The sequence below is a fragment of the Arthrobacter rhizosphaerae genome, assembly GCF_023062595.1.
Classification (GTDB): Bacteria; Actinomycetota; Actinomycetes; order Actinomycetales; family Micrococcaceae; genus Arthrobacter; species Arthrobacter rhizosphaerae.
This window is the reverse complement of the sequence record NZ_JALLAN010000001.1, coordinates 453,555-510,519: the sequence shown is the minus strand read 5'-3', so window position 1 is coordinate 510,519 and position 56,965 is coordinate 453,555. Positions and strand designations below refer to the sequence as shown.

The 56,965-nt window shown below is 61.4% G+C and carries 55 protein-coding genes and 1 tRNA gene (2 of these 56 only partly in view); 37 read left to right on the top strand and 19 right to left on the bottom strand.

Going from position 1 to position 56,965, the window contains the following annotated elements; genetic code table 11:
- Positions 1-610: the 5' portion of an aminopeptidase N gene (gene pepN / locus MU551_RS02520; protein ID WP_247040551.1), read on the bottom strand. Its footprint begins 2,024 nt before the window's first position; only the first 610 of its 2,634 coding nucleotides appear in the window; the start codon lies at positions 608-610; its stop codon lies beyond the left edge, outside the window.
- 12 nt (positions 611-622) lie between these two features.
- The gene (locus MU551_RS02515; protein ID WP_247040550.1) at positions 623-1,708 is read right to left on the bottom strand and encodes a YeiH family protein; all 1,086 of its coding nucleotides are present in this window, start codon (positions 1,706-1,708) and stop codon (positions 623-625) included.
- Positions 1,709-1,831: 123 nt separating this feature from the next.
- Between MU551_RS02515 and MU551_RS02510 the strand changes: the two genes are divergently transcribed.
- The 3 genes from MU551_RS02510 (at position 1,832) to MU551_RS02500 (ending at position 5,235) form a co-directional block, all read left to right on the top strand.
- On the top strand, positions 1,832-3,394 hold the full coding sequence (locus MU551_RS02510) for a circularly permuted type 2 ATP-grasp protein (RefSeq protein WP_247040549.1): 1,563 nt from the start codon (positions 1,832-1,834) through the stop codon (positions 3,392-3,394).
- Between the two features lie 66 nt (positions 3,395-3,460).
- Positions 3,461-4,387: an alpha-E domain-containing protein gene (locus MU551_RS02505; RefSeq protein WP_247040548.1), complete on the top strand. Its 927-nt coding sequence runs from the start codon at positions 3,461-3,463 to the stop codon at positions 4,385-4,387.
- Positions 4,384-5,235: a transglutaminase family protein gene (locus tag MU551_RS02500; RefSeq protein WP_247040547.1), complete on the top strand. Its 852-nt coding sequence runs from the start codon at positions 4,384-4,386 to the stop codon at positions 5,233-5,235. The genes MU551_RS02505 and MU551_RS02500 overlap by 4 nt, the downstream gene beginning before the upstream one ends.
- Positions 5,236-5,260: 25 nt before the next feature.
- On the opposite strand, the gene MU551_RS02495 is transcribed toward MU551_RS02500, so the two are convergent.
- Positions 5,261-5,731: a pyridoxamine 5'-phosphate oxidase family protein gene (locus MU551_RS02495; protein ID WP_247040546.1), complete on the bottom strand. Its 471-nt coding sequence runs from the start codon at positions 5,729-5,731 to the stop codon at positions 5,261-5,263.
- 158 nt (positions 5,732-5,889) lie between these two features.
- Here MU551_RS02495 and MU551_RS02490 point away from each other — a divergent pair, with 158 nt between their 5' ends.
- Positions 5,890-7,599, top strand: coding sequence for a GAF domain-containing sensor histidine kinase (locus tag MU551_RS02490; RefSeq protein ID WP_247040545.1), 1,710 nt, complete (start codon positions 5,890-5,892; stop codon positions 7,597-7,599).
- Positions 7,600-7,642: 43 nt separating this feature from the next.
- On the opposite strand, the gene MU551_RS02485 is transcribed toward MU551_RS02490, so the two are convergent.
- The 4 genes from MU551_RS02485 to glgC form a co-directional block, all read right to left on the bottom strand.
- Positions 7,643-8,350: a response regulator gene (locus tag MU551_RS02485; protein WP_281506810.1), complete on the bottom strand. Its 708-nt coding sequence runs from the start codon at positions 8,348-8,350 to the stop codon at positions 7,643-7,645.
- 173 nt (positions 8,351-8,523) lie between these two features.
- Positions 8,524-8,988: a pyridoxamine 5'-phosphate oxidase family protein gene (locus tag MU551_RS02480; protein WP_247040544.1), complete on the bottom strand. Its 465-nt coding sequence runs from the start codon at positions 8,986-8,988 to the stop codon at positions 8,524-8,526.
- Positions 8,989-9,045: 57 nt separating this feature from the next.
- Entirely contained in the window at positions 9,046-10,497 is a 1,452-nt protein-coding gene (locus MU551_RS02475) for an SDR family NAD(P)-dependent oxidoreductase (protein ID WP_247040543.1), read from the bottom strand.
- 59 nt (positions 10,498-10,556) lie between these two features.
- The gene (glgC, locus tag MU551_RS02470; RefSeq protein WP_247040542.1) at positions 10,557-11,978 is read right to left on the bottom strand and encodes a glucose-1-phosphate adenylyltransferase; all 1,422 of its coding nucleotides are present in this window, start codon (positions 11,976-11,978) and stop codon (positions 10,557-10,559) included.
- Positions 11,979-12,078: 100 nt separating this feature from the next.
- Here glgC and glgA point away from each other — a divergent pair, with 100 nt between their 5' ends.
- The gene (glgA, locus tag MU551_RS02465) at positions 12,079-13,275 is read left to right on the top strand and encodes a glycogen synthase (RefSeq protein ID WP_247040541.1); all 1,197 of its coding nucleotides are present in this window, start codon (positions 12,079-12,081) and stop codon (positions 13,273-13,275) included.
- 146 nt (positions 13,276-13,421) lie between these two features.
- Here the strand turns inward: glgA and MU551_RS02460 are convergent, their stop codons facing one another.
- Positions 13,422-15,524 (bottom strand): acyl-CoA dehydrogenase family protein, encoded by a 2,103-nt coding sequence (locus tag MU551_RS02460; RefSeq protein WP_247040540.1) that lies wholly within the window; start codon positions 15,522-15,524, stop codon positions 13,422-13,424.
- 54 nt (positions 15,525-15,578) lie between these two features.
- A complete protein-coding gene (locus MU551_RS02455) occupies positions 15,579-16,295 on the bottom strand; it encodes a TetR/AcrR family transcriptional regulator (RefSeq protein ID WP_308198281.1) in 717 nt (238 codons plus the stop codon).
- Between the two features lie 62 nt (positions 16,296-16,357).
- Here MU551_RS02455 and MU551_RS02450 point away from each other — a divergent pair, with 62 nt between their 5' ends.
- The 3 genes from MU551_RS02450 to MU551_RS02440 are packed head-to-tail and all read left to right on the top strand — an operon-like array spanning position 16,358 to position 19,968.
- Positions 16,358-17,710, top strand: coding sequence for an acetyl-CoA C-acetyltransferase (locus tag MU551_RS02450; protein ID WP_247040539.1), 1,353 nt, complete (start codon positions 16,358-16,360; stop codon positions 17,708-17,710).
- A gap of 9 nt (positions 17,711-17,719) precedes the next feature.
- Positions 17,720-19,060, top strand: coding sequence for a 3-oxoacyl-ACP reductase (locus tag MU551_RS02445; protein WP_247040538.1), 1,341 nt, complete (start codon positions 17,720-17,722; stop codon positions 19,058-19,060).
- Entirely contained in the window at positions 19,057-19,968 is a 912-nt protein-coding gene (locus MU551_RS02440) for a MaoC family dehydratase (RefSeq protein ID WP_247040537.1), read from the top strand. Before MU551_RS02445 ends, MU551_RS02440 begins: the two co-directional genes overlap by 4 nt.
- A gap of 18 nt (positions 19,969-19,986) precedes the next feature.
- Here MU551_RS02440 and MU551_RS02435 read toward each other — a convergent pair whose 3' ends face one another.
- The 4 genes from MU551_RS02435 to MU551_RS02420 form a co-directional block, all read right to left on the bottom strand.
- Positions 19,987-21,057, bottom strand: a complete 1,071-nt coding sequence (locus MU551_RS02435) for an FUSC family protein (protein ID WP_247040589.1) — start codon at positions 21,055-21,057, stop codon at positions 19,987-19,989.
- Between the two features lie 101 nt (positions 21,058-21,158).
- Positions 21,159-22,295: a serine hydrolase domain-containing protein gene (locus tag MU551_RS02430; RefSeq protein ID WP_247040536.1), complete on the bottom strand. Its 1,137-nt coding sequence runs from the start codon at positions 22,293-22,295 to the stop codon at positions 21,159-21,161.
- 36 nt (positions 22,296-22,331) lie between these two features.
- Positions 22,332-23,411, bottom strand: a complete 1,080-nt coding sequence (locus MU551_RS02425) for a glutathione S-transferase family protein (RefSeq protein ID WP_247040535.1) — start codon at positions 23,409-23,411, stop codon at positions 22,332-22,334.
- Between the two features lie 48 nt (positions 23,412-23,459).
- The gene (locus MU551_RS02420; protein ID WP_247040534.1) at positions 23,460-24,203 is read right to left on the bottom strand and encodes a M50 family metallopeptidase; all 744 of its coding nucleotides are present in this window, start codon (positions 24,201-24,203) and stop codon (positions 23,460-23,462) included.
- Between the two features lie 117 nt (positions 24,204-24,320).
- Between MU551_RS02420 and malQ the strand changes: the two genes are divergently transcribed.
- The 5 genes from malQ to MU551_RS02395 all read left to right on the top strand — a co-directional run bounded on the left by malQ (position 24,321) and on the right by MU551_RS02395 (position 28,401).
- Positions 24,321-26,537 (top strand): 4-alpha-glucanotransferase, encoded by a 2,217-nt coding sequence (gene malQ / locus MU551_RS02415; RefSeq protein WP_247040533.1) that lies wholly within the window; start codon positions 24,321-24,323, stop codon positions 26,535-26,537.
- Between the two features lie 110 nt (positions 26,538-26,647).
- On the top strand, positions 26,648-26,872 hold the full coding sequence (locus tag MU551_RS02410) for a hypothetical protein (protein WP_247040532.1): 225 nt from the start codon (positions 26,648-26,650) through the stop codon (positions 26,870-26,872).
- Between the two features lie 131 nt (positions 26,873-27,003).
- The gene (locus MU551_RS02405; RefSeq protein WP_247040531.1) at positions 27,004-27,180 is read left to right on the top strand and encodes a CsbD family protein; all 177 of its coding nucleotides are present in this window, start codon (positions 27,004-27,006) and stop codon (positions 27,178-27,180) included.
- A gap of 249 nt (positions 27,181-27,429) precedes the next feature.
- Positions 27,430-27,996, top strand: a complete 567-nt coding sequence (locus tag MU551_RS02400) for a TM2 domain-containing protein (protein ID WP_247040530.1) — start codon at positions 27,430-27,432, stop codon at positions 27,994-27,996.
- Positions 27,997-28,029: 33 nt separating this feature from the next.
- Positions 28,030-28,401: a PH domain-containing protein gene (locus tag MU551_RS02395; RefSeq protein ID WP_247040529.1), complete on the top strand. Its 372-nt coding sequence runs from the start codon at positions 28,030-28,032 to the stop codon at positions 28,399-28,401.
- A 51-nt stretch (positions 28,402-28,452) separates the two neighbouring features.
- Here MU551_RS02395 and MU551_RS02390 read toward each other — a convergent pair whose 3' ends face one another.
- Positions 28,453-29,004: a hypothetical protein gene (locus MU551_RS02390; RefSeq protein ID WP_247040528.1), complete on the bottom strand. Its 552-nt coding sequence runs from the start codon at positions 29,002-29,004 to the stop codon at positions 28,453-28,455.
- A 104-nt stretch (positions 29,005-29,108) separates the two neighbouring features.
- Here MU551_RS02390 and MU551_RS02385 point away from each other — a divergent pair, with 104 nt between their 5' ends.
- Both MU551_RS02385 and MU551_RS02380 read left to right on the top strand, forming a co-directional pair.
- Positions 29,109-29,558 carry an RrF2 family transcriptional regulator gene (locus MU551_RS02385; protein WP_247040527.1) on the top strand — a complete coding sequence of 150 codons (450 nt, stop codon included), beginning with the start codon at positions 29,109-29,111 and terminating at the stop codon, positions 29,556-29,558.
- Positions 29,559-29,725: 167 nt separating this feature from the next.
- Positions 29,726-30,886: a globin domain-containing protein gene (locus MU551_RS02380; RefSeq protein WP_247040526.1), complete on the top strand. Its 1,161-nt coding sequence runs from the start codon at positions 29,726-29,728 to the stop codon at positions 30,884-30,886.
- A 36-nt stretch (positions 30,887-30,922) separates the two neighbouring features.
- Here the strand turns inward: MU551_RS02380 and MU551_RS02375 are convergent, their stop codons facing one another.
- Positions 30,923-31,252 carry a hypothetical protein gene (locus MU551_RS02375; protein WP_247040525.1) on the bottom strand — a complete coding sequence of 110 codons (330 nt, stop codon included), beginning with the start codon at positions 31,250-31,252 and terminating at the stop codon, positions 30,923-30,925.
- Between the two features lie 134 nt (positions 31,253-31,386).
- Between MU551_RS02375 and MU551_RS02370 the strand changes: the two genes are divergently transcribed.
- Positions 31,387-31,848, top strand: coding sequence for a GatB/YqeY domain-containing protein (locus MU551_RS02370; protein WP_247040524.1), 462 nt, complete (start codon positions 31,387-31,389; stop codon positions 31,846-31,848).
- 113 nt (positions 31,849-31,961) lie between these two features.
- On the opposite strand, the gene MU551_RS02365 is transcribed toward MU551_RS02370, so the two are convergent.
- A tRNA-Leu gene (locus MU551_RS02365) sits at positions 31,962-32,044 on the bottom strand.
- 163 nt (positions 32,045-32,207) lie between these two features.
- Between MU551_RS02365 and MU551_RS02360 the strand changes: the two genes are divergently transcribed.
- Positions 32,208-33,512: a M20/M25/M40 family metallo-hydrolase gene (locus tag MU551_RS02360; RefSeq protein WP_247040523.1), complete on the top strand. Its 1,305-nt coding sequence runs from the start codon at positions 32,208-32,210 to the stop codon at positions 33,510-33,512.
- A gap of 40 nt (positions 33,513-33,552) precedes the next feature.
- The gene (locus tag MU551_RS02355; protein ID WP_247040522.1) at positions 33,553-34,716 is read left to right on the top strand and encodes an acyl-CoA dehydrogenase family protein; all 1,164 of its coding nucleotides are present in this window, start codon (positions 33,553-33,555) and stop codon (positions 34,714-34,716) included.
- Between the two features lie 34 nt (positions 34,717-34,750).
- Here MU551_RS02355 and MU551_RS02350 read toward each other — a convergent pair whose 3' ends face one another.
- The gene (locus MU551_RS02350; RefSeq protein WP_247040521.1) at positions 34,751-34,984 is read right to left on the bottom strand and encodes a DUF5703 family protein; all 234 of its coding nucleotides are present in this window, start codon (positions 34,982-34,984) and stop codon (positions 34,751-34,753) included.
- A gap of 39 nt (positions 34,985-35,023) precedes the next feature.
- Here MU551_RS02350 and MU551_RS02345 point away from each other — a divergent pair, with 39 nt between their 5' ends.
- A complete protein-coding gene (locus MU551_RS02345; protein ID WP_247040520.1) occupies positions 35,024-35,296 on the top strand; it encodes a hypothetical protein in 273 nt (90 codons plus the stop codon).
- 42 nt (positions 35,297-35,338) lie between these two features.
- Here the strand turns inward: MU551_RS02345 and MU551_RS02340 are convergent, their stop codons facing one another.
- Complete coding sequence (locus MU551_RS02340; protein ID WP_247040519.1) at positions 35,339-36,274, bottom strand: aldo/keto reductase; 936 nt, start codon at positions 36,272-36,274, stop codon at positions 35,339-35,341.
- A 52-nt stretch (positions 36,275-36,326) separates the two neighbouring features.
- Here MU551_RS02340 and MU551_RS02335 point away from each other — a divergent pair, with 52 nt between their 5' ends.
- Both MU551_RS02335 and mshC read left to right on the top strand, forming a co-directional pair.
- Entirely contained in the window at positions 36,327-37,160 is an 834-nt protein-coding gene (locus MU551_RS02335; RefSeq protein WP_247040518.1) for an undecaprenyl-diphosphate phosphatase, read from the top strand.
- A gap of 15 nt (positions 37,161-37,175) precedes the next feature.
- A complete protein-coding gene (gene mshC, locus MU551_RS02330; RefSeq protein ID WP_247040517.1) occupies positions 37,176-38,486 on the top strand; it encodes a cysteine--1-D-myo-inosityl 2-amino-2-deoxy-alpha-D-glucopyranoside ligase in 1,311 nt (436 codons plus the stop codon).
- A 3-nt stretch (positions 38,487-38,489) separates the two neighbouring features.
- On the opposite strand, the gene MU551_RS02325 is transcribed toward mshC, so the two are convergent.
- On the bottom strand, positions 38,490-39,395 hold the full coding sequence (locus MU551_RS02325) for a PAC2 family protein (protein ID WP_247040516.1): 906 nt from the start codon (positions 39,393-39,395) through the stop codon (positions 38,490-38,492).
- Positions 39,396-39,547: 152 nt separating this feature from the next.
- Between MU551_RS02325 and MU551_RS02320 the strand changes: the two genes are divergently transcribed.
- The 16 genes from MU551_RS02320 to MU551_RS02245 form a co-directional block, all read left to right on the top strand.
- Positions 39,548-40,297 (top strand): HAD family hydrolase, encoded by a 750-nt coding sequence (locus MU551_RS02320; RefSeq protein ID WP_247040515.1) that lies wholly within the window; start codon positions 39,548-39,550, stop codon positions 40,295-40,297.
- Positions 40,290-41,462 carry a site-2 protease family protein gene (locus tag MU551_RS02315; RefSeq protein ID WP_247040514.1) on the top strand — a complete coding sequence of 391 codons (1,173 nt, stop codon included), beginning with the start codon at positions 40,290-40,292 and terminating at the stop codon, positions 41,460-41,462. Before MU551_RS02320 ends, MU551_RS02315 begins: the two co-directional genes overlap by 8 nt.
- A gap of 129 nt (positions 41,463-41,591) precedes the next feature.
- Complete coding sequence (locus MU551_RS02310) at positions 41,592-42,656, top strand: tRNA (adenine-N1)-methyltransferase (protein WP_372489772.1); 1,065 nt, start codon at positions 41,592-41,594, stop codon at positions 42,654-42,656.
- An 81-nt stretch (positions 42,657-42,737) separates the two neighbouring features.
- Positions 42,738-44,522 (top strand): proteasome ATPase, encoded by a 1,785-nt coding sequence (gene arc / locus MU551_RS02305; protein ID WP_247040513.1) that lies wholly within the window; start codon positions 42,738-42,740, stop codon positions 44,520-44,522.
- Positions 44,519-46,192 carry a depupylase/deamidase Dop gene (gene dop, locus MU551_RS02300; RefSeq protein ID WP_247040512.1) on the top strand — a complete coding sequence of 558 codons (1,674 nt, stop codon included), beginning with the start codon at positions 44,519-44,521 and terminating at the stop codon, positions 46,190-46,192. The genes arc and dop overlap by 4 nt, the downstream gene beginning before the upstream one ends.
- 84 nt (positions 46,193-46,276) lie before the next feature.
- Positions 46,277-46,480 carry a ubiquitin-like protein Pup gene (locus MU551_RS02295; RefSeq protein ID WP_247040511.1) on the top strand — a complete coding sequence of 68 codons (204 nt, stop codon included), beginning with the start codon at positions 46,277-46,279 and terminating at the stop codon, positions 46,478-46,480.
- 66 nt (positions 46,481-46,546) lie between these two features.
- The gene (gene prcB / locus MU551_RS02290) at positions 46,547-47,371 is read left to right on the top strand and encodes a proteasome subunit beta (protein ID WP_247040510.1); all 825 of its coding nucleotides are present in this window, start codon (positions 46,547-46,549) and stop codon (positions 47,369-47,371) included.
- A 1-nt stretch (position 47,372) separates the two neighbouring features.
- Positions 47,373-48,080: a proteasome subunit alpha gene (gene prcA, locus MU551_RS02285; RefSeq protein ID WP_247040509.1), complete on the top strand. Its 708-nt coding sequence runs from the start codon at positions 47,373-47,375 to the stop codon at positions 48,078-48,080.
- A 1-nt stretch (position 48,081) separates the two neighbouring features.
- Entirely contained in the window at positions 48,082-49,446 is a 1,365-nt protein-coding gene (gene pafA / locus MU551_RS02280; RefSeq protein ID WP_247040508.1) for a Pup--protein ligase, read from the top strand.
- Between the two features lie 110 nt (positions 49,447-49,556).
- Positions 49,557-50,492, top strand: coding sequence for an FKBP-type peptidyl-prolyl cis-trans isomerase (locus MU551_RS02275; RefSeq protein WP_247040507.1), 936 nt, complete (start codon positions 49,557-49,559; stop codon positions 50,490-50,492).
- 67 nt (positions 50,493-50,559) lie between these two features.
- Positions 50,560-50,955 carry an FKBP-type peptidyl-prolyl cis-trans isomerase gene (locus MU551_RS02270; RefSeq protein WP_247040506.1) on the top strand — a complete coding sequence of 132 codons (396 nt, stop codon included), beginning with the start codon at positions 50,560-50,562 and terminating at the stop codon, positions 50,953-50,955.
- A 128-nt stretch (positions 50,956-51,083) separates the two neighbouring features.
- Entirely contained in the window at positions 51,084-53,072 is a 1,989-nt protein-coding gene (locus MU551_RS02265; RefSeq protein WP_247040587.1) for a helix-turn-helix transcriptional regulator, read from the top strand.
- A gap of 10 nt (positions 53,073-53,082) precedes the next feature.
- Positions 53,083-53,481: a hypothetical protein gene (locus tag MU551_RS02260; RefSeq protein WP_247040505.1), complete on the top strand. Its 399-nt coding sequence runs from the start codon at positions 53,083-53,085 to the stop codon at positions 53,479-53,481.
- A gap of 29 nt (positions 53,482-53,510) precedes the next feature.
- Positions 53,511-53,780, top strand: a complete 270-nt coding sequence (gene tatA, locus MU551_RS02255; RefSeq protein ID WP_247040504.1) for a Sec-independent protein translocase subunit TatA — start codon at positions 53,511-53,513, stop codon at positions 53,778-53,780.
- A gap of 6 nt (positions 53,781-53,786) precedes the next feature.
- Positions 53,787-54,623: a twin-arginine translocase subunit TatC gene (gene tatC / locus MU551_RS02250; protein WP_247040503.1), complete on the top strand. Its 837-nt coding sequence runs from the start codon at positions 53,787-53,789 to the stop codon at positions 54,621-54,623.
- Between the two features lie 24 nt (positions 54,624-54,647).
- Positions 54,648-56,965, top strand: partial view of a DEAD/DEAH box helicase gene (locus tag MU551_RS02245; RefSeq protein WP_247040502.1) — the 5' portion only. It continues 577 nt past the right edge of the window; the window shows 2,318 of its 2,895 coding nt (coding positions 1-2,318); it begins with the start codon at positions 54,648-54,650; its stop codon lies beyond the right edge, outside the window.

Here is a 56,965-nt window from a genome sequence, read left to right as displayed (position 1 = left end):
AGGGCCCGGCGAGGACCGTGGTGATGTACGTGGACATGGGCTTCGTCGGGGAAAAGTCCCAGCGGCTCGTGCCGGGGTCTCCCGGAACAGGCAGGCAGCTGCTTTCGGTCCCGTTGGACGCAACAAGCCATCCTGTCGGCGCCAAAACGTGAAAGGTGAATTCCGCCTTGAGGTCGGGTTGTTCGAAGTTGGCAAATACCCGCCTGGCATCCGCCGGTTCGTACTGCGTGTAGAGGTAGCACTGACCGTCTGCCGGATCGAAGAAGCGGTGCATCCCTTCCCCGGAACTGCTGTAGAGCGCCGTGCCCGTAACAGTTACCTGGTTCTCTGCCTGGAGGTTGTCCAGCCTGATCCGGGCGCCGTCAACAACGTCTCCGACAGTAAGGCTCTTGCCATTCAGGACAACGCTGCTGACTTCCTCGCCAATGAAATCAAGGAACGTTGAAGCTCCAGGTTCAGACGCCGAGAAGCTGATAACACTTCGACTGCGATACCCCGCCACATCCGGGTTCGGCGCCCGCCGGACATCAAGGGAAACGTCGTAGCTCCGGGTGGTGATCAGGGCAGACCGTTTTGCCGCTTCATCGCGCTGCAGATTCTCATTTGACACTCAGCTATTGAATCACGACGGAATCATGAGCAAGGCCGCAGTGAGCCCCAGCACAGCAATGAGGAACCACGAGGCAAGGGCCGCCAGGAGCGCCCGGGAGCCGGTGTGGAGAAGTGTCCGGATCCGCACGGCCGAACCGAGACCGAAAAGGGCCATACCAAGCAGGAGTTCCTGCAGCGCATTGCCCGCATCCAGCCATCCGGGTGAGAGCCATCCCGTGGATCGCAGGACCACCATGGCCAGGAACCCGAGCACAAAGAGGGGTACCAGGGGAGGGAACGCGCTGTCGCTGGATACGAAACCACCAGCGGTCTCATCTGGCGTCCTTCTGGAGGCCCTCCTGGCGGTAAACCGCTGCTGGAGTCCGGCGGCGGCAACCATTGGGGCCAGCAGGATGACCCGTGTCAGTTTGACGACGACGGCGATTGCCAGGGCGGAGGTCCCCGCTGTCTGTGCTGTCGCCACCACCTGGCCTACGTCGTGGACTGATGCACCCGTCCACGCCCCGAAAACCTCCGGGGAGAGCTGCAACGGATGGGTCAGCAGCGGGAGCACTCCGATGGCCAGCGTGCCGCACAGGGTCACGAGCGCCACGGGCAGGACGGTGTCTACGTGGCGGATACGCCGGACCGCAGCCATGGCCCCAATGGCCGAGGCGCCGCAGATGGAGAACCCGGTGGCAATCAAAAGGGACGCCTCCCGCGGAAGCCTGAACAGCCGTGAAATGCCGTACGTACCGGCGAAGCTTGCCAGTACCACCCCGGCAATGAGCAGCAACGCCATCCAACCCAGGCCCAGCACATCAGGCACACTCACTTTGAGGCCGAGGACCACGATCCCTGCCCGCATAAGGTGCTTGCCGGAGAAGTCCAGCCCGGGCCGCGCACGGCCAGCCACCCACGTTCCCGACCCCGGGAGGTTCGCGGCGAGAAGTCCCAGCACCACAGCGAGGGTCATGGCAGGGAGAGCTGGGATAACAGCATGCAGGGCGAAGGCGGTGGCCACCGCGGGCACGCCGGTTAACAGTCCTGGCAGCAGCCTCGCGAGCTGCCATCTCCTATGACCGGCAGGAACGACGGGGAAACTGGGCGGTGGCACTCACCTACCATGCCGGAAGGGTGCAGTAAAACACGAACCGGCGCAGTGACATCAAGACGCCTCAACACGCCACAATGGGACGCGGTAATGATTTCGCAACAAAAAGATGGTTGGCTATTGGACATGTCTGACCTATTCCAGGATTACTCCGTGGCCGCAGGACGCAGCGGCGCCTACGACGAGATGTTTGCGCCCGGCCAGATGACACGCGACTCGTACGGCCAGGTGGCCGACGCGCTGAGCGAACTGTCCCTCGCCGATGTGAGCGCCCGCGCCGATTCCATGGCGCGGACCTTCCTGGACCGCGGCGTGACATTCGACTACGCGGGGGAGGAGCGGCCGTTCCCCCTGGACATCGTCCCGCGTGTGATTCCGGCAGAGGAGTGGAGCGTTTTGGAAAGGGGAGTAGCCCAGCGGGTCCGCGCCCTGGAAGCTTTCCTCAACGACGTCTACGACAAAATGACCGTCGTTGCCGATGGCGTCATTCCCCGGCAGCTGATCACCACAAGCGCACACTTCCACCGTCAGGTGCAGGGCTTCGAGCCCGCCGGTGGTGTACGCGTCCACATTTCCGGCATCGACGTGGTCCGCGACGCAGCGGGAACGTTCAGGGTGCTGGAGGACAACGTGCGTGTCCCGTCCGGCGTCAGTTATGTCCTGGAAAACCGCCGGGCGATGGCGAAGGGGCTCCCCGAAGCCTTTGGCCAGCAGCTCATCCGGCCGGTGGAGGAGTACCCCCGCCGTCTCCTGTCCGCTCTGCGCAAGACCGCACCCTCCGGCGTCGACGATCCCACGGTTGTGGTCCTCACACCCGGTGTTTTCAACAGCGCCTACTTTGAGCACACTCTGCTGGCGGGCTTGATGGGAGTGGAGCTCGTCGAGGGCCGCGACCTGATCTGCCGCGGTAACCGCGTCTATATGCGCACCACTGCCGGCGAACAGCGCGTGGACGTGATCTATAAGCGTATCGACGACGAATTCCTGGACCCTTTGCAGTTCCGCTCAGATTCGATGCTCGGTTGCCCGGGCCTGGTGAACGCGGCGAGGGCAGGAGGGGTGACCATCGCCAACGCGGTGGGTAATGGGGTGGCCGACGACAAGCTCGTCTACAGCTATGTTCCGGACCTCATCCGGTACTACCTCAACGAAGAACCGGTTATTGCCAATGTGGATACCTTCAGGCTCGAGGAGAAGGAAGCCAGGGAACACGTCCTGGACCGGCTCCACGAACTGGTGGTCAAACCCGTAGACGGTTCGGGAGGAAAGGGCCTGGTCATCGGTCCGGACGCCTCCAAAGACGAGCTTGAAGCACTGCGTAAACGTGTCATCGCTGACCCCCGCGGCTGGATTGCCCAGCCCGTGCTTCAGCTGTCCACAGTTCCAACGCTGAGCGGTGATAAGTTTGGTCCCCGGCACGTTGACCTGCGTCCCTTTGCGGTCAACGACGGCGACGACGTCTGGGTGCTCCCCGGCGGACTCACCCGGGTGGCGCTCAAGGAAGGATCGCTGATCGTCAACTCCAGCCAGGGCGGCGGCTCCAAGGACACCTGGGTGCTCGCGGACTCGCCGCAGGTCCCGGTGGAAACCCTGCCGCGTCCCACCATTACCGTTCGCGAACGCGTGTCGGTCTGGCCCGTGGAAAGCAACTGGCGCGATCGCCAGAGCGAGCAACAGCAGCAGCAATGAGCCGGACCAACGACATGCACGCACTTCCCCCAACACAGATTTCGGACCCGCAGGAGGTAACCGCGAATGCTTAGCCGAATTGCCGAGTCCCTTTTCTGGATCGGGCGCTACGTCGAACGGGCAGACGGTACAGCCCGCATCCTCGACGTCCACCTTGAACGGCTCAACCACCTGCCCATGGAGGAGCAGCGAAGCGTCGCCCAAGCGTTGTTGGCTGTCATGGGTGCCCGGCCGCAGAGCGAAGAGTTCGGCCTCAACGAACTCCTGCACGCCCTGGCCTACGACAAGCACAGCGCCACCTCCATCGCCGGCTCCCTCGGGGCTGCCCGCGAGAACGCCCGGCGTGCGCGGGAGACTGTCTCCTCAGGACTCTGGGAGAGCCTCAACACCACGTACTACGGGCTGAACCAGCACCGTAAAGACGTCGTGGGGACGTACCGTTTCTGCAACTGGGTGCTGGAGCGTACCGCCATGGTAAGCGGGCTCGCTGACACCACCGTGAGCCACGACGAAAGCTGGCTGTTCCTCGTCCTGGGAAGGTCCCTGGAACGCGCCGACATGACGGCCCGTATGCTTTCCACCCGGGATGTCCTCTCGGCCGGAATGTCCTGGGTCAACATGCTCCGCTGCGCCGGTGCCTATGAATCCTTCCTCCGCACCCGGCGGGCGGCCTTCGGCGACCAGCACGCGGCCGAATTCCTGCTGCTGGACAGGCTGTTCCCGCGGTCCATCGTGTACGCACTCCGTGACGCCGATGAATGCCTCGCAAAGCTGGACCCGTCAGCCCAACGTGTGGGGTTCATTAACGATGCCCGCCGGATCGTTGGCCAGGCGCGCACGTTCCTGGAATTCCACCGCACTGATGACCTGATGTCCGAGCTTCCGGAGCACATGGAGCGCGTCCAGAAGGCCGTTTCCCAAGCATCGGATGCCATTTCCCGTAAGTATTTCAATCAGGCGGACGAACTTGCCTGGGTGGGAGAAGTTTCATGACCCGTCTCACGATCGTCCACAAGACCGGCTACAAATACAACAAGCGGGTTACCCTGTCCTACAACGAGGCCCGGATGACCCCGCTGACTGATCCGCAGCAGGTGGTGCTGGAATCGTCCATGAAGGTATCACCAAGCCAGGCGGCCGTCAGCAGCTATCGCGACTACTGGGGTACCCGGGTCACTGCGTTCGATATGCAGATGCCGCACGAGCATCTGGAGGTCGTGTCCACCACCACGGTGGAAATCCACCGGGTGGAGCGGATTCCGTCCGAGGCTGACCTTGTTGGCTGGGAAGTGCTGTCCCTGCCCGAAACGCTGAACAGGTTCAGTGACTGGATCCCGCAGTCCCAGCTCACCGGGCCGGGAACCGAAGTGTTGGGCATCATCCCCGGCGTCGTTGCCGGCCTCACTCCGCACGAGGCAGCCCTGGCCATCTTTGAATGGATGCGCGGCGAGATGACGTACATGAAGGGCACCACGGGTGTGACCACAAATGCCGAGGAAGCCTGGAACCAGCGCCAGGGTGTCTGCCAGGACCTGGCCCACCTCGCCATTGGTGCACTTCGCAGTTGCGGTATCCCCGCCCGGTACGTCTCCGGTTATCTGCACCCGCGTTCGACGGCGGAGATCGGCGAGGCGGTGGCCGGCCAGTCCCACGCGTGGCTTGAGTGGTGGGACGGAGAATGGCGCAGTTGGGACCCGACGAACCATAAGCCCGCCGGGGACTTCCACGTCACTGTGGCGAGGGGCCGGGACTACCGTGACGTTCCGCCTCTGAAGGGGATCCTCTCAGGCGGCGGCGGATCCGCGCTCAATGTGAGCGTGGAGATCACCCGGTTCGCCTGACCCCCTCACCGCACCGAATCGAACCCTATTCGTGACCGGTCCGTGTTGCCTGATCCAGTGGGGTCCACCACGTCAGTGGAGGGGTCACCTTGAAACGACGGCCCGTGACGACGTCGGGTGTGATTCGGACGAAGTGTTCCTTTTTGCCGCCCTCCCAGGGAAACAGGAACAGGCCAACGGTATCAAGGACCTCATCTGTGTCCCTCACCGGAGCGGCCTTTCCCTTGATGACAATGCTCCAGGCGATTCCGGTTTGCGGATCAACACCGTCCGCTTCGATGGCCACCGGCGTTTCCCCCACGGCCGCCCGGAGCTTGGTGCCATCTCCGGTCCGGAAAACCAGCGTGCCCCGGTCCACTTTGTAGTTAATCGGAAAGATGTCCGGGTGGTCCTCGACCCAAACTGCCAGCCGCCCCACGGAAACACTGCGCAGAAGCTGCCAGCAATCGCTGCTGCTGAGTTCTTCGACCCTGTCGTCCTGTTCATTGGTACTCATGACGCCGAGCCTACGCCCGGCCACAAGCCACTTCCAGAGGCGCATCCCGGCCAGCGAACTGATACCCGTCCCAGGAGGCCTGCAGGAGACCACCCCGTACGGAGTATTCTGGCGAGAGAGGCGGGGCACAGTTCCGCGGCAAAGAATTGGGGTTGGAGATGCATTCAGACGATGACGCCGCCCAGCCATATATTTCAGGCAGCCTTCGGATCGAAGACCTCCTGAAGGATTTTGTCTCCCGGGCGGGCGAGCTTCTCCAATCGCAGGAACGAATGGCAGGGCTCCTCGAGGCAGTCGTCGCAGTTGCCGAAGACCTCAGCCTTGATGCCGTGCTTGAGCGGGTGGTCCAATCCGCTTGTCGCCTTCTCCATGCACGTTACGGCGCCCTCGGCGTCATTGGCGAAAATCAGGCCCTCAGCACCTTTGTCAGTGTGGGGATCGACGGCGAACTGGAGCACCGGATCGGCCCACTTCCCACAGGACACGGCGTTTTGGGCCTCCTGATCCGGGACCCGCGCCCGCTTCGGCTCCATGATCTCCGACAGCATCCGGAGTCCTACGGGTTCCCCGAACACCACCCGTCAATGAGGACTTTTCTTGGTGTTCCCGTACGGGTCCGTGGTGTCGTTTTTGGCAACCTGTACCTGACTGAGAAGCATGGCGGCGGTGATTTCACGGTCGAGGACGAGGAACTTGCCGTGGCCTTGGCTGCAGCGGCAGGCGTGGCGATAGAGAACGCCAGGCTCTACGACGACGCCCGGCGTCGGGCCCTGTGGCTGGAGGCGTGTATGGAGGTCTCGGGTCTGATGCTGGGCAGCGACCACTACTACTCCGCTGGAGGGCTGGATCCTATTGCCGACCGTGCCCTCCATGAATCGGGGTCAGTACTGGCGCTTATCGCGGCGCCCTCGGAGGACGGTTCCGAATACGTTGTGGCCGGCGCCGCCGGTAAGCACTCCGCCCAGTACCAGGGCAAGCGGCTCGAACTCGATGTAAAGAAGCTGGAGGGGGTGCTGCACGGCGGGGATCCTGTTATCTTCGAGAGGACGGCGGAAGTGCTTGGCCCTGTTAGCCTGACAGCGAAAGGTCCGCTCCTGGCGGTGGCCCTCAGCACCCAGGGCGCCCATCATGGGCTGCTGTTGCTGATGCGCGACGGCGGCCAGGGGCCCTATTCCCGCACGGATGTGGAGATGGGGGCCGTGTTTGGATCGCACGTTGCGCTGGCCCTCGAGTTGGCGCGTGTACACAGGCTCCGGGAGCAGCTGATTGTATTCACTGACCGGGACAGGATCGCCCGGGACCTGCACGATCTCGTCATTCAGCGGCTTTTTGCGGCAGGCCTCAGTGTCCAGAGCCTAAACCGCTTTACGGGAGATGCGCGGGCGCTGGAACGAATCCGCGCCATCACCGGAGAGCTGGACGAGGTCATCAGAAGCCTCCGCGACACCATTTACTTCCTCAGGACAAGCGGAGGGGAATTGGAACCCCTCAGCAGCAGAATCCGCCAACTCGCCGTGAGCGCCGCAAAATCATTGCCGTTCTCTCCCGGCCTGACCATTCGGGGTCCGGTGGATTCTCTGGCGGGGGAGATTGCAGACAACATTGTGGCGGTGGTATCCGAGGGACTGAGCAATGCCATCCGGCACTCCGGTGCGGGGTCCATCGAGGTCTCCGTGACCGTGGGAGACGGAGTGGCACTGGTTGCGATTGCTGACGATGGCAACGGTTTCGGTGAACTCAAGCGAAGGAACGGCATCACGAACATGGAGGACCGGGCGCAACTAATGGGCGGCACCTGCACGATTTCAAGCGGTGAGGGGACAGGCACCAGGCTGGAGTGGTCAGTGCCCATCCAGCCCCGGCACTGAACGCACTGATTGGCTGGAGACCCCGGCGCTTATCTGGTGGCTCCTACTTGGCCGGTGTGCTCCCGGGAGAGGCCAGGGCGGTCTTATTGGCGATGTACACAGCGGCCTGCGTACGGCGTTCGAATCCCAGCTTGGCTAAAAGAGATGACACGTAGTTCTTTACTGTTTTTTCTGCAAGGAACATTTCCGCTGCTATCTGCCGGTTGGTCAGGCCGCCGCCCACAAGCTCCAGAACGCGCTGTTCCTGCGGCGTCAGCGCTGCAACATGAGGGTCGGGCTGGGACGACGACACCAGTTTATGAACCGTACTGGCCACCACGCCGTCCTCGAAGAGCGACTCTCCGGCAGCGGCACGGCGGAGGGCTCCGATGAGATCGGTCCCGCCGATTTCTTTCAGGACGTACCCCTTGGCCCCTGCCAGGATCGCTCCCCGCAAGGCTTGCTCGTCGTCGTAACTTGTGAGTATCAGGCAATTAATGGACGGGTCCACCGAACGTACGTCCCTGCAGACTTCAATTCCTGTGCCATCAGGAAGCCTGGCGTCCAGTACGCAGACGTCCGGGCGCAGAGCCGGAATCCGCCTGGTCGCCTCCACAGCGGAACCTGAACTGCCCACCACCAGAAATCCTTCATCCTCCAGCAGTTCCTGCAGGCCACGTCGAACGAGTTCGTGATCATCGAGAATAAAAACACGGATCAGGTTCTGTGCCTGGGCGGTTACCTCTGATGGGCTGTCTTGACGAGGAAGCATGATCCTTCTGTCCGGCCGTTTCGGCCATCTGCGGGTGAACAGTACCTCCGCTGCTCAAGGGCTACGGAAGGCACTGGTGATGCGGCTTCATTGTCGCAGCCGATGCAGGTTCCCACATCAGGCTCTGCAATTCTCAGTCACCGGTGGTTGGCGGACAAGGGCCGTTGGTCCTGCTATTCGAACGTGGACCGACGGGCGTCGGAGACCCTGGTGTTCCAAACATCAGGCTTATTCACCTTGAACCTGCGGCCGTTGAGGGCGCGGGGGGACAACCGTACATAGTGGTCCTTCCTTCCCGGGTGCCACGGTTCAAGGTTGAGCGCATCGGCTGCCGCTTTCTCCTCAACGTCATGGATGACCTCGGTATCGCCCCGGGCCACGACGCTCCAGGCCTCTTCAGTGTGCGGATCGTAGCCGTCAATCTCAAAGGCGGCAGGCTTGGCTGTCATAGCCCCCCACAACTTGATACCCCCGTCCGTTCGGAAGACGATACTCCTTCGCTCCAGGACATAATTCACCGGAAAGATCTCCGGATGGTTGTCCACAATGAGCGCAAGACGGCCTACAGCGGCGTCGTTGAGCAACTCCCAGCACTGGTCGATGGTGAGAATCCCGTCGGGAATGTCTGAAGTATCCATCTTCTGCACCCTACCCGTTCCTGCAACAAGAGGTCAGGGACCACGCCTCTTGTCGGATCACCAGGGACTGGGACGGTAATCCTTAAGGAAGACACCGTATTGGTCCTCCCCGTTCTCACCCATCACGATCGGATCGTAGACACGGGCGGCGCCGTCCACAAGGTCCAAGGGTGCGTGGAACCCTTCTTCCATCAACCGGACTTTTGTGAAGTGGGGGCGTTCATCGGTTATCCAGCCCGTGTCCACTGCTGTCATCAGAATGCCGTCCGTTTCCAGCATTTCCTGGGCACTGGTGCGGGTCATCATGTTCAGAGCGGCCTTGGCCATGTTCGTGTGAGGGTGGCCGGGACCCTTGTAGGCACGTGAGAACTGTCCCTCCATCGCTGAGACGTTCACGATGTACTTACGGTGGGCTGTGGACCGCTTCATGGCATCACGGAGCCTGCTGACCAGCAGGAAAGGCGCGGTGACGTTGCAGAGCTGAACCTCAAGCATTTCCAGCGGATCAACCTCATCCACCACTTGGGTCCAGCTGTTGATGGTCGCGAGGTCGGGAACCAGGCCGCCGGCGTCGATCGCTGTTCCCGAGGCAATCCTCTCCAGTGAAGCAGAACCGGTGGAGAGGGCGAGGGATGTGATGGCATCACCGGCGAGGACCGGATGCTCCAGGACACTGCTTGCCAAGGCAAGCGGATGTTTGTCATGGGCATGGCCGAACGTGACAAGTTCGGGTCCGCCGTTGGCGGCCTCCAACGCAACCGGCAAGGCTTCGTCCTCGGCGTCCACCAACGGTTTGTAGGCGTTTCCGGTCCGTCGGACGGTCTGCGCAGCATTGTTGATGATGATGTCCAGGGGGCCTGCTTCATTCAATGAATCCGTCAGCGCCATCACTTGGGACGGGTCGCGCAGATCAATTCCCACAATCCTGAGCCGGTGCAGCCAGTCTCCGCTGTCCTCCATGGCACCGAACCTGCGGGCAGCATCCTTGGGGAACCGGGTGGTGATGGTGGTGTGGGCACCGTCCCGGAGGAGCCGGAGCGCAATGTACATGCCGATCTTGGCCCGGCCGCCCGTAAGGAGTGCGCTTCGGCCAGTGAGGTCAGTCCTGGCATCCCGCTTGCCATGGTTGAAAGCAGCGCACTCAGGACACAGTTGATGGTAGAAGGCATCAACCTGCGTGTAGTGCTGCTTGCAGATGTAACAGGGACGGGACCTGATCAGGTGGCCGGCCACTTTGCCAGTGGCGGAAGGTTCGAGCTTGTTGCCCCGGGTCTCGTCATCAATCCGGTCAGGCGCTGCGGTTGCAGTTTGCGCAAGCACGGCCCGGTCTGCTTCGGAAATCAGGTCCCGCTTGGTGACCCGGCGGTGCCTCTTGACGGCTTTGAACATTTTTCCCGTGGCGCGGCGCACCGAGACGTAGTCGGGGTGCTCTTCGTCATAGGCATGAATCGTGTTCAGAACCTTGAGGCAGGCCTGGATTTCCTCAGGCGTCAGATCGGGGGAGTTCATTGTTCCGATTTTACAGCCTGAGGAGCACCAGCCTGCCTTGCGTCAGGTTAAGGCGTCATTCAGGAACGCGTTGTGACTGACTCCTTGGCAGACGCCGGGGCCACAACTCCTGCTGCCTGGATCTCGGCCGCCTTTTCGACGGAATCCCGGACCTCCGGATAATTCTCGGTCGCGGCCTGCACAGCATTGGGCACAAGGTGCAGGTTTGCTGCTGCCAGTGCCTTCTCATCTTCACCCGGTTCAGGAACCTGCTGGCCCTTGGAGAGCACGGTAATGCCGGATTCCGTGACCTTGAAGCCTCGGGCCCGGTCCAATTCAGGGTCCAGACCAATGGTTGCGCCGGCAGGTACCTTCACGTTCTTGTCGAGGATGGCGCGCTTCACCACGGCGCCAGCGCCGATCTGCACCTTATCCATCAGAACCGAATCCAGGACACGGCTGGCTGTGCTCACGTAGACGTCGTTGGAGAGCACTGAGCCCTCCACGATGCCACCGGAGATTACAACACCGCTCGCCACAATCGAATCGAGGGCGGTACCGACCGCATTGTTGCCACCGCGGACGAACTTTGCCGGCGGCGAGATGGTCTGGCGGGTATAGATGGGCCATTCCGAGTTGTAGAGGTTGAAGACGGGCAGGGGCGAGATGAGGTCCATGTGGGCGTCGTAAAAGGAATCGATAGTACCGACGTCGCGCCAGTACGTACGGTCACGCTCCGTGGAGCCCGGGATGTCGTTGAGAGTGAAGTCGTAGACTCCGGCTTCTCCGCGGTCAACGAAGTACGGGATGATGTCCCCGCCCATGTCGTGCTTGGTGTCCAGACGCTCCGCGTCGACCTGAAGTGCATCCACAAGGGCGTCCCGGTCGAAGACGTAGTTGCCCATGGAGGCAAGGAATTGCGTGGGATCAGCTGCCAGGCCAGGGGTGCTGGAGGGCTTTTCCACGAACGCCGCAATCTTGCGGGGATCGTCCTGGTCCACTTCGATGACACCGAACTGATCTGCCATGTTCAGTGGCTGGCGGACGGCTGCGACGGTGGCTTTGGCCCCGCTGGCAACATGGGATTCCACCATCTGGGCGAAGTCCATCCGGTACACGTGATCTGCGCCCACCACGACGACGATGTCGGGATTGGCGTCGTGGATAAGGTTAAGGGACTGATAGATGGCGTTGGCGCTGCCAAGGAACCAGCTCTTGCCAACGCGTTGCTGCGCCGGCACCGAAGCGATGTAGTTCCCGAGCTGCGTGGACATCCGCCACGTCTCGGAGATATGTCGGTCAAGGCTGTGGGATTTATATTGAGTGAGAACCACGATCTGCAAGTATCTGGAATTCACCAGATTCGACAACGCGAAGTCGATGAGCCGGTAGCTGCCTGCAAAAGGAACCCCGGGTTTGGCCCTGTCCGCCGTAAGCGGCATGAGGCGGTTTCCCTCGCCGCCTGCTAGGACAATGGCCAAAACTTTCTTATTCAACGGCATGTGGTCGCTCCCTGTACGCCTTCGTCACTCCCCAACAGCCCGGTAAGCCCGGACTCCTTCACACTAGAACAGTTAAGCGGGAACGACTACCTTGGGTAGCGTGCGTATAGACATTGTGACCAAAGAATTCCCGCCTGAGATCTACGGCGGCGCCGGAGTCCATGTGGCTGAACTGAGCCGTGTGCTGGCCCAGCATGTGGATCTTCAGGTGCGGGCCTTCGGAGCTCCGCGGGACGCCGACTACCATGGTGCGGGAGTGACCTCCTACTCCGTACCGGACGATCTTGGGGGTGCTAATGCTGCCGTCCAGACCCTGGGCGTTGATCTGCGGATAGTGCCGGACATTGCGGGGGCGGACCTGGTGCATTCGCACACCTGGTATGCAAACATGGCAGGCCATCTGGCATCCCTGCTTCACGGCATCCCGCACGTCCTCAGCGCCCACAGCCTCGAGCCGCTGCGGCCTTGGAAAGCCGAGCAGCTGGGCGGAGGCTACGCCTTGTCCTCGTGGGTGGAAAAGACCGCCTACGAGGCCGCCGCCGCCATCATCGCTGTCTCTGAAGGCATGCGCCAGGACATCCTGCGCAGCTACCCGGACGTTGATCCTGAAAAGGTCAAGGTGGTGCACAACGGTATCGATGTCAGCCTTTGGAACCGGGACGAGGGCACTGATGCCATCCGGGCCCTCGGCATCGATCCTGACCTGCCCAGTGTTGTGTTTGTGGGGCGCAACACCCGTCAGAAGGGCGTGCCATATCTGCTTCGTGCAGCGGCCAAGCTGCCCGCCGACGTCCAACTGGTCCTCTGCCTTGGCGCCGCCGACACGCCAGAACTCGCAGCGGAAACTGCCCGGCTGATCGAGGAATTGCAGAAACAGCGCACCGGAGTTGTGCTGGTGGAGCGGATGCTTCCCCGTCATGAACTCGTCCAGGTGCTCAGCCATGCAACGGCCTTCGCCTGCCCGTCCATCTACGAGCCCTTGGGGATCGTGAACCTCGAGGCGATGGCCTGCGGTGCCGCGGTTGTGGCAAGCGCCACCGGTGGAATTCCTGAGGTTGTCCAGCACGGGGAAACAGGGCTGCTTGTTGAACTGGAGCAGGTTACTGACGGCACCGGAACCCCGTTGGATCCGGAGAAGTTCGTTACAGAGTTCGCGGCCGCCCTCACTGAGGTGGTCTCGGATCCGCAGCGTGCCCGAGCCATGGGCAAAGCCGGCAGGCTCAGGGCTGAGGAGCACTTCTCCTGGGAATCCATCACTGAAACCACCCTTCAGGTTTACCGCTCAGTTCTGTCCTGAAGTCAGACTTCTTATTCGCCCGCCTCGCGTAACCTGCGCGGCCGGTCGCGGTAAGAGCTAAACGACGACGACGGCGCCGTTCCCCTCAGCAGGGGAGCGGCGCCGTCGTCGTCTGCCCGGCAAGTCTCGCCGGAACAGTGTTCGGGTCAGCTCTGTGTCGGCTTTCCGCCGGCTTGGCGCGCCAGGATGGATTTCTCGTCAACGGGCGCCTGCCCGCTGGCCCGCTGCGCCCGGAAATAATCGCGGGCTTCGTCCTGGCGGGTCTTCTCGGCGCCTGTGGCGATGGCTGCACGAAGGTGCTCGGGGCCGTACCCGAAGGCGTCTACCAGGTCCAGGGCGTGAGGGCGGATCTTGATGAGCAGCCGGTTGATGTAGTCACCCACGGTACGTCCGCGCTGCATGGAGAGCCGCCCGTTCATCAGGTACCATGAGAGGTTTTTCTCGATCAGCGAGAGGCCGAAGAGATCACGAAGCCAGGTAAGGACGGTTTTGGTGCCAGGGTCAGCTACCTGGTTGAGCGCTTCCGTGAACGCTTCCCACTGGAGCAGCTCGGCATGGGCCTGTGCTGCATCGATCAGATCGTCCTGATGGAGGTTGAAAACGGCAGCAGCCTGGTGCTGGGGCAATTTGCTGGCGCCTTTGAGCGCGGAACCCACCTCGGCCACCATCGATTGCACCCGCTCGGTAAGCAAGGCGCGCTGACCCTCCTCGTGCCGGAGCGCTATGGCCGCCTTCTGCGGTGATCCGGTGTCGGCCACGAACTGAGCCACCTGGCGGAGGCCTGTGCGGTGGATCGCGACGTCGGCCGCCTGGCCCACGACATATCGCGCCAACACGCCGAAGTCCACGTTGCGGAATTCGTTGGCGTAGTCGGCGAGGAGCCGCTTGGCGACGAGCTGAAGCAGGACAGTGTTGTCGCCTTCGAACGTGACGTAGACGTCGAGATCTGCCCGCAGCGACGCGAATCGGTTCTCAATCAGGAACCCGGCTCCGCCGCACGCTTCCCGGCATTCCTGCAGCGTGTCCAACGCGTGCCATGTGCTCAGGGGTTTGAGGGCGGCGGCGAGGGTTTCCAGGTCCTGGCGGTCTGCGTCGGAGTCGTGGGCCCCGGAGAAAACGTCGTCGAACTTCTGCAGCAGCTGTTCATGCGCAAAGCTCGCGGCGTAAGTCGTTGCCAGCCTGGTGAACAGGCGGCGCTGGTGCCGTTGGTAATCCAGCAGCACCTCCTCCTCGGTGGGGGAGGAGGCATTGAACTGACGCCGTTCGGTGGCGTACTGAATGGCCGTCTTCAGGGCAAGCTTGCTGGCTGCCACTGCAGCACCATCAAGGGAGACACGGCCCTGGACCAAGGTTCCGAGCATCGTGAAGAACCGGCGGCCGGGACTGGCGATAGGGGAAGTGTAGGATCCGTCGACGTCGACGTTTCCGTAGCGGTTCAGGAGGTTTGTCCGGGGGATCCGGACAGCTGAGAAATGCAGACGGCCATTGTCAATGCCGTTAAGTCCGCCCTTGACGCCGTCATCCTCCCCGCCGATGCCCGGCAGGAATTCTTTCGTGGCAGGATCACGGAGTTCAACATAGAACGCGTGCACCCCATGGTTAACGCCCAAAGTCACAAGCTGGGCAAAAACTACGGCACCGAGGCCGTCAATGGCCGCATTGCCGATGTAGTCCTTCCACGCAGCCCTGAACGGCGTGTCGATCACGAATTCCTGGGTAGCAGGCTCGTAGGTAGCGGTTGTGGCTATGCTGGCGACGTCCGAGCCGTGGCCGGTCTCGGTCATCGCGAAGCAACCAGGAATGTCGAGGTTCATGATGCCGGGCAGCCACTTGCGGTGGTGGTCCTCAGTGCCCAGATGCATCACCGCGGAACCGAAGAGGCCCCACTGTACTCCGGCCTTGATCTGCAGGGACGGATCCGCCGTCACCAGCTCCTCAAACCCTGCAATGTTTCCGCCATGGTCATCTGAACCACCGAGCGACGATGGGAAGGCGCGGTGAACGGCTCCGTTGTCCACAAGGAAACTCAGCTGGCCGAAAGTACGCTTGCGGTGCTCCGTGTGCGTAAGGCCTTCGGTCTTGTGCAGCTCAGGACGGGCAGAGAGGTCACGAGCCTGCCTGCGGATGTCGGCCCATTTACCCAGGAGTTGCTCGCCTAGCGCGGCAACGTCAATGGCCGGGTGACCCGTGATGGCCTTGGGTGCACTGGCATCTGGGGAGGTGCCGGTGCGGTCCACTACTTCTGTCATGTCTGTTCCTTCGGTTTTTCTGACAACGTCCTGAAGAGGTTTTGACAGGTTCTTCTAGGTTTTTGATGGTGGCTTGGACAAAGCGAGGGTGCTGCTTTCAAGTTCTGGAGCGATTCCAACGCATAACCAGGAGGTAATTTGACGGGCCATAGTCTCTTGGTCCGGCTTGTCTGGTGAAGCGGGGCTGGCCAGCCATTGTTCGCCCGCGTTCCTGACTAAGCCAATGGCGGCGGTGGGCCAGTAGCCGATTACGGACTCCTTGCCGCTGCCGCCAAGATGCGCGCGCATGGGGCGGGCGATCATGCCGCTGATGGCTTCGAAAAAGTGGCCCAGAGCTCCTGCAGTGGCTATCGCACCGCCGGAGTGGTCCGACTCGGCTGCAGGGTACTTCGTGACGAAGGTGTAGACGCTGGGGCTTGTTTCGGCCATTTGCAGATATGCCGAAACCATCGCAAACAAACCTTCCCGGGGTGTCTGCGCGCTCTGGGCAGCCTCCTGGATGCGGCGCTGCATCTGGCTCAGGACCACCTCTCCAACGGCTTGCTGGAGTCCTGCCTTGTCGCCGAAGTACCGGTAAAAGACTGACTTCGAGGTGCCTGCTGCAGCAGCGATTTCCTCCATCGAGGCGTCGCTGCCCAGAGCGTGAACCGCCTTGCGGGCGGACTTTATGAGTTCACGACGGCGTTCCTCGCGGTGGGTCTGCCAACGGGAAGCCCTCCCGTCCACGGCGTTATCGGCAGGCTTCCGGGCCTCTGCTGAAAGGATGTTCACGATACCCAGCGTATCAGGTACGCTGGGTATCGGTAATCAGCTTCGTTTGAAGGAGAGAGCACATGTCCGAAACCGGACGCGAGGAATCAGTCGTTCAGCCAACCCAAGGGACCCAGGGGCAGCTACGGAAAGCTGTGGTGGTGGGCGGCAACCGCATCCCCTTTGCCCGCACCGGGGGCGCGTACACGAAGTCTTCAAACCAGGACATGCTGACGGCCGCCCTGGATGGACTGATCGCCCGTTTCGGCCTGCAGGACGAACGAATCGGCGAAGTGGCGGCGGGTGCAGTCCTGAAGCATTCGCGCGACTTCAACCTCACGCGTGAGGCAGTCCTTGGCTCCCCGTTGGCGGCCGAGACGCCTGCCTACGATGTGCAGCAGGCCTGCGCAACAGGGCTGGAGACTGTCCTTGGACTCGCCAACAAGATCAAACTCGGGCAGATTGATTCCGCCATCGCCGGTGGCGTTGATTCTGCCTCGGACGCCCCGATTGCGGTCAGTGAAGGCCTCCGTGAGGTCCTCCTGGACCTTAACCGGGCCAAGACGCTCCCGCAGCGGCTCAAAGTCCTGAGCAAGCTCAGGCCGAAAGACCTTGCTCCGGATGCGCCGAACACCGGCGAACCGCGGACGGGACTCTCAATGGGTGAGCACCAGGCGCTTACCACTGCCCAGTGGAAGGTCACGCGGGAGGCCCAGGACGAGCTCGCTTACAACAGCCACCGCAACCTCGCTGCTGCGTACGATGCCGGCTTCTTCGATGACCTCCTCACCCCATACAGAGGCTTGACCAGGGACTCGAACCTGAGGCCTGACACCTCCATTGAGAAACTGGCCACGCTCAAGCCTGTGTTCGGCAAGAACCTTGGTTCCGAGGCAACGATGACGGCAGGCAACTCCACACCCCTGACGGACGGGGCCTCCACCGTGCTGTTGGCTTCTGAAGAATGGGCGGACGCCCACGATCTTCCTAAGCTGGCCACGGTCATCGATGGGGAAGCCGCCGCTGTCGACTTTGTGCATGGCAAGGATGGACTGTTGATGGCTCCGGTATTTGCCGTCCCGCGGCTCCTCGCCCGCAACGGGCTAACGCTCGACGACTTCGACTTCTTCGAGATTCATGAGGCATTTGCAGGAACCGTGCTGAGCACCCTCGCCGCCTGGGAAAATGAAGAATTTGGCCGCACCCGGCTGGGCCTGGAAGGTGCCTTGGGTGTTGTGGACAGGTCCAAACTCAATGTGAACGGCTCATCACTCGCCGCAGGCCACCCCTTCGCCGCTACGGGAGGACGCATCGTGGCTTCCCTCGCCAAGATGCTGCATGCCAGGGGGCAAGTCGACGGACGGCCTTCCCGAGGACTCATCTCGATCTGTGCTGCAGGCGGCCAGGGCGTTGTGGCCATACTGGAATCACACTAGGGGGAAGCAATGACCGATACTTACACTCAATTCGTCAGCAGCGGGCCAGGTCGGAAAGTCGCCCGGAAAATAGGGCTTCCGCAGCCGGTAATCCTGCGGCGGCATAAGCCCGGGCAGCCGCTGGTCCCGGGCCCCATCCTCATCGAGGGGTCGACCGAGGGAGCGGATGCTCTGGCGTCGACGCTGCTGTCGTGGGATCTCGACGTCCGTCGGCACGCCGTTCCGAAAGAACGCCTGGGTGCCGTCATTCTGGTCCTGGATGAGTTGACCCACCCTGATGGCCTGGAAAAACCCGTGCTCACAGCAGCGACTTCCCTCAGGGACCTCGCTCCGAATGCCAGGGTGATCACCCTCTCCCGGCATCCGGGAAGCGCCCCGGACGCCGCCACGGCGGCAGCCCGACAGGGTGTGGACGGATTGCTGCGTTCACTGGCCATGGAGCTGCGATCCGGCGCCACGGGAAACGGCATCCTCCTGGCGGACGGCGTGTCCACCACCAGCCCCAGCACCCTGGCTGCACTCCGGTTCCTGCTGTCCGGGAAATCCGCTTTCGTTGACGGTCAGTTCATCACGGTGGGTTCGCCGGCGGGTAAACTCCCCGACGACGTCGAGAAACCGTTGGCGGGGAAGGTCGCCGTCGTTACGGGCGCTGCGCGCGGCATTGGGGCGGCGATCGCCCGCACCCTGCACCGCGACGGCGCCACTGTCTTAGCCGTGGACGTTCCGGCGGCGGGCGATCACCTTGCAGAGGTTGCCAACGAGGTCCATGGAACCGCGCTGCAGTTAGACATTACGCGGGAGGACGCTGGTCAGAAGATCATCGACCACGCGGTGTCGCGCTACGGTCACCTGGACATTGTTATCCATAACGCCGGCATCACCCGTGACAAGCTGCTGGCAAACATGGACCACAACAGGTGGGCGTCAGTTTTGGCCGTCAATATTGCCGCTCAGCTGCGAATCAACGAGGCATTGCTGGCATCGGAACACTTCCGCAGCTCCCCGAGAATCGTGTCGGTAGCATCCACCAGCGGAATCGCAGGAAACCGCGGCCAGACCAACTACGCGGCTTCCAAAGCCGGCGTCACGGGGATGGTGAGGGCAACCGCTCCTTTGCTCGAGCCTCACGGGGGAACCATCAATGCTGTTGCCCCAGGATTTATCGAAACGGAGATGACTCGGCGTGTTCCGCTGGTGCGGCGGGAAGTTGGGCGAAGGCTCAATTCCCTGAGGCAGGGCGGCCAACCCGTCGACGTCGCCGAGGCCATCGCTTTCTTGGCGAGTGACGCGGCGGGTGGAATTTCAGGGCAAGTGCTTCGCGTATGCGGGCAGAACATGGTGGGGGCATGAGCGACCCTGGACCCGTTGTCCTGGGGGATATGCCCTCGCTGTCAAAGCTCTACGTCAACGCCGCTGCTACGGCTGCCCGCCGCCGCCTGCTCGGGACCGATCTGGGTACAGCCTTGCCCGAAAGCAGCCATGAGGTGCGAGGGATAATGGTCGACGTCGAGAAACTCACCGCCTACCAGCACCTCATCGGCGAGCCAGCCACTGACGTGCTGCCCGCGGGTTTCATTCACGCTCTTGCCTTTCCCGTGGCGATGAGTGTTATGAACCGGGATGACTTTCCGTTGCCGCTGCTGGGCATGATCCATCTCCGGAACGCTGTGGAGCAGAGAAGGGCCATCAGTTTTACTGAACCCCTGGATATCACAGCCTCAGCGGTGAACCTGCGGGGTCACCGGAGTGGAACGCAACTGGACATGGTTGCCGAGGCCCGCAGCGGAAAAGGCGACGCCGTCCTCTGGCGGGGTATCTCCACCTATCTGGCTAAGGGTGTCTTCCTGCCAGGCATAGACAAGCCATCGGTCCACATGGTCCAGGCCGATTTCAGGCCTACCAACCCGACTGGGCTTTGGCAGCTTGGCGTGGATACAGGCAGGGCCTACGCCGCTGTCTCAGGTGACTTCAACCCCATTCACCTCAGCGCCTTGAGCGCGAAAGCCTTGGGTATGCGCAGATCCATTGCCCATGGGATGTACCTCGCTGCCAGGGCGCTGGCCGATGTGGGGGCAGTCAAGGGCGAGGCTTTTAACTGGGACGTCTCCTTTGAAGCGCCGGTTTTCCTTCCCGCACGGGTAGCCCTGGATATCACCACCGTCCAGGCCGATGGGGGCGCCTGGGAGCGGTCTGATTACGTGGCGTGGAGCCCGAAGGCAGGGCGGAAGCATTTCAGCGGGTCAGTAACCTCGAGGTAGATCCGGTAGAGCATTTGACTAGCTCATACCTGATTTGAGTACGCGGAGGATCCTGTGCAGGCTCAGGAGGATGGATTCGGCCGCGCTGGGCGCGTCCGAATCCGTGTCATCCGACACCAGTCGTTGCGCGAGGGCATGCACTGTTGCGTCGGCCTCGTCCCGTAGTTCTTCCAGCCGCTTCGCATCCCCTTCCTCCACAGCGAGCAGCAAAGCCCCGACGGCGGCAAGGGCCTCGCTCAGCGGCTCACTGTAGGGGAGCGGAATGACAAAGAGGGTGTCCTGGTCCCAGATAACGTCGGCCAGGACCTCCGTCATGTCCTGGACATGGAAAGTTATGCGTTCCAGGTCACGGAGGTTCCTGTAGTCCAGGTCCACGTCCCTTGGGTGGAGTTTCCGCCGCGGGTTGGCGCGGCGGCTGGCGTCGGCCTTTTCCACTGCAGTCCTGAGCGAGCGGGCTGATTGGGCGAGTTCATCTGAGCGGCGGGACCAGTCATCATGCTGCGGAGGCCATTTTTCTTCGACAGCCTCACCCATATCGGAGATCTGCTGAGCCAGGGCCCCCCGGAATTGTGTAAGGCTCACCGCCACGGCATTGAAATGAAGGGGCGGGAAAACAAGCAGGTTAACTGCGATGCCAACCACAACACCGGTACCCATCTGCAGCAGGTAACCGAACGAAAAATCATCAGGGTTGTGCCCGCCCACCAACAACACCAGCAAGGCGGCAGTCGGAATCCAGTCCCGCCCGGCGCCCAGGCGTGGAAGGCCGGCAAGGAGGATTCCAAGGCCCATGACCAACGCAACGGTGATGGGGGATGGCCCGCCGAGGCTCACCAGCATGAACGCGAGACCGATGCCCAGCCCGAGCCCGACGAGTGTCTGGAGCCCCTGCCGCATGGAACCTGCCACGTTCTCGTACATCACCACGAGGGCGCCGAGGGGAGCGTAGTACGGATAGTCAGCAGCAGACCCCGGCATCCAGGGGGCGATCAGAAAGGCCAGGCCCGCCGCTAAAGCCGCTTTCGCCGCAAGTTGGAGGCGGGACAACGCGAAAACCCCGGATACGCCTACCGTAACCAGGCCCCACATTCGCCTCCGCGCGGTCCCGCGGCTCTGTACTCCAGGTAATCGTGTGCTCATCTGGCCCCACCCTAGGACTGGGGCATAGATGTTACAAATGGATTAACCTGCTAACTCCGGACAGCGGCTTCCGCAGAGTTGGAAGAAGCTACCGCCGCCTGGCGAACCGCGTGGGCGAGCCGGTGTGCCCGTCCCGGCGTTCGGCCGTCCTCCTGCCGCCTGGGAACGTACCCGAAACCGATGCCATACGAAGGGTCAGCAAATCCAAGCGCCGCATTGGCTCCCTCGTGCCCGAAAGCGCGGTAGCTGCCGAAGTTCCGGCTCGGGTGAGCCTTCATAAACCCGACGGCGAAGGCGTTGTCCTGCCCTGATGACCTGTCCAGCCCCCAGACACGTTCCTGGGTCATGGCGCTGATCGTGGCTTCCGTCAGGAACGCCGCACCGCCGTCGACACCTGTGATGGCGGCGGCGTACAGGCGCGCCAGTCCTCCGGCGGAGCCCACACCTCCCGCGCTGCTCATGCCGTTGGCGCGGATAATCCGGTGGTTGGGAAGTTCCATGATAGAGCTGACGCCGCTGTTGCTGTTCAGCCCATCAAGGCTCAGCGGGTCCTCCCACGGCAGGCTGTCATCGACGTCGTACAGAACGTTCCGGTAACGGGGCTCCTGGTCCTCCGGAAGACCGAGGAAAAAGTCGATGTCCAAGGGCACGCGCAGTCGGGAATCGTACAGTTCCTGAAGGGAGATGCCCGCAGTGCGGCGGCAGAGTTCCTCCATGAGGATTCCGATGGTGAGGGCGTGATATCCGAAGGTAGTTCCCGGCAGCCACAGTGGTTCGGCAGCCGCCAGCTTCTCGGCCGCGGCTTCGGTGGTGAACTCATCCAGGCGGAATCCGCCTTCGATCCCCAACAGTCCTGCCTGATGTGAGAGCGCCTGGGCTACTGTCAGCCCGCCTTTGCCGTGGACAGCAAATTCGGGCCAGTAATGGGCCATCCTCTGTTCAAGGTCCAGAATCCCGTCCTGCACCAGAAGCGCAACCACGCACGCAGCAACTCCCTTGCTGCATGAGTAGGTTCCGGTGATGTCGCCCGGATTGAAATCCGGGCCCCCGACCAAATCCACCACCTTGCGGCCTTGTAAATAGACCGAAACCTGCGCGCTGTAGAGAGGGTCCTCGGCGAGGAACGATTCGAAGAGGTCCAGTACGCCGCCGAATTCTGGATCCACATGGCCATCTGAGAGTTGCATGGATCCAAGATACCCACAGATTCCCGGGACCTCTTTTCATTCCGCCCCGTGCCCGGGAGGGACTTCCTCTCCTGCCTTGACCGGACCGGGCGGAGTGCCATCCCCAAAAGGCCGGCCCCCAAGGGATTCCCGCCCGTGTTCGGTGAGCCAACCTGACAGTGCAGGGCCACGGGGGGCTATGCCGGTGGGATTGATGTCCTCATGGACTATGTAGTAGTGCTGCTTGATCTGTACGAAGTCGATGGTGTCCCCAAACCCCGGGGTTTGAAACAGGTCCCGTGCGTAGCTCCAAAGAACAGGCATCTCGCTCAGTTTCTGGCGGTTGCATTTGAAGTGCCCATGATAGACAGCGTCGAACCTGGCCAGAGTGGTGAAGAGCCGGACATCAGCTTCGGTAATGGAATCACCCACGAGAAACCGTTGGCCCTCCAGTCGCTCCTCCAACCAGTCCAGTGCCGTCCATAGGCGCTCGTAGGCAGCGTCATAGGCTTCCTGGGATCCGGCAAATCCGCAGCGGTAGACGCCGTTGTTGATCTCGGTGAAAACCCTCTTGTTCACCTCGTCTATTTCGTGCCGCAGGGAGTGCGGATACAGGTCCGGGGCTCCAGGACGATGGAACCCACGCCATTCCGTGGAGAGGTCGAGGGTGATCTGCGGAAAGTTGTTGGTCACCACCTGGCCGCTGGAAACCTCCACGATGGCGGGAACGGTAATGCCCCGAGGATAGTTGGGAAAGCGCTTGAAGTATGCTTCCTGAAGCCGCTCGATGCCAAGAACGGGGTCCCGGCCGCCCTCGTCCAAGTCGAAGGTCCATGACCTGGAGTCATGCGTTGGCCCGGGTTGGCCGAGTGAGATGACCTCTTCCAGGCCCAATAACCGCCGCACTATAACCGCACGATTTGCCCAAGGGCATGCCCTTGCGGCGATGAGCCGGTAGCGGCCCGGCTCCACCGGCCACCCCGGCTCACCATTGGGCCCGGCGGCACCATTCGAGGTGATGCGGTCCTCGATGTAATTCGTATCCCGGTTAAATTCGCCACCCGTAACGTAGGCACCCTTGGTACTGAAACCCGGCGAGGTGGTGGAGTCCGTGCTCTGACCTGTTTCCTGACTCATCTCTTCAGACTAAACCCGGCTTCCACAGGAGTGGCAAGCTGCGGGAGGTCAGGGAATTGCGATCGCGAAAACAGCTGAAATGGGTTGCCAGGCAAAGAGCCAGGCTGCCCCCACCACACTGCTAAACAGTACGATCCAGACTCCGGAGGGAATCGACGTCGCGCGATACAGCAAGTAGGCATCTGAGGTGGCCAGCTGTTCCCTGCGTCTGAAATGTACGTGGATAAGTTTTCCGAGGTCCCTCACAGCAGCCACGAGCAACGCCAGGCCCAGAACGATGACCAGATGGCTGTTAAGCTCCGGCGGTACGAAGAGAACCAGAGCACAAGCCAACAGGATTCCCGCGGCCATGATCAGCACCCCGACTGCATTGCGGATGAAGAGGAGCGCCGCCAGCAGAATAATGACGCCGAGGGACATTGCCGCCGGACCCCAACCGTTGAACCCTGCCCAGACCAGGGAAGCTCCCACTATCGCCGGCACCGGATATCCCCAGAATCCCGACCAGATGGCAGGAAAGCGGCCGCGGCTAAAAGACAGCGTGGTTCCTGAATGGTTTAACCTGAGCTGGATACCGCCCAGCCGTTGACCGCTGGACAGCGCAGCAAAGGCATGGCCGAGTTCATGAACCACAGTGGCCAGGAGTCCGAAATACTTCCAGGTCGCTCTGGGCACGGAAAGCACAATCGCCACTGCAATGACCATGAGGAGTTCCGGGAGTGGGACGACGGGAACGGCGGCCTGCGAAAATCCGGCAACGATCCGCTCCCATAACATCTCCAGCAGGTTCATTCGGGAAAGCGTTCGGAGTCAGCCATAGGGATCTAGGCTAGCGTGGGAGACCCCCGCGAGTCTAAAGCTCCAAATCGTCGTCCCACGCCTCCACCGTGAGCCAATAGAGTTAGGGCCATGGCGGATCACACGGGAATTGATCAGACGGAAAACTCGCAGGCGCTGCTCAGGGAATTGGCAGCTGCCCATGGAGTCGGAACAGTATTCCAGGGCTGGGACGGCGCAGAACGGAAGGTCTCTGATGCCACGTTGAAAACCGTGCTTGGTGCGCTGGGCGTGGATACGGATACCGATGAAGGGATACGGGCCGCAATCCATGACGTCGAACTGGCACCATGGAGGAGGATTCTGCCTCCCGTGGTGGTGGTCCGGGAGGGCCAGGAATTCCATGTGGAGGTACACGTGCCCCAGGGGAAGGCCGTGCGCGTCTCAATCACGAGTGAAGATGGCCTCCACCACGACGTCCTTCAAAAAGATGATTGGGAAGAACCCCGTTTAATCGATGGCATACCCACTATTCGGGCAACCTTCGCCATTCCCGAATACCTGCCCCTTGGCTGGCATACCTTGCAGGCGGACGTTGAAGGCACACATGCCGAGTGTGCCCTCGTGGTCACGCCGGAAATCTTGAAGACAAGCGTCGACCTCGCTCAAAACCGGAGTTGGGGTTTGCTGGCCCAGCTGTACTCGGTGAGATCCAGCCGCTCCTGGGGGATCGGAGACTTCAGTGACCTCACGGATCTGGCGGCGATTTCGGGCGAGGATGGGGCTGGCTTCATCCTCGTCAACCCGCTGCATGCGGCCGAGCCCCGCACGCCCATTGAAGACTCACCGTATTTGCCCACAACGCGGCGCTTTTTTAATCCTCTGTACATCAGGGTGGAGGAGATCCCCGAGTACGCCTATCTCGAGCCGGGCAGCCGGGCACATGTAGAGAAGTACGCATCCCAGCTCTATCCTGCGAACCAGACAAGCGACCTGCTGGACCGCAATTCCAGTTATGGTGCCAAGCTCGCAGCGCTGGAACTGATTTTCGACGTCGAGCGCAGTGCCTCCCGCTCGCGTCAGTTCGAAAGATTCCGCGCAGACCAGGGAGCCGGACTCGCTGACTTCGCGCTCTGGTGCGCGCTTGCTGAAAGGCTTCACCCTTCGGCGCCTGAATGGCGTGCTGAGGCAGCTTCACCGTCCACCCCATATTCGAACGAGCAACGTGAACTGCTGGCAGACAGGGTGGAGTTCCACAGTTGGCTGCAATGGATCTGTGACCAGCAACTGGAGTCCGCACAGCGTGTAGCCAAGCAATCGGGCATGGCACTGGGCGTCATCCATGACCTCGCGGTAGGCGTAAAAACGAACGGCGCAGATGCCTGGATGCTCGCCGATGTTTTGGCGCATGGAGTGACAGTTGGCGCCCCTCCCGACATGTTCAACCAGCAGGGTCAAGACTGGTCCCAACCCCCTTGGCATCCGGCAAGGCTTGCAGAAGCAGGGTATGCGCCATACCGGGACATGCTCCGAACCATCCTCCGGCATGCAGGCGGCGTGCGCGTCGACCACATCCTGGGCCTCTTCAGGCTCTGGTGGATTCCGAAAGGGAGCGGTCCCGAACAAGGTGCTTACGTCTACTACGATCACGAAGCACTGATCGGGATCCTGGCTCTTGAAGCCCAGCGGGCCGACGCTGTGGTAATTGGTGAGGATCTTGGCGTCTTTGAGCCCTGGGTGCGGGGTTACCTGTCGGAGCGCGGGATTTTTGGAACCTCCATTCTTTGGTTCGAGCAGGACGCCGGCGGGCCCTTTGTACCGGACAGATACCGTCAGCAGTGCCTCACCAGCGTCAATACGCATGATTTGCCTCCGACTGCTGGTTATCTCGCCGGGGAACACGTGACCCTCCGCGAATCCCTAGGCTTGCTCCGCCGCCCGGTGGAGGAGGAGCGGGCAGAAGCGGCAGCTGAGCAGAAGGCTGTGTTGGCCCTTCTTCGTGAGCAGGGTGTGCTCCTGGACGCCCCTGGTCCTCGGAATCGGCAGGATCAACAGGAACCGGCCCTGCGGCAACAGGAAATTCAACGGATTGTGGAGGCCTTGTACGCCTTTACCGTCCTGACGCCGTCGTCCCTTTTGGGTATTGCGCTGGTGGACGCCGTGGGGGAGACACGGACCCAGAACCAGCCTGGAACGCATGAGCAGTACCCTAATTGGTGCATTCCCCTGGCGGGTCCTGATGGTGCTGTTCTGGTCGAGGACCTGGATGCAAACATGCGCTACAGGTCATTGGTTGACCGGGTGAGGAACATGCTTCAAGAGGGGGCTCGACGGCAGCTTGGAGAATAGCCTCTGTTGACTTCCTCACACTTGCCCCGTCCGTGCATTTTTGGGCTTTCCGCCGTCCCATACTGGATGTTGAGCGGCATGGTGACGCGGTGGCAACGAGTGAGGGATTCATGATGAAGAAGGAATACGTTCCAGGAGCGGCAGTAGCAGGGGGCGTCGTCTTGTTTTGGATGGTTGGACTTCTGGGTGGGTTCTCCTTCCTCAGCGATCCGAAGCCCCTTGTAACCACCCTGACCTGGCTGATGCTGGTCTATGTAGCCGTCGCCGCCACATTGATTGCTGGTTCTCTTGCTGTAGCGGACCTCTTCCGTCGCAGCCTGCGCAACAGGCAATAGCAGTCGTTTTCCCGCTTGCCTGAAAAGGGTTCAGGAAGCCTTCTGAGTGCTCTTCCTCCCTTCCCTTTGCAGTCCTAAACTGAAGGCATCAGCAGCCGACAAAATCGGCTCCGAGCAGGGGAGGACCAGCAATGGGACTTGGCGACAAGATGGAAAATGCCGGCGAGAAAATGACCGGTAAGGCCAAGGAAGCCGCGGGCAAGATGACGGACGACGAGCGGCTCGAAGCTGAAGGTGAAACAGACCAGGCCAAAGCGGACCTGAAGCAGGCAGGCGAAAAGGTCAAGGACGCCTTTAAGCGCGACTGAACGACATTGATACCGGGGGTGCTTCCAGCGAACGGGAAGCACCCCCCTATTTTTTTGCCTTCCGGCCGAACCAGAGCCTGGTACAGCGGCCCTGCGATATGGGCGGGTCGCGTGACGAAATACCGTGCACCGGCCTTATCATCCGACACAATGATGAGGGCACGTGGATTATTGGGGGATGCCGTCTTTCGACGGTGCTGCAGCCCGGAGTCCTTGGGCTACCTCACCATTTCATCGAAAGGCACCACCATGACCCACCCCTCCGCTGAAAACCCTGCGGATAACAGCGAGTCAACAGCGCCGGCATCGGACCAGTCGGCTCCGGTCGGACAGTCACCGTACCCACCGCAGGCGCCACACCAGTACCAGGCCCAGCAGCCTCCCGCCGCGCCCGCATACCAGCAGCCGCCCGCTGCGCCCGCGTACCAGCAGCCTCCCGCAGAGCAGCCCCAGTACCTGCAGCCTCCCGCCGCGCCCCAGTACCAGGCCTATCCGCCGGCGGCACCCCAGCAGTACCAGGGCCAATACCCTCAGATGTCCCAGCAGCCTCCGATGCCCAACCAGGCCTACGGCTACCCCCAGCCGAAGTCCAAGATTGCCGCCGGGCTCTTAGGAATTTTCCTCGGCGGACTCGGCATCCACCGCTTCTATCTTGGGTACACCACAATCGGAGTCATCCAGCTTGTCCTGACAGTTGTGGTGGGAATCTTCACATTGGGCCTGGTAGGGCTCTGGGGCGTCGTGGAAGGCATCATGATTCTTGCCGGTGCCAGCTACTTCCAGCGGGACGCCAAGGGCATCCCCCTGCGCGAGTAACTAAACAACTCAGGATTAAACCGGGGAACACCTATGACACAAATTATTTATGACAAGCCAGAACAGCTCGAGCAGATAAACGCGGGGCTCCTGCAAGGGGAAACGGTATATGCGGTCTACGACTGTATCGGCGTCGGAACGGGCTTTGTAGGCATTACCAACATGCGCATTATTTTGCAGGACAAGAGCTTCGTCGGTAACAAGGTTGCCGTCGTTTCCGTGCCCTATAAGAACATTCGCTCGGTCTCCATGCTGTCCAACAGGTCAATGCTGGGCCGCTTCGCATCGTCTTCCAGTATCGGGATTGATACGGGCGGCAGCATCAAAGAAGCGGATTTCCGTGGTGACGACAAGGCCAAGCACGCCCACGACCTGATTCTCTGGAACGTGCTGCAAACGAGGTAGAGCGTTCCCAAAGGGCGGTCCGGTGAACTGGCCGCCCTTTGTTGTGGGCTTTTACCGGAAGTCTTGCTCTGCCAGGTCCTTTATCGACTTCGGTGTGTGGCGTCCGAGGCGCCGGTCCAGGGCGACGCGAAGCTTTGCTGCCGCCGCCCTCACCCGCTGATCAGACCCCTGTGCCGAGACACCGATTTTGGCGGCACTCGTCCGCGCAGGCCGGACTTCGAGGTCCTCATCTCTTTCGATTACCGACTTCCAGGCAATGTCGAGCAGCCTCAACTCTTCCTCCCGGGCCAGCTCGCTCTCGCTAAGAACGGACAGCGCTGCCAGTCCGAGGGCCTTTACATCGTCCTCGCTGCCCAACGCCCTGTCCATGGCCCACTGCGTGCGCCGCCACCATTCTGACCGGCTGTCAGCTTCCGACTTCTGCGCCAAGGCAAAGGCGTCCGCTTGTGCCTTCTGACGCAGGGTCAGTAGCCCGACGACCGCCGCAGCGACAGCAGCCAGGAGGACAGCAAGCGGACCCAAGGCGGCGACGATCTCCCACCATTGGGCAGGGGCTGACTGAGCTACGAGAGTGGACGCCGCTGTGGCTGGTGAAGGTGTCACGGGGACAGCCTACGGTGGGCGGTATCAACATTTGAGGAACCGCGCGGCAGGTCCGGATGGTGTGCTGTTTTCCAAGGCTCGGAGCGCGCTCGTAAGCTTGCTTGATGAAGATCAATGCCTTCGCGGATGTGAGCCTGCGCGCCGTGATGGTGCTTGCCGCTGCACCTGCGGGCACCTTGCTCACCACTCAAAATATCGCCGACGCCGTAAACACGCCGTATAACCATGTCAGCAAGGCCATGGCGAAGCTACGGGAGCTGGGCGTGATCGACGTCGAGCGCGGCAGAAAAGGCGGTTCCCGTCTAACCCCGGCCGGCCGCGTGTCCACCGTAGGGCAACTGCTAAGGCAGCTTGATACAAGGGCCGATCCCGCTGAGTGTGTGGGACTGGCCGGTCGGTGCCCATTGATCGACGAGTGCAAGTTGCGTGTTGCGCTGTCCCGGGCCCGCGAAGCGTTCTACGGTGAGTTGGACGGGATTGTTATTGCCAGCCTCCCAGGGTCTCGCCAGATGCTTCCCGTCTTCCATACGATCGGCCTGCATCCGGGAATCTGAGGCCACCCAGCTGTTTCGCGCTGGTTCAGCCCATGCCGGCACATAGGGGAGTCGGGTTTTGATTCATCTTCTACACCGTGTAGAACTGAAGTTAGATACTGGTATTTCAAATACGGGTATTACCCGGGCCGGACCACCAGTCCAGGAACACTATCTCAGGAGTATGAATGCTCTCCGACAAGTCCCGCCCCGTCATCGAAGCCACCCTGCCGCTTGTCGGCTCACGGATTGGCGCCATTACTCCAAAGTTTTATGCACGTCTCTTCGCGGCACACCCGGAACTCCTTGATGGTCTCTTCAGCCGCTCCAATCAGCGCTCGGGGACGCAGCAGCAGGCGCTGGCCGGCAGCATCGCAGCTTTTGCCACCCACCTGGTGACAAACCCGGACACCGTCCCGGAGGCCGTTCTGTCGCGGATTGCACACAAGCACGCTTCTCTTGGCATCACGGAACCCCAATATCAGGTGGTGTACAAGCACCTCTTCGAGGCGATTGCGGAGGACCTGGCTGACGTCATCACGCCCGAGATCGCCGAGGCCTGGACTGAGGTGTACTGGCTCATGGCAGACGCCCTCATCAAGCTTGAGAAAGGGCTCTACGCAGGGCAGGCCAACGGCAGCATGTGGAGCCCGTGGAAGGTTGTGGCGAAGACTCCCGCAGGGACAGGCGCCATGACGTTCTCATTGGAGCCGGCCGATGACACACCCGTCACTGCCGCTTTGCCTGGTCAGTACGTCAGCGTCAAAGTTCAGCTCGAGGACGGACTCCGGCAGGTCCGGCAGTACTCAATCTCTGATGATGCGGGAGCCAGCCGAACCTTCACAACGAAACTTGATGACGGCGGCGAAGTGTCACCTGTGCTGCACAACAATGTCGAAGTGGGGGATGTGCTGGAAATCTCCAACCCCTATGGCGAGATAACCCTCAGGGAAGGGGACGGTCCTGTGGTTCTGGCGTCAGCCGGAATCGGCTGCACCCCCACAGCGTCCATCTTGCGGTCCCTTGCGGATTCCGCCTCCGATCGCCAGGTCCTGGTTCTGCATGCTGAAAGCAATCTGGGCAGCTGGGCTCTCCGCGGACAGATGACGGACGACGTCGACCGCCTGGGCGGCGCCGAACTGCAGCTCTGGTTGGAGGAACCAGCGGCCGGAGCCAAGGCGGGCTTGATGTCCCTGCGCGATGTGGATCTGCCGGCTGGCGCCTCACTCTACCTCTGCGGGCCGCTTCCCTTCATGAAGCACATCCGCAGCGAAGCGATCGACGCCGGAATCCCCGCCACCAGCATCCATTACGAGGTATTCGGCCCCGACCTGTGGCTGGCGAACTAGCACAGGGGGATAACCGTTGCACCTTGTTGATGCGGTTTAGCTCCTGGGGCAGAACTCCCCGAAGTTTTTCTGGGCCTCGGCTTGCAGCTCGCCCTGTTTCTTGACATCTGGCGAGTCCTTGGCCGATTCGTCGGTCAGTTCCACCAGCGCCTGCACGGTGGACTTGAGGTCATCCGAGGAAACGGGCCCAATTGTCCGGATCTGGTTGGCGAGGTTGACCGCTCCGGTCTTGCTGGCCGGAGGATTCGACATAACGTCACGGATCCGCTCGCAGGTTTCCGCGTTGGACAATTGCGGATGGGCGACGCAGGCTGAGGCTGAGAGGGTGAGCGCGGCAGCAAGCAGGGCTGTGGTGAGTTTCTTCATGGTTCCCTTATTGTAAGCAGGGCCAAGGCTCGTCGATACCGGTGTGACAACGGCACACATGAGGCGTGCCACTTTCGCCACTGCTGGCGCACAGGCAACGGGCACCCCCGGTGCCATTCAAAACGAGGAGCACCATGTCACTGAAAGAACAACTGCACGCCGACGTCGTCGTCCACATGAAAAACCGCAACAAGGTGGCCCTCACAACGGTGCGGAACGTCCTTGGCGAAATCGAAACCCGGGAGAAGTCCGGCAAAACACCAATTGAGCTGGACGACGCCCAGGTGACTTCGCTGCTGCAGAAGGAAGCGGCCAAACGCCGTGACACGGCCCGTATCTACTCAGAAGCCGGTGAATCCGACCGTGCCGCTGCCGAAATTGCTGAAGCGGAAGTCATCGAGGCTTATTTGCCCAAGGCCCTGACACTGGATGAGGTAGAGGCAATCGTGGACAAAGAGATCGCCGCGTTGAAGGGTGAGGGCCAAGAGCTGTCCATGCGATCAATCGGGGCCGTCATGAAGCCTGTCACAGCGAAGGTAGCCGGACGCTTCGATGGCAAGGCCGTCAGCGAGATAGTCCGGGGTCGACTGTCCTAGGCACTCGAAAGAGCACTGTCAGGGACAGCAAGGCTGTATGCCCCAGGCGATGAGGCAGCCGGAGACACAAAAAAACCCCGGAAAATCATTGATTTTCCGGGGTTTTCCCTTTGTGCGCGGAGGGGGACTTGAACCCCCACCCCCTTTCGAGGACTAGCACCTCAAGCTAGCGCGTCTGCCATTCCGCCACCCGCGCAGGTGGTAATTCGGAGCACGATTTCCGCCCTTCGGCGGTTCGCTTCTCTCCGAAGCAGCGAGAAAAACTCTAACACGAACTCTGCGGAAAGTTGGAATCGGGACGAAGGGAGCCCACTGGGTAGGCTTGGGACCACGAGCCCCACCGATATGAGGAGAGAGCCATGACTGTCATCCGCCCCGAGGACGAAGTCGTTCGGATCTGCCAGGAATTGATCCGGATCGACACCTCCAACTTCGGTGACGGTACAGGCCCGGGAGAGCGGTCGGCTGCCGAATATACGGCGGGGCTCATTACAGAGGTGGGACTGGAGGCCGAGATCTTCGAATCCGCGCCGGGTCGCGCCAACGTGGTGACCCGCATCGCGGGAGAAGACCCCTCCGCCAGCGCACTGGTGGTCCACGGCCATCTTGATGTGGTGCCGGCCCTCAAGGACCAGTGGAGCGTTGACCCTTTCGCCGGTGAGCTGAAGGACGGCCTGATTTGGGGCCGCGGTGCGGTGGACATGAAGGACATGGACGCCATGATCCTTTCCGTCATGCGGCAGTTCGCCCGGACGGGGCGCAAACCCAAGCGGGACATCATCTTTGCTTTCTTTGCCGATGAGGAGGCGGGCGGAACCTTCGGTTCCCGTTACGCCGTCGAACATCGCCCCGAGCTGTTCGAGGGCGCCACAGAGGCCATCTCTGAAGTAGGTGGTTTTTCGGCAACCATCGGGGGCCAGCGAACGTACCTGCTGCAGACGGCCGAGAAGGGGCTGTCCTGGCTTCGCCTGGTGGCGCACGGACGGGCAGGGCATGGCTCTCAGATCAGCACCGACAACGCCATCACCAGGCTGGCCAGCGCTGTCTCGCGAATCGGCGAATACCAGTGGCCGATCGAACTGACCCCCACCACCCGGCAATTCCTCGACGGCGTGACCGAACTCACCGGCGTGGAGTTCGACGCAGATGACCCCGAACGGCTCCTCAAGGAACTGGGAACATTGTCGCGCTTCGTAGGAGCGACTCTTCAGAACACCAGCAACCCCACCCTGCTCAAGGGCGGCTACAAGCACAACGTCATCCCGGAGTCCGCGGAAGCCCTGGTGGACTGCCGGACCCTTCCCGGTCAGGAGGACCAGGTCCTGGAGATCGTGCGGGAGCTCGCCGGCAGCGGAGTGGACGTCAGTTACGTTCACCAGGACGTTTCGCTGGAGGTGCCGTTCGCCGGGAACCTCGTGGACTCGATGATCGATGCCCTTCACTCCGAAGACCCCGGCGCAAAGGTCCTCCCGTACACACTCTCCGGAGGCACGGACAACAAGGCCCTCAGCAGGTTGGGGATCACCGGCTACGGCTTCGCTCCATTACAGCTGCCGGATGATCTGGACTTCACAGGCATGTTCCATGGAGTGGACGAACGTGTTCCCGCCGACTCGCTGAAGTTCGGTGCCAGGGTCCTCGACCGGCTCTTGACCACTTACTGACCCTGACGCCGCTGACATTGCACGCACCGAAGGCTGAACCATGATGATGGACGAGATTCTGCCGGACAGGCTGCTTGAAAGGATCCGGAGCCGTGCCGCCGGCTATGACCGGGACAATTCCTTCTTCCACGAAGACCTGGACGAGTTGCGCGATGCCGGTTACCTGAAGATCTTCGTACCTGCGTCCGACGGCGGCCTGGGCCTCGGGTTGGAAGCGGCAACACAGCTGCAGCGCCGGCTCGCAACGGCTGCTCCCGCCACCGCCCTGGCAATCAACATGCATCTGGTCTGGACCGGAGTGGCTCACGTCCTGGCGGCAAGAGGAGACCACTCATTGAATTTTGTTCTAAGCGAGGCGGGGGAGGGGGAGCTGTACGCCTTCGGCAATTCCGAGGCCGGCAATGATGCAGTCCTGTTTGACTCCATCACCGAGGCCCGCCCGCAGCCCGGCGGTGGCTACAGCTTCACCGGACGAAAAATCTTCACGAGCCTTGCCCCCGTCTGGACACGGCTGGGCATCTTCGGCAAGGACAGTGAAGCCCGTGATGGAGAGGGCGAACTGGTCCACGGCTTCATCCATCGCGACACTCCCGGTTACAGGATCCTGGATGACTGGAACACGCTGGGGATGCGGGCCAGCCAGTCCTGCACCACCGTCCTGGAAGGTGCATACGTCCCGCCTGAAAGGATCTTCCGGAAACTGCCGGTTGGCCCTAATGCGGATCCTCTGATCTTCGCGATCTTTGCGTGTTTCGAGACGTTGCTTGCAGCGGTGTACACCGGCATCGGGGAACGGGCTTTGGAACTTGGAGTGCAGGCAGTGAAGCGCCGGACATCGTTGAAGAACGATGGCCGTCTTTATTCGCAGGATCCCGACATCCGCTGGAAGGTTTCGGCTGGGGCAATGTCGCTGGAACGTCTGTACCCGCAGTTGCAGCTGATAGCGCGGGATGTGGATGCGAAGGTGGACCACGGAAGCCAATGGTTTCCCAAACTTGTGTCCCTCAAAGTGAACGCGACCGAAACCGCCCGGGAAGTTGTAGACCTGGCCATCAGGGTCTCAGGAGGTTCAAGCTATTTCCAGGGAAGCGAGCTGGAGAGGCTCTACCGGGATGTACTGGCCGGAATGTTCCATCCGTCCGACGACGAGTCAGCGCACAACACGGTAGCGAACGCATGGTTAGGGCCGCTGGAGAGTTTCTGATGCGCTACCGCGCAGCCAAGGACCACCCGTCCTGCTAAACCGTCCGCTGTACCTGGGTTACGCGGCGCCTCAGCCAGAACCGCCTTCCGCCGCCCACATAGAGGCGGCTGCGCTCCAATTCCCACTTGCCATACTCGGAATGTTCAACGAGTCTCCGCCGGGCCTCAGGCAGCGAATCCTCAGGACCGATCGTCAGTACGAGGTACTCGTACTGACTGACATAGTCCCGCTCGCGTTCGACGGAGCTGCGCAGAAAATGTTCCTTCATTGCTCTCCATTTTCGTCTTTTTCCGGCTAACGTGAAGTCATGAGCATCGATCCGCGTGTCGCGCTTCAGTCTTTGACCACCGCTTTGGAAGAACACCTGATCGCAGCCTCGGCCCGGCGTGGTGAGGGTGACCCCACAGTTGAAGCTGCTTTTTTTGCTGTCGCTGATGCTTTCGAAGTCTACGACGATTCCTTGTACGAAGCGTATGGCGAAGTGACGCCTCTCGAGGTTATCGATGAGGTCGAGGACGACGAGGATGACCGCGAAGACGTGGACGACGACGATCTCGAGATCGTGGAGTCCGACAGCTAACCGCGCGGAGTCTGCCAGCTACGAAGGTCTGGCAACTAACTGTCAGGACACGAGAGAGACGTCTTCCAAGGCGCGGGCGATCTCTGGCGGCAGGGGAGCCAGCTGGGATGCGAGAATCTCCTTCAGCTGCACGGGAGTGCGCGCACCCACCACCGCGCTTGCCACGCCGTTCTGGGCAAGCAGCCAGCTCAGGGAGACGTCCACGGGAGTCCGGCCGAGGCCTCGCGCCGCCATGGCAACAGCCTCCACTATCCTTGATGACTCCGGCTCAAGATAAGGTTCCACGTACCCGGCCAGCCTCTTTTGGGCGGCACGCGAATCTGAGGGAATGTGGCCGCGGTATTTTCCGCTCAGGACACCCCTGCCCAGGGGCGCCCAGGCCAGAAGCCCCAGCCCTGCGTCCTCGATGGCCGGCAGGAGCTCGTCTTCGGGCTGCCGGTGAACCAGCGAATACTCTGACTGGTTGGCCACCAGGGGAAAGCCCGCAACGGCTGCCGCCTTGGCAGTCTGCCAGCCGTTGAAGTTAGACACGCCCGCATACCTTGCGCGGCCGCTGCTCACAGCGAACTCCATTGCCGAGAGGGTTTCCTGGAGCGGGACGTTGGGATCCCAGGCGTGCGCAAACCACACGTCGACATAGTCTGTGCCCAAACGCGCAAGGCTGGCGTCAAGCCCCGACAGCATTCCGCTTCGGGAGGTATCCACCCGACGCCGGCCATCCGACGTCGAAAGTCCCGCTTTCGTGGAGATAACCACTTCGGAGCGGGCCACGACGTCTCCCAGCAAACCCCCAAGGATCGCCTCAGCCTGGCCCTCGGAGTAGGACGCCGCGGTGTCGATCATCGTCCCGCCGGCATCAACAAAGTTCCGCAACAGTTCAGAGGCATCCTGCTCGTCGGTTTCCCGTGCCCAGGACATGGTGCCAAGAGAAAGGGCGGACACGCGCAACCCACTGTTGCCGACATAACGCTGCTGCATAGCAGCAAGCTTACGGGGATTCCCCAAGTGCAATGACGTAGGGTCTATAAACGTGAACTGGATTGAAGCGGCCCTGCTGGGCCTTGTACAGGGACTGACGGAATTCCTCCCGATCTCCTCAAGTGCCCACCTCCGGATAGTCGGTTCCTTCCTGCCGAACGCTGCAGATCCCGGTGCGGCCTTTACCGCGATCACCCAGCTGGGTACCGAGACTGCGGTGATCGTCTATTTCTGGCGGGACATCGTGCGGATCATGAGGGCCTGGTCAGGATCCCTCCGTGGCAGGGTCTCCCGGCAGGACCCGGATGCCCGGATGGGTTGGCTGGTGATCCTTGGCAGCCTGCCCATCATCATCCTGGGGCTACTCTTCCAAGATCAGATTGAGTCGGTCCTGAGGAGCCTCTGGATCGTGGCTACCACCCTCATAGTTTTCGGAATGATCCTGGCTGTCGCAGACGCCGTCGGCCGGCAGCACACGGACCTGACCAGGCTGACCTACAAGCACGGCATTATCTACGGCTTCGCCCAGGCAATGGCACTGATACCAGGCGTTTCCCGATCCGGTGGAACCATCACCGCCGGACTACTGATGGGCTACACCCGCGAAGCCGCCGCCAGGTACTCTTTCCTGCTTGCAATCCCCGCCGTTTTCGGCAGTGGCCTCTACCAGCTCTATAAGGTGGTCTCCAAGGACGGCGTATCCGGTCCCTATGGTTTACCTGAAACTGCCCTCGCCACGGTGATTGCCTTCGTCGTGGGCTACGTCATCATCGGCTGGTTCCTGAAGTTCGTTTCCACACGCAGCTACCGGCTGTTTGTCTGGTACCGCATCTTCCTTGGAATGGCGCTGTACTTGTTGCTCGGTTTCAACGTCATCAGCGCCTAGCACTAGGCTTGGGCTGTGAAATCCTGGAAATCCCGTCCCGTCCCACAGCTGCCCGGGCGTATGCCCACCGTTCGGCTTTTCGACTCAGCTAAAGACTCCTTTGTTGCCTTGGATGGGCCGGGGGAGCAGTCGATGTATGTCTGTGGAATCACGCCTTATGACGCCACCCATATGGGGCACGCGGCCAGCTACGTAGCTTTTGATCTACTCAACCGGGCTTGGCGCGACGCCGGCCAGCGGGTCTCCTACGTCCAAAATGTGACGGATGTCGACGATCCGCTGCTGGAGCGGGCCACTGCCACCGGGATGGACTGGAAAGACCTTGCAGCAAGCCAGATCGAGCTCTTCCGCTCCGATATGGAGGCCCTCAACGTCCTGCCGCCCGATCATTACGTTGGCGCTGTGGAAGCCATCCCCATGATCGTTCCTGCTATCGAACGGCTGTTGGAACTTGGACTCGCCTACCGCGTTCCGGGGACGGCAGGAGAGCCCGACGGCGACGTCTACTACGACGTCGAAGCGGCGGGTAAGCATTCGGTAGGAGCGGACGCCTGGACGCTCGGCTCCATTTCGGGCCTCAACGAGGCCGAGATGCTCGAGCTGTTCTCTGAGCGGGGCGGCGACCCTGGCCGCGCCGGCAAGCGGCAGGCATTGGACCCGCTCCTCTGGCGCGTCGCCCGGGAGGGTGAGCCCAGCTGGGCCGGGGGAGAACTCGGCCAGGGAAGGCCGGGCTGGCACATTGAATGTACCGTCATCGCCCAGCACCACCTCCCGGCTCCATTCACAGTGCAAGGAGGCGGATCGGACCTGATCTTCCCGCACCATGAGATGGGTGCCGGGCACGCCTACTCACTGTCCGGGCTGCCCCTTGCCGAACACTTCGCCCATGCCGGCATGGTGGGCCTCGACGGCGAAAAGATGAGCAAGAGCAAGGGCAATCTTGTCCTGGTGTCCAAGCTGAGAGCCGCAGGGGAGAAGCCTGCCGCCATCCGGCTTGCCATCCTGGCGCATCACTATCGCTCTGACTGGTCCTGGACGGAGGCGGAATTTGCGGAGGCGAAAGCGAGGCTTGAACGCTGGGCCCTAGCTGTCTCAGTAGCACCGGAAGGATCCGGAGCAGGCCTGGTCGCAGCGCTGCGGACCGAGATGTCGCAGGACCTCAATGCGCCTGGTGCCCTGGTAGCCGTTGACCGCTGGGCAGCCAGTGCCCTGGACGCACATCGATCGACGCCGCAGCATGACGCCAAGCTCCAAAGCGAAGGATCAGAGCTGGATGCGGCACTGGTAAGCGACGCACTCGACGCACTGCTCGGCATCCAGCTCTAAATCCTAGGGCTTGTCCTTGCCCCGACGCTTCAGATAGCGCTCAAATTCACGGGCTATGGACTCGCCGCTGGCCTCGGGGAGATCAGCGGTGTCCTTCGCCTCCTCCAGCTGGCGGACATAGGCAGCAATTTCCGGATCCTCGGTAGCGAGCTCGTCCACGCCCCGCTCCCAGGCATCAGACTCTTCGGAGAGTTCGTGGGTATCGAGCGGAATCTGCAGGAGCTCCTCGATACGGTGCAACAGGGCCAGCTGCGCTTTTGGTGAGGGCGCCTGCGCAACATAGTGGGGCACCGCCGCCCAGAGGGAAATGGTAGGCAAGCCGGCCAGAAGCGCAACTTCAGCAAGGACGCCCACTATGCCCACGGGCCCTTCGTACTGAGAGGCCTCAAGGTCCATCCGCTCGCGCAGTGCATTATCATCCGTTGAAGAACTCACGGGGATCGGCCGGCTGTGAGGTACATCGGCCAACAGTGCGCCCACGAGAACCACATAATCGACGTTGAGGGCTTCGGCGTGTACCAGCAGTTCTGCTGTGTACGCCCGCCATTTATATGACGGCTCAGTGCCCTGAACGAAAATAATGTCCACGTTGGTGTCGGGCGCACTTGCTTTGTAGATCCGTGTTGACGGCCATTTGATCTTGCGCTCACCGGATTGGGTACGCCGGATGGTGGGCCGGGTGAACTGGAAATCGTAGTACTCGTCAGCGTCAATGGCGGCAACCTTCTTGCCGTCCCAGAGCTTGTTAAGATAACGAAGCGCATCGCTGGCGGCCTCTCCGGCGTCGTTCCAGCCTTCAAAGGCGGCGAGCATCACTGTGATGCGCTGCCCGTCGGGCACAGGCTGCAGCAACCGGTCCGGCTCGACCGTACCCTCCGGCGCCGTGATGTCTCCGTCAAAGCTATTCATTCCTTCACCCTACGTCCAAGAGCCGAGGCTACGCATTGAATGAATCGCTGCAAATCAGGATGGAACCAGTAGGAAACACGGAACGTCACTCCGGAATTCGCCGAGGGCGTAGCGCGAATAGCCAACCACGCGCTCCCCGTAGACTTGAAGGCATGCGATCCTCAGCCTCCCCATCCGTACTAAAGGCCGCATTGTGGGATATGGATGGCACCATCGTGGACACGGAGCCCTACTGGATCGAGGCTGAGTATGCGTTGGTGTCAGCGCATGGTGGTCAGTGGTCCCATGAACAGGCGCTCCAGCTTGTTGGGCAATCCCTCGTGTTCTCAGCCGGCGTCCTCCAGGAAGCCGGGGTGCAAATGCCCCGCCGGGACATCATCGACACCCTGACGGCCCAGGTCATCGGCAGGGTACGGGACACTGTGCCATGGCGTCCCGGGGCCCGTGAACTACTGGAGCAGTTGTACGAGGCTGATGTCCGCTGCGCATTGGTGACCATGTCTGAAGGACCGCTGGCCAGGGAAATAGTGGCGAGCCTGCCCAGGCCTTATTTCGAATACGTCGTCACAGGTGACACCGTGAGCCGAGGGAAGCCAGACCCCGAGGCCTATCTGAAAGCCATCGCGTTCCTCCAAAACAATGATCCTGAACTGACCGCAGATGACTGCATTGCGCTTGAGGACTCCCAACCAGGAGTGGCCGCAGCAGTGGCATCGGGCGCCGTAACCGTGGCCATTCCGCACATCACGGCCTTGGCGGAAGACTCCCGCCACGCCATTTGGGACACTCTTGAAGGCCGCAGCGTCGCGGACCTGGAACAACTTGTGGAGCGCCGGCGGAAATTTCCGGCGGCCCCATTTCCGGTGGAAGCCGCAGAACCAGGGAGCAACAGCGTTGACTGAATCCACAACAGGTGCCGGGAACGTCCGACGCAACGGACTCCGAGAGGGTATTGCCCTGGGACGCATCGCGGGCATCCGGGTGGTGCTTTCTTATTCCTGGTTCGTCATCGCCGCTTTTACAGTTTTCGCCTACGGGCCCATCCTTGCGCAGGAGTTTCCGCGGCTCGGAATGTCCGTCTACCTTGTGGCCTTCGCTTACGCCCTGCTCTTACTATTCAGCGTCCTCGTTCACGAGCTTGCCCATGCGCTGACCGCGAAGATCTACGGATGGTCAACGGACAAGATCGTACTGAACCTCTGGGGAGGCCATACGAGTTTTGAGGAGTTCACACCCACTCCTGGCCGGTCACTGATAGTCGCCCTGGCCGGCCCTGCGGCCAACTTCGTGCTGGCCGCCGCTGGTTGGGCTGTGATTTCCGCAGGATCTCTGACAGGGGTCGCTGCAAACCTCACCTTCATCTTCATGTTGGCAAACTTCGTTATTGCAATCTTTAACATCCTCCCCGGGTTGCCGCTGGATGGAGGAAGACTGGTTGAATCCGCCGTCTGGGCTGCCACCGGAAACCAGGCCAAAGGCACCATCGCCGCTGGTTGGGCGGGAAGGCTGATCGTCGTCGCCCTCGTCCTTTGGTTCGTGGTCCGTCCTTGGCTGAGCGGCCAACTGCCGGACATCACCCAGATGGTTATCACAGTCCTGGTGAGTGGATTCCTGTGGGTAAGCGCTTCGGACGCCATTCAGCAAGGGAAGCTACGCAGCCGCCTGCATCTGGTGGACGCGGCCGCGTTGGCCGAACCCGCCGTCGGCCTGCCAGAGGCCGCTACTGTGGCGGACGTCCTGCGTCTCTCACCCGCTGGCTTCCCGGCGGTGGTCCTGTTCGGAAGCGACCGGCGTCCCAAGCAATTGGTAAATCCCAAGTCCGTAGCGGAAGTCCCTGCCGGGGCAGAGGCAGCGACCCCCGCCAGTGCGGTCTCCTACCAACTGGACGTTGGCGCCTACGTACTTGAATCGGATAAGGGCCAGGATCTGCTTAAATACTTGTCCAAAATAAACGGCAGCGAGTATGCCGTCGTCGATGACAATGGCATAGTGACAGGCTTGCTACACAAGCACGCCGTCCTGGACGCCATCACAGGCAGGGAAGCGCAGCGCAACGGGCGCAGATAAGCAGGAACCGGTAGAGTTACCTGCCGGCCATGAAATAGGGCGAGAGCATAATCACCACCAGGCCGAGCCGCCTGGTGCAGGGGCTCTCAATGAGCAGCCAGACAGCATCACAGGAGCGAGGAACAGTCCATGAGCAGCGATCACGCCGCCACCGGTACCACCACAGCCGAAAATCCAGGCTTGGGTATGGCAAGTGCCGAGCCGGTTGGTGCCGCGAGGCGCCGGGGCCCCTTCCGCGAGGGTGAGCGCGTACAGCTGACCGACGAACGTGGCCGGATGAACACCATCACCCTTGAGGTGGGTGGGGCATTCCACACCCACCGTGGGTTCCTGAACCACGATGAGATCATCGGCAAGGTTGACGGTTCCGTGGTAACCAACAACGTTGGCCAGCAATATCAGACGCTTCGCCCCTTGCTCTCGGACTTTGTGCTGTCCATGCCTCGCGGAGCCGCGGTTGTCTACCCCAAAGACGCAGGGCAGATCGTCACCATGGCTGACATCTTCCCCGGTGCCCGTGTGGTTGAGGCGGGCGTGGGCTCCGGAGCCCTCTCCATTTCCCTGCTGCGCGCAGTCGGGGACAACGGTTACTTGCACTCATTTGAGCGACGCGAGGAATTTGCCGATATTGCCCGCGGGAACGTAGAGACGATCTTTGGTGGTCCGCATCCTGCATGGAAGATCTCCCTCGGCGACTTCCAGGAAGAAGTGGTCCGCAGCGAAGCCCCGGGCTCCGTTGACCGGGTCGTGCTCGACATGCTGGCACCTTGGGAGTGCCTGGACGCGGTGGCAACGGTTCTTGCCCCCGGTGGGGTTTGGATCAACTACGTTGCAACGGTAACCCAGCTGTCCCGGACGGCCGAGGCCATCCGGGCAGACGGACGTTTTACCGAGCCCGACGCCTGGGAGTCGATGGTGCGGGGATGGCATCTCGAAGGCCTGGCAGTGCGCCCCGACCACCGGATGGTGGCACATACAGGCTTCCTGCTGGTCACTCGCAGGCTGGCCGACGGCGTCACAGGCATCTCCGTGAAGCGTCGTCCCTCGAAGACCGAGTTCAACGACGAGGACGTCAACGCCTGGACTCCGGGCGCGGTAGGAGAACGCCTGGTGTCTGACAAGAAGCTCCGACGGGCTGCCCGGGACGCCATCGCGGGGACCAATGTGAAGGACGATCCAAAGATCACGAACTAGTCCGTATTTCGGAAAGCTTCAGCAGACCTTGCGTTGTTGGGACTATGGTCTTAATAAGAGCGCAAGAAGGGGCTGATGATCATGGAGATGCCAAACAACGAATCAGGACGGACGCCCGCAGGGGACACGGCAGGGCCAGGAGCCGAGGACGGTGCACGTTACGGCGCCAGCGAACTTTCGGTCGCCGACCGGCAAATTAACATTCTGAGGGACAAACTCCGCCACATCGACCGCCAACTCGCCGCAGCAACGCAGAACAACACGAAGCTCGTGGGCATGTTGGAAACCGCTAAGGCCGAGATTCTGCGCCTGAAGAACGCCTTGGATCAGGAGGGGCAACCTCCTTACAGCTTCGGCACGATTCTCCAGCTCAATCCAAAGCGGCAGGCTGCGCCGGGCAGTTCCACGCAGGCCACTACCGAGGAATCGGTGGACATCTTCAACGCGGGCCGCAAAATGCGCGTGGGGATCAGCCCCTTGGTCAACATCAATCAACTGTCCGTCGGCCAGGAGGTGCTGCTCAACGAGGCACTCCTGGTAGTGGCGGGGCTCGGCTTCGAGCGTGCCGGCGACCTCGTAACGCTCAAGGAAATGCTGGGCCACGATCGCGCCCTGGTTGTTGGCCGGGCGGATGAGGAACGGGTCATCCGCCTCTCGGGTCCCCTGATGGCGCAAAAGCTGAGGGTGGGGGACGCCCTGTCCATAGACTCCCGCACCGGTTACGCGCTGGAAAAGGTCCCCCGTGCCGAGGTCGAAAACCTGGTGCTGGAGGAAGTCCCTGACATCACCTACGAGGATATTGGCGGGCTGGGTCCGCAGATTGAGCAGATCCGCGACGCCGTCGAACTCCCGTTCCTGCATCCGGACCTTTACCGTGAACACGGTCTTAAGGCCCCCAAAGGGATCCTCCTGTACGGCCCTCCCGGTTGCGGCAAGACCCTCATCGCCAAGGCTGTGGCAAATTCCCTGGCAGCAAGGGCTGCCGAGCGCACCGGAAATGTGGATCTCAAGAGCTACTTCCTGAACATCAAGGGTCCGGAACTCCTGGACAAGTACGTCGGTGAGACCGAGCGCCATATCCGGCTCATTTTCTCCCGGGCCCGCGAAAAGGCGTCGGACGGCAGCCCGGTCGTGGTGTTTTTCGACGAGATGGACTCCTTGTTCCGCACCCGCGGAACCGGAATCTCCTCCGACGTCGAGACCACCATCGTTCCCCAGTTGCTGAGCGAGATCGACGGCGTGGAGCGGCTGGACAATGTCATCGTCATCGGCGCCTCAAACCGTGAGGACATGATCGATCCGGCCATCCTGCGCCCAGGACGCCTGGACGTGAAGGTAAAGATCCATCGGCCGGATGCCGAGGCGGCAGCAGACATCTTCTACAAGTACATCACCACGGACCTGCCCTTCCATGCCTCAGATCTTGGCGAGCACAATGGCGATGTCCAGGCCACGGTAGACGCCATGATCCAGCGCACCGTCGAAGCGATGTACTCCACAGACAAATCCAATGAGTTCCTCGAAGTGACCTATGCAAATGGCGATACTGAAATGCTCTACTTCAAGGACTTCAACTCAGGAGCGGTGGTGCAGAACGTTGTGGACCGTGCCAAGAAGTACGCCATCAAGGATTTCCTCACTACGGCCCAGAGGGGCATCCGCATAGACCACCTGCTCCGGGCCGTCATTGATGAGTTCCGCGAGCACGAGGACATGCCGAACACCACCAATCCTGACGATTGGGCCAGGATCTCCGGCAAGAAGGGTGAGCGCATTACCTACATCCGTACTATTGTCCAGGGCAAGGCAGGCCAGGAGCCGGGCAAGTCCATCGAAACGATGCCCAATACTGGACAGTACCTGTGACAGCCCGCCCCGAACGCGCTCCAGGTTCTGCCCTCCCGGCGGGCGGCGCCATGAGGGTGATGGGTTCGGAAACGGAGTACGGTATCCACGCTCCATCTGCGCCGGGAGCGAATGCCACCATGATGTCCGCCCGGGTGATCCAGGCCTATGCCCAGGTCACCAGGCAGCGGGCGGCCGGGGGAGCGGAGACTCGCTGGGATTACACGGATGAGGAGCCCCTTCACGATGCCAGGGGCTGGACCGTGGAGCGGACCTCGGCGGATCCGAGTCAGCTGACGGACCAGCCACCGGTCCTCGATGCGGAGGCCATCGCCATGGCCTACGGTCGGGACGAGCTGGACCACGACGGCGAAGATGAATCCGGATCGCTGCTCATGAACATGGTCCTCGGGAACGGGGCACGACTGTATGTGGATCATGCCCACCCTGAATATTCCAGCCCTGAAGTGACCAACCCGCGTGATGCCGTGGCATGGGATGCTGCCGGCGACCTTGTGGTGCTGGCGGCTGTCCGGCGTCTGGCCGCTGACCCTACACTGCCCCCCATCAACCTGTACAAGAACAACACTGACAACAAATCCGTCTCCTATGGGTCGCATGAAAACTACCTCATGCCGCGCTCTGTCCCCTTCGGGGACATTGTCAGGGGGTTGACGCCGTTCTTTGTTTCCCGGCAGATTATCTGCGGGGCAGGGCGAGTGGGCCTGGGACAGGCCAGCTCCAGGCCCGGGTACCAAATCAGCCAGCGTGCTGATTTCTTTGAGGCCGAAGTCGGGTTGGAAACCACCATTCGGCGCCCCATCATCAACACCCGCGACGAACCCCACGCCACCGCCGACAAGTACCGGCGACTACATGTCATCATCGGTGACGCCAACCTGAGCCAGGCTTCGAACTATTTGAAATTCGGGACCACGGCCATGGTGCTGAGCCTCATTGAAGCCGGACTCGCCCCGAAAGTCGAAGTCCACGAACCTGTTGCCGCCCTCCAAACTGTCAGTCATGACACGTCCCTGTCCGCTACCATCCGGCTTCTCGATGGCCGGCGGGTGACCGCCTTGGACCTTCAATGGATGTACCACGAGGCCGCCGCGAAGCTGTCGCAGGAAACCGGAGTGGCTGATGCTGTGGACGGCGACGGTCACACCCACGCAGTCCTTGAGCGCTGGGCGGCAACTCTTAGCCAGCTGGACAACGACCGAAGCGCCGCAGCTTCCTCGGTGGAGTGGCTCGCCAAGCTGTCACTGCTGGAGGGTTACCGGCAGCGGGACGGGCTCAGCTGGGACAACGCACGCCTGGGACTGATCGACCTGCAGTGGGCGGACATCCGTCCTGAGAAGGGTCTGTACCACCGGCTTCTGTCCAGGGACCGCATGCAGCGAATCGTGGATGACCAGGCCATTGCCCGCGCTGTGGCTGAGCCGCCGTCGGATACCAGGGCGTACTTCCGCGGGCGCTGTGTCAGCAGCTTCAGCAAGGACGTTGTCGGGGCCAGCTGGGACTCGGTCATCTTCGACGTTCCGGGCTACGGACGGCTGCAACGCGTACCCACCCGGGAACCCCTACGGGGCACCGAAGCACTCACCGGCGGGCTGTTTGCCCGTCATCACGAGGCCGCGCCCTTCCTCGCAGAGCTACTCGGGCTGGGCACCACTCCGCCACCGGGATAAAGCCACCCGCAGGGGCCTCCGGCGTGGCACTATTGGCTTACAGGATGTCCCTCGAGGAATCGGGGACAGTCAGAAGGAGGAACAATGGCAGGCCAGGAGCAGCAACAACCGCAGTCGCGGGACACCGAGGTTGACGAGGACATCCCCGCACCCCCGCCAGCCCCTGCGGAGGCCCAGGCGTCAGCCGCCACACAAGGCGTTGACGACCTTCTGGACGAAATCGACGGAGTCCTCGAATCCAATGCGGAGGAGTTCGTTCGGGCCTTCGTCCAAAAGGGTGGCCAGTAAGCGGACGCGCGCCACTGCCCAAAGGGCGAGGAAAACGTTGATTCACCACGTTGAAGGAGTGCAGCAGTGCAGGAAACTACAGCCAATCAGGTAGCGGCCAACGCGACGTCTTCGTTCACCGAGCACCTGCAACGCGACAGGCCCGGACTGCTGCCCTTCAACAATCCTCTTCCAGCGGCACAAAGCGCGTCAGCTCAGCCGCTACAGGTTCCGCATGCTACCACCATTGTTGCCCTGACATATGCCGGCGGCGTGCTGATGGCCGGTGACCGCCGGGCCACCATGGGAAACATCATTGCCAGCCGCCATATCGAAAAGGTCTTCCCTGCCGACCAATACTCCGTGCTTGGTATTGCCGGTACCGCCGGAATTGCCATTGATATCACCAGGTTGTTCCAGGTCGAACTCGAGCACTACGAAAAAATCGAAGGTACTTTGTTGAGCCTGGACGGCAAGGCAAACAGGCTGGGCGCCATGATCAGGGGAAACCTGCCCATGGCTTTGCAGGGGCTCGCAGTGATTCCGCTGTTTGCCGGGTTCGACACTCAGGCGGGAGTGGGACGGCTCTTTTCCTACGACGTCACCGGGGGCCGTTATGAGGAGCAGGAACACCATACGGTAGGGTCCGGCTCCATGTTCGCCCGGGGAGCGCTCAAGAAACTGTGGAGTCCGAACATCTCAGAGGATGAAGCGATCAGGGTGGCCGTTGAATCCTTGTATGACGCGGCCGACGACGACTCCGCCACAGGCGGCCCGGATCCTGTCCGGCAGTTATGGCCGGTGGTGTACACGGTGAACCGTGCTGGTGCCCGCCGTGTGCCGGAGGCCGTCCTGGCCGAGGCCGCCCAACGGATCATAGAGTCACGGGCTTCGGCTCACAGGGAGTCCTGACATGACCCAGCAGTTTTATGTATCTCCCGAACAGCTGATGAAGGACCGTGCCGATTTCGCACGGAAAGGCATCGCACGCGGCCGGTCCGTGGTGGTCATCAGCGGCGCTGACGGGATAGCCCTGGTTGCCGAGAACCCATCGCCTTCCCTTCACAAGATCGGCGAGATTTACGACAAGATTGCCTTCGCCGCCGTCGGAAAGTACAACGAGTTCGAAAGCCTCCGCCAGGCAGGTGTGAGGTACGCGGACGTACGCGGGTATTCCTACGATCGTGAGGATGTCACCGCCAGGGGCCTGGCCAGCGTCTATGCGCAGAGCCTCGGAGCAGTCTTCACTGCTGAGCAGAAACCCTTCGAGGTTGAGCTAGCCGTGGTGGAGGTGGCCAGCCGCCAGGATGAGGACCATTTGTATCGCCTGACTTTTGACGGTTCCATCGCTGACGAAAAGGGTTTCATCGTGATGGGCGGTCAGGCTGAACAGGTCTCGGCAGCCGTGGAAGCAGGCTGGCAGCGGGAACTTGATCTTGCCGGCGCAGTCCGGTTGGCCATGCGTGGCCTTGTCACTGACAAGGACGCCTCGGCATTACCTCCCTCGGCTGTTGAAGTAGCGGTGCTGCACCGGCAATCGGAAACTGCACTCGGCACCCGCCGGGCGTTCCGGCGCCTTGGAGACGCAGAGATCGCGGAACTCCTGGCGGAGGGGAACTGACATGGACAAACGCATTTTTGGCATCGAAACCGAGTTTGGAATTTCCTACTCCAGTCCTGATTCCCGGCCCCTGGCTCCTGAGGAAGTGGCACGCTACCTCTTCCGCAAAGTGGTGAGTTGGGGCAGGTCCTCCAACGTGTTCCTCACCAACGGTTCCCGGTTGTATCTGGACGTGGGCTCACACCCTGAATACGCAACGGCTGAATGTGACGACCTGGCGCAGTTGATAGCCCACGACCGCGCCGGCGAGCTGATCCTCGACGATCTGGTGGATGAAGCACAGGCCCGTTTGGCCGCAGAGGGATTCAACGGCACCGTATACCTCTTCAAGAACAACACCGACTCAGCCGGAAATTCATACGGCAGCCATGAGAACTACCTGATTCCGCGCCGTGGCGAGTTCTCCAGGCTCGCGGAAATCCTCATCCCTTTTCTGGTTACCCGCCAACTCATTGCCGGTGCCGGGAAAATCCTGAAGACTCCGCACGGGGCAACGTTCGCTTTCTCCCAACGGGCCGACCACATCTGGGAAGGTGTCTCCTCCGCCACCACCAGGTCCCGGCCCATCATCAACACCCGCGACGAGCCTCACGCGGATGCCGAGTTCTATCGGCGCCTCCACGTCATTGTTGGTGATTCCAACATGTCGGAAACCACTGCCTTGCTCAAAATAGGTACAGTCGACCTGCTTCTGCGGATGATTGAAGCCGGGGTCATCATGCGGGACATGCGAATGGAAAACCCCATCCGAAGCATCCGGGAGATCTCACACGACCTCACGGGCAGGGCACTGGTCCGGCTCGCGAACGGCAGGCAGCTCACGGCCCTGGAGATCCAGCACGAATACCTGAGCAAAGTCACGGCCTTCGTGGCGGAGAACGGCGCCCATAATCCGCATGTCCCGCTGATACTGGACCTGTGGCGACGCACCCTCGACGCGATTGAGAGCGGAGACACCCGGACCATCGACACTGAAATTGACTGGGCCATCAAGAAGAAGCTGATGGACAATTACCGTGAGCGCCATGGTCTGGGACTGGATGCTCCCCGGATTGCCCAACTGGACCTTACGTACCATGACATTTCCCGGTCACGCGGGCTTTTCTATCTCCTCCAGTCCAGGGGAGCCACCCGGCGCCTGGTGGGGGACATTGATATCAAGGACGCTGTGGACGCCCCTCCCCAGACCACGCGGGCCAAACTCCGCGGGGACTTCGTTCGAAGGGCGCAGGAGCTGGGCCGGGATTACACCGTTGACTGGGTCCACCTGAAACTGAATGACAGGGCTCATCAGACCATTCTGTGCAAGGATCCGTTCCGGAGTATTGACGACCGTGTGGACGCGCTCCTGGACTCTATGGGCTGATACCCAGCTTCAGGGGTTAAGCTGGATGGGGCCGTTTATGCGGCCACCCTTGTTCTGCCGCGAGCGTGATGCCGGCATGACGTCCATCCTGCCCCGACGAAAGTTCTTACGTGCGCCGAATACTAGCAATTCTCATTCCCGGGCTGCTGCTGCTGACCGCGTGCGGCGGATCAGCTGCCGCTCCCGAGCCAACAAGCCAATCCGCGGGTGAAACAGCAAAGCTCGACACCCTGAAGCTGACTGAAAATGGAGACAAGAAGGCGCCTGGTGTTGAGTTCACCAAGCCGCTGGACGTCACAAAACCCACTATCAAGGTGGTCAAAGAAGGTGACGGAGACAGCGTTAAGGCGAATCAGATCGCCCAGATCTCCTACCTGGCCCTCAACGGCAAAGACGGAGCCACGCTTGAAGACACCTTCTCAACTGAGCCGCAGCCACTGGAGCTAAGCGAAGAAGCAAAAACCGGTAGTCCTGAGATCTACAACGCGTTGGTCGGAAGTAAGATCGGCTCATTCATTGCACTCGCCCTCCCCGGACAGGCCGCGGCCCAAGGCGGACAAGCACAGCCGAGCAACCTGATCATCATCAAGGTGCTCTCCACTAAGGAAGCTCCAAAAGCCTTGAGCAAGGAAGAAACCGAGCAGTTGGACAAGGACGGCAAGCTTCCCAAGGTCACATTCGATGACAAGGGTGTTCCTTCGGTGGAAATTCCGAAAACGGATGCTCCTGCAGGCCTGTCAGCGAAGGTACTTTCTGAAGGGACCGGCGAAGCCATCGCAGCAGCTGACACCATCGAGGCCAACTACTCGGGTTGGCGGTGGGAAGACAGCTCAAAGTTCGATTCAAGCTTCGACCGCGGCGAACCAGCGACATTCTCCCTCAGCCAGGTCATCAAGGGCTGGACCCTTGGCCTGACCGGGCAGAAAGTTGGATCCAAAGTCCTGCTGACGATCCCGACCGACCTCGCCTATGGTCCTAACGCCGAGGCACAGAAGAAGCCCGCCGGTCCGCTGGTCTTCGTTGTTGAGATCAAGTCAAAGAAGTAACTCACCCTCCTCGGCCTTGAGCCATACGGCTATAAGACCATGCAACCCCCTAACAAAAGGAGCAACCATGTCATTTGGTCAGCGTGATTTCGACCGCCAGAAGCCTGAAATTGACTTCCCTGAGGGCGACGTTCCCACCGAACTGGTGATTACGGACCTCATCGAGGGCGACGGCGCCGAAGCCAAACGGGGAGACACCGTTTCAACCCACTACGTCGGTGTTGCCTGGTCCACAGGCGAAGAATTTGATGCATCCTGGGGCCGTGGAGCGCCGCTGGACTTCAAGGTGGGCGTCGGGCAGGTCATCCAGGGTTGGGACCAGGGCCTGCTGGGCATGAAGGTAGGCGGCCGCCGCCGCCTGGAAATTCCCTCGGAGCTCGCGTACGGTTCACGTGGCGCCGGCAGCGCTATTGCCCCCAATGAGGCACTCATCTTCGTCGTTGACCTGGTCGGCGTGCGCTAAGCACAAATAACCAGAGGTGGGGCCATCAGCCCGCTGAGCCTGGAAGCGCGGTAACAATCGGAGCGGTATTTCCGATTGTGGCCGCGCTTCCTGCGTTTCAGCAAGCGGTATTGAGTAACGTTGATGGGGTGTCCGCCTCACGTACAGAACGCCTCCTGAACCTGCTCATCGCTCTCCTCAACACCCGGTATGGGCTGCGGCGCAGTGAGCTGCGCGAGAAGATTTATCACGACTCGAGCAGCAGCGATGTCTCTTTCGGACGGATGTTTGAGCGCGACAAGAATGATCTGCGGCAGTTCGGTTTCGACGTGGAAACGGTAACCGACAAGGGATGGGGATCCGATGATCCGGCCACCACGCGTTACCGGATCGGCAAGGAATCAAACCGCCTGCCCGATGTCAGCCTCACACCGGAAGAGTGCACCGTCCTTATTCTTGCCTCCCAGCTATGGGAGCAGGCTGCGCTTGGTTCGGCCGCACTCAGTGCCATGCGTAAGTTGCAGGCGACCGGTGAATTGTCTTCCGCAGCCGAAGTCCCTGCCGGCGTGCAGCCACGTATCAAACCCCCGGGACAGGCCTTCGAGGACCTGGTTGCAGCAATGCACTCCCAGCATCCGGTGAGCTTCCGTTATCTGGCTGGAACTACGGGGAAAGAAGAAGAACGACTCGTTGAGCCCTGGGGGCTCGGGAGCCGCTTTGCCCAGTGGTACCTCGTAGGCTTCGACCGTGCCCGAGGGGCGCAACGGTACTTCCGGCTCTCGCGTTTCACTTCGGCCGTCACGATGCTTGAGAAGGACTCCTACACACCGCCTGTTGGCTTTAGCGCCCGCGCCGAGCTCGACAAACTTCCTGAACTCCCGCTCAGGACCGCCGTTGTGGATGTGCGTCAGGGTCGTGTGCTGGGCTTGCGGAAGAAGGCAGCAGAGCCGCTTGGGGCTCCCGACGACGGCTGGGACCGTCTCGAGGTTGCTTACAGGGACTCGGAGGTGCTGGGCGAAGAGCTGGCCTCCTATGGCCCGAACGTGGTGGTCGTATCGCCGGAGGAGTTGAGGGATGCCGTCCGACGCCGGCTCACCGCAGCTGTGGACTTCGCGGCCGCACCGATGCCGCCGGTTGAGTTCCCGGATGACACAGCTGCCAAACGGACCCGTAAACGTACTTCCGAGGACCAGTTGCAAAGAATGCTGCAACTGGTGCCCTTCCTTGTCCATAATCAGGGCCTGCATATCCGGGAGGTTGCCGACCGCTTTGGCGTGACCAGGAAGGAATTGGAGGACGATCTTCGGATTCTCATCTGTTCGGGATTGCCCGAGGGGTATCCGGACGACCTCCTGGACATCCAGTGGGAGGACGACCACGTCTATATCACCCAGGACCTGGACCTGAACCGTCCTGTCCGCTTCACGATTGATGAAGCCTGCGCACTCCTTACCGGCCTGGACGCCCTCAATGGATTGCCCGAACTGGCCGAAGGAAGCGCCCTGGAATCAGTAACACTGAAGTTGATGGCAGCTGCGGGGGAGGAAGGCCTGAGGGCTGCCTCGCTGGCAGGGCCTGAAGTCAGTCCGGGTAATTCCGCGCATCTCCAGACCGCGAGGGATGCCATTGAATCCCGTCGCCAACTCCACTTGGTATACCTGTCACCTCAGCGCGACGCTTTCTCGGAACGCGATGTTGATCCTCTCCGGCTCTATTCACTGGACAACACGTGGTACCTCGAGGCCCACTGCCATTCTGTCGGGGGGCTGCGCAACTTCCGCCTGGACCGCGTTGAGAAACTAAGCCCAAATGGCCGGCCTGCATCTGACCACGGCGAGGCTTCGGAAGGCTTCCCTGTCAAGCTTTTCACCCCGAACGACGACGATACAGTCGTCACCGTGCAGCTCACCCGACAAGCTGCCGGCCTCGCAGAGGACTACTACGCGGAACGGACAGCGCCACTTACTGAAGGGGGTAGAGATGGCGGACTTCTCGCCGAAATCAGGTTTGGCAGCACGGAGTGGCTGCCGGCGTTCGTTGCCCAGCATGGCGGCGGTGTAAGGATTCTGAAGCCTGAGCATGCCGCGGCTGCTACTCGTGAATGGATCGAAGAAGCCTTGGCCCACTACGACAGCTAGACTACTCAGCATGCCTTGGTGGTCCTGGATACTTCTCTGGATAGCGCTTGTTGCGCTGTCCCTCCTCTTCTACGCCTTTCTCGGCTTCCGGCTCGTCCGTCAGATCATGGCCACCTTCAAGGAACTGGGGGAGGCCGGAAGCCGCCTTGGCCAGCCCGGCAGCCGGTCAGGCAATTCCTTCGCTGACCTGGACCCTGATGCTGTCGCCGAAAATGGATTGGAAGCCGGAAGGCTGACGCAATCCCTGCCACCGGGACTGGCTGTCTTCGCGTCCCCGGAGCAGATGCGGCTTGAGTATCATGCGGGCAAAGCCGCCCGCCAGGAAAGGCGCCGTGCCCGACGCGTTCAGCGCAAGGCGGATAGGGGCCAGCCCCAGCGGCTGCGCGACATCGAATTCAGTAAGACGTAGGATGTATCTAAACGAAAGGACCTCCCAACATGAGGCTTGAAGGCTGGCATCTCATCATTATTATCGTTTTGGCTCTGGTGCTTTTTGCTGCACCACGCCTGCCTGGCATGGCCAGGAGCCTGGGGCAGTCGATGCGGATTTTCAAGTCCGAAGTCCGGGAAATGAAGAAGGACGGCACCGCGGAAGCGAAGGACGGCTCTGAACCTGTCGAAGGCAAAGTGGTGAACCACCCCCGCACCGACTCGACCGACAACCGCCCCGCGGACGGTACTGACGTTCCGCCGTCGAACCGCGCCTAAGTCCAGATGGCAGTAACCATGGGCCGCCGATCCAACCCTGAGGGGAAGATGGCGCTGCTTGACCATCTCAAGGAACTGCGGAACAGGCTCTTCAAGTCCGCAATCGGCGTCATTCTCGGAACCATTGTCGGGTTTCTGGCGTACCAGCCGATGCTGGCCGCGCTGATCAAACCCATCGTTGACCTCAACGAAAAAGAGGGGCGCCAGGCCTCGCTCAACTTTGACGGCGTGGCCAGTTCCTTTGACCTGATGATCCAGGTGTCGGTCTTCCTTGGCCTGATAGTCGCCAGCCCTGTGTGGCTCTATCAGCTGTGGGCCTTCATCGTTCCCGGTCTGCATAAAAAAGAGCGGCGCCTGGCTTTGTCCTTTGTGGCGGCCGCAGTCCCGCTCTTCGTAGGAGGCGTAGTGCTGGCCTGGCTGGTGCTGCCCAACGCGGTCCGGGTACTCACGGACTTCACGCCCAGCGGGGGCTCCAACTTCATCAGTGCGCAAGTGTATCTGGCATTCGTCCTGCGGCTCCTGCTGGCCTTCGGCATTGCCTTCCTCCTGCCAGTCGTCCTTTTTGGACTGAATCTGGCGGGCATCATCAAGGGGCAGCAGCTCGTCAAGAGCTGGCGGATTACCGTGTTTCTGGTATGCCTTTTCGCGGCAATGGCGGCCCCTGGCGCTGACGCCATGAGCATGTTCTACCTGGCTGGGCCCATGCTGGCGCTGTTTTTCGCCGCCATCGGGCTGTGCCTCCTCAACGACCGTCGTCGGGATCGCAAAGCCGCAAAACGCTCCGCCGAGACTGAAGCCACAGCCAACATAGCAACCCCGCGGACTGAACTGGGCAATCTCTAGCTCTTCGCCCACTAGGCTTGATGCATGTCCTCCATATCCGGGCCCCAGTCGCCATCCGAGCTCTACCGGGCCAGCGTTGAACGGACCGCCGAAGCCAATACTTATCTGGGTGGTTTCGTCCGTTCCCTGGAGTTTGAGCTGGATGACTTTCAGCGTGAGGCATGTAAGTCACTGCAGGCCGGCCGTGGTGTGCTCGTGGCGGCACCCACAGGCGCCGGGAAAACCATTGTGGGGGAGTTCGCCATCTACCTCGCACTGCAGCGTGGACTCAAGGCGTTCTACACCACACCCATCAAAGCACTGAGCAACCAGAAGTACTTCGAGCTTTCCGAGAAGTACGGGCTTCACAACGTTGGCCTCCTGACCGGGGACACGAGCATCAACGGTGACGCGCCGGTTGTGGTGATGACCACCGAGGTGTTGCGGAACATGCTTTACGCCGACTCCGATTCCCTCGACGATCTTGGCTACGTGGTGATGGACGAGGTCCATTACCTCGCTGACCGCTTCCGCGGGGCCGTGTGGGAAGAGGTGATCATCCACCTTCCCAGCGAGGTCCAAGTGGCGTCGCTCAGCGCCACAGTCTCCAACGCTGAGGAGTTCGGAGCGTGGCTGGACACCGTCCGGGGCCACACTGACATCATCGTTTCGGAACACCGTCCCGTTCCCCTGTGGCAGCACGTCATGGTTGGCCGGAACATCGTGGATCTCTTCGCGGGTGAGACGCCCTTCGACGAAATTGCGCCTCCGGACGCCGACGCAGCTGAACCGGTGCTCTCAGCAGAAGCGGCAAGCCAGCGCGGCTTTGAGGTGAACCCTGAGTTGCTGTCCATGGCGAAGGCCGAAAGCCAGATGAACTTCCGCGGACGGTTCGGACACGGCGGGCGCAGCCAACGCCGCCAGCATGGCCAGCACGTGCGGGAGAACGCCGGCGCCCCCGGCGAGCAGCGAAGCCCTGTGCGCAAGGCCAGCCGACCTCAGGTCATCGCCAGCCTGGACCGGCAGGATCTGCTGCCTGCAATCACCTTTATTTTTTCGAGGGCAGGCTGCGACGCAGCCGTCGCACAATGCGTGTCCGCGGGACTCTGGCTGACCACAGAGAAGGAACAGCGCATCATCGCGATGCGCGTTGACGAGGCGGGCCAGGACATTCCTTCGGAGGATCTGGACGTGCTGGGATTCTGGAGCTGGCGTGACGGCCTGCTCCGCGGACTGGCTGCCCATCACGCCGGGCTCCTGCCCACTTTCAAGGAAGTGGTGGAGAAACTGTTTGCCGAGGGCCTGGTGAAGGCCGTTTTCGCAACGGAAACCCTTGCCTTGGGCGTGAACATGCCTGCACGCTCAGTGGTTCTGGAGAAGCTGGAAAAGTTCAATGGTGAAGCGCACGTGGGTATAACTGCCGGCGAATACACCCAGCTGACCGGGCGCGCCGGGCGGCGCGGCATCGACGTCGAGGGTCACGCCGTGGTGCTGTGGCAACCAGGAACGGACCCCGCGGCTGTAGCGGGCCTCGCCTCCCGGCGCACCTACCCGTTGAACTCCAGCTTCCGTCCCACGTACAACATGAGCATTAACCTTCTGGCACAATTTGGCAGGCCCAGGGCGCGCGAAATCCTCGAATCTTCCTTCGCCCAATTCCAGGCCGACCGTTCCGTCGTCGGGCTGGCCAAGCAGGTGCGCAGCCGCGAGGAATCGCTGGCCGGATTCCGCAAATCCATGACATGCCACCTCGGAGATTTCACCGAGTACGCGCGCCTGCGCCGCGAATTGTCCGACGCCGAGAACGTCGCGGCCCGCGGCCAATCCCGTGCCCGCAAATCCCTCACCGAAGACTCCCTGAGCCGCCTCCTTCCCGGCGATGTCATTGACGTACCCACGGGAAGGGCTCCGGGATTCGCCGTCGTGCTGAGCTCTGACCACACGTCCCGGGAACCCAGGCCGGCGGTGCTGACCTTGGACCACCAGCTGCGGAGGATCGGGATTCACGACCTCGAGGGTCCTGTTTCGCCCGTGACCCGCGTCAGGATCCCGAAGTCCTTCAACGCCAAAGTGCCCAAATCCCGCCGGGAGCTTGCTTCCTCCGTCCGCAACGCCATCCGGGAAAACCGGCCGCCCGCACCCGACAGCAGCAGGCACAACGACTTTGGGCGGGCCGCGGCGCTTCCGGACCAGGAACGAAAGATCGCCGAGCTCCGCCGTGCCCAGAGGTCCCATCCCTGTCACGGCTGCAGCGAGCGGGAAGACCATGCGCGCTGGTCCGAGCGCTGGTGGAAGCTGCGCCAGGAAACTGACGGCCTGGTACGCCAGATCCAGGGCAGAACCAACACCATTGCCAAGACTTT

Coding starts and splice junctions, on each gene's coding strand:
- MU551_RS02430 (WP_247040536.1), bottom strand. CDS start 22,295: ATGCAACTCTCAGATGGCCATGTGGATCCAGAATTCGGCGGCGTACTG.
- MU551_RS02410 (WP_247040532.1), top strand. CDS start 26,648: ATGATGAAGAAGGAATACGTTCCAGGAGCGGCAGTAGCAGGGGGCGTC.
- prcA (WP_247040509.1), top strand. CDS start 47,373: ATGACCCAGCAGTTTTATGTATCTCCCGAACAGCTGATGAAGGACCGT.
- MU551_RS02475 (WP_247040543.1), bottom strand. CDS start 10,497: ATGAACTCCCCCGATCTGACGCCTGAGGAAATCCAGGCCTGCCTCAAG.
- MU551_RS02435 (WP_247040589.1), bottom strand. CDS start 21,057: ATGTGGGGCCTGGTTACGGTAGGCGTATCCGGGGTTTTCGCGTTGTCC.
- MU551_RS02360 (WP_247040523.1), top strand. CDS start 32,208: ATGACTGTCATCCGCCCCGAGGACGAAGTCGTTCGGATCTGCCAGGAA.
- MU551_RS02375 (WP_247040525.1), bottom strand. CDS start 31,252: ATGAAGAAACTCACCACAGCCCTGCTTGCTGCCGCGCTCACCCTCTCA.
- MU551_RS02440 (WP_247040537.1), top strand. CDS start 19,057: ATGAGCGACCCTGGACCCGTTGTCCTGGGGGATATGCCCTCGCTGTCA.
- MU551_RS02495 (WP_247040546.1), bottom strand. CDS start 5,731: ATGAGTACCAATGAACAGGACGACAGGGTCGAAGAACTCAGCAGCAGC.
- tatA (WP_247040504.1), top strand. CDS start 53,511: ATGAGGCTTGAAGGCTGGCATCTCATCATTATTATCGTTTTGGCTCTG.
- MU551_RS02350 (WP_247040521.1), bottom strand. CDS start 34,984: ATGAAGGAACATTTTCTGCGCAGCTCCGTCGAACGCGAGCGGGACTAT.
- MU551_RS02325 (WP_247040516.1), bottom strand. CDS start 39,395: ATGAATAGCTTTGACGGAGACATCACGGCGCCGGAGGGTACGGTCGAG.
- malQ (WP_247040533.1), top strand. CDS start 24,321: ATGGCGGATCACACGGGAATTGATCAGACGGAAAACTCGCAGGCGCTG.
- MU551_RS02405 (WP_247040531.1), top strand. CDS start 27,004: ATGGGACTTGGCGACAAGATGGAAAATGCCGGCGAGAAAATGACCGGT.
- MU551_RS02385 (WP_247040527.1), top strand. CDS start 29,109: ATGAAGATCAATGCCTTCGCGGATGTGAGCCTGCGCGCCGTGATGGTG.
- MU551_RS02480 (WP_247040544.1), bottom strand. CDS start 8,988: ATGGATACTTCAGACATTCCCGACGGGATTCTCACCATCGACCAGTGC.
- MU551_RS02420 (WP_247040534.1), bottom strand. CDS start 24,203: ATGAACCTGCTGGAGATGTTATGGGAGCGGATCGTTGCCGGATTTTCG.
- MU551_RS02340 (WP_247040519.1), bottom strand. CDS start 36,274: ATGCAGCAGCGTTATGTCGGCAACAGTGGGTTGCGCGTGTCCGCCCTT.
- arc (WP_247040513.1), top strand. CDS start 42,738: ATGGAGATGCCAAACAACGAATCAGGACGGACGCCCGCAGGGGACACG.
- MU551_RS02260 (WP_247040505.1), top strand. CDS start 53,083: ATGCCTTGGTGGTCCTGGATACTTCTCTGGATAGCGCTTGTTGCGCTG.
- MU551_RS02320 (WP_247040515.1), top strand. CDS start 39,548: ATGCGATCCTCAGCCTCCCCATCCGTACTAAAGGCCGCATTGTGGGAT.
- MU551_RS02500 (WP_247040547.1), top strand. CDS start 4,384: ATGACCCGTCTCACGATCGTCCACAAGACCGGCTACAAATACAACAAG.
- MU551_RS02345 (WP_247040520.1), top strand. CDS start 35,024: ATGAGCATCGATCCGCGTGTCGCGCTTCAGTCTTTGACCACCGCTTTG.
- pafA (WP_247040508.1), top strand. CDS start 48,082: ATGGACAAACGCATTTTTGGCATCGAAACCGAGTTTGGAATTTCCTAC.
- MU551_RS02310 (WP_372489772.1), top strand. CDS start 41,592: ATGAGCAGCGATCACGCCGCCACCGGTACCACCACAGCCGAAAATCCA.
- MU551_RS02270 (WP_247040506.1), top strand. CDS start 50,560: ATGTCATTTGGTCAGCGTGATTTCGACCGCCAGAAGCCTGAAATTGAC.
- MU551_RS02460 (WP_247040540.1), bottom strand. CDS start 15,524: ATGACAGAAGTAGTGGACCGCACCGGCACCTCCCCAGATGCCAGTGCA.
- MU551_RS02370 (WP_247040524.1), top strand. CDS start 31,387: ATGTCACTGAAAGAACAACTGCACGCCGACGTCGTCGTCCACATGAAA.
- MU551_RS02505 (WP_247040548.1), top strand. CDS start 3,461: ATGCTTAGCCGAATTGCCGAGTCCCTTTTCTGGATCGGGCGCTACGTC.
- MU551_RS02510 (WP_247040549.1), top strand. CDS start 1,832: ATGTCTGACCTATTCCAGGATTACTCCGTGGCCGCAGGACGCAGCGGC.
- MU551_RS02490 (WP_247040545.1), top strand. CDS start 5,890: ATGCATTCAGACGATGACGCCGCCCAGCCATATATTTCAGGCAGCCTT.
- tatC (WP_247040503.1), top strand. CDS start 53,787: ATGGCAGTAACCATGGGCCGCCGATCCAACCCTGAGGGGAAGATGGCG.
- MU551_RS02395 (WP_247040529.1), top strand. CDS start 28,030: ATGACACAAATTATTTATGACAAGCCAGAACAGCTCGAGCAGATAAAC.
- MU551_RS02400 (WP_247040530.1), top strand. CDS start 27,430: ATGACCCACCCCTCCGCTGAAAACCCTGCGGATAACAGCGAGTCAACA.
- MU551_RS02425 (WP_247040535.1), bottom strand. CDS start 23,411: ATGAGTCAGGAAACAGGTCAGAGCACGGACTCCACCACCTCGCCGGGT.
- MU551_RS02485 (WP_281506810.1), bottom strand. CDS start 8,350: ATGCTTCCTCGTCAAGACAGCCCATCAGAGGTAACCGCCCAGGCACAG.
- MU551_RS02380 (WP_247040526.1), top strand. CDS start 29,726: ATGCTCTCCGACAAGTCCCGCCCCGTCATCGAAGCCACCCTGCCGCTT.
- glgC (WP_247040542.1), bottom strand. CDS start 11,978: ATGCCGTTGAATAAGAAAGTTTTGGCCATTGTCCTAGCAGGCGGCGAG.
- MU551_RS02295 (WP_247040511.1), top strand. CDS start 46,277: ATGGCAGGCCAGGAGCAGCAACAACCGCAGTCGCGGGACACCGAGGTT.
- MU551_RS02355 (WP_247040522.1), top strand. CDS start 33,553: ATGATGATGGACGAGATTCTGCCGGACAGGCTGCTTGAAAGGATCCGG.
- MU551_RS02450 (WP_247040539.1), top strand. CDS start 16,358: ATGTCCGAAACCGGACGCGAGGAATCAGTCGTTCAGCCAACCCAAGGG.
- MU551_RS02445 (WP_247040538.1), top strand. CDS start 17,720: ATGACCGATACTTACACTCAATTCGTCAGCAGCGGGCCAGGTCGGAAA.